We start from the raw sequence: 57,671 nt of genomic DNA, 5'->3' as shown, positions 1-57,671 counted from the left end.
CAGCGCGTGGTAGAAATTGTGTTCGCTATCATGAATGAGGAAAAAATTTTCCAGAGTATTATTTTGGGAATAGAGCCGCTTTAAGTTTAAAATAAATTCTCTGAAATCTCCGCCGTTGAAAGTGCGGTGGATGCTCATTTTTTCTAATGCTTTCAGGTCGTTTTCCTCCACGTTACGAATAAAATCGTAGGGAGAATTTTCCATGAAACTCATCATTTTTTCCGCGTCGTTGATGATGGATTTTCGGTTTCCCCAGGAAATGGTGGCCGTTAGAAATCCTGCGATCTCAATATCCTGCTTCAGCGAAAAGCGGTGCGGAATCGCGATGGGATCATTATCGATAAAATCGGGATTGTTGTAGAGATCGGCTTTTTCGTCGAGAAATTCTTTTAAATCGGCAATAATCATTTTTTATTTTGTCATTAGAGTATATTTCTTACCCGGCGATTTCAATTTTATTACTTAAGATCTCCACATTAAAATTTACTTTGGCTTTTAAAGCACTAAAAACTCTTAAAATTGTTTCCACAGTAACATTAGTCGTATTATTTTCAAGTTTCGAAATCTGAGCGCGTTGAACACCAATCAGTTTTCCAAGTTCTTCCTGTGTCATATTTCTTTCTAAGCGGACTTTTCTTATTAAGCCACCCAGCAATTCCATTTGAAGTTCCTGTTCATACAATATTCGCCTTGGCGTTCCGGGCTCGCCAATAAATTCGTCTTTTATTTTATCTAATGAGAACATTTCAAATGGTGTGTTTTTAGTTTTCATTTAATTTATTTTTAAGTTCAAAATATCTTAATCTAATATTTTCGGCCTTTATAATTTCGTTTTCAGGCGTTTTGCCGGTCTTTTTAATAATTCCGTGCGTCGCTAGGACAAATGTATTTATTTTTTCAGTTTTATCCCAGAAAGCAAAAATTCTGAAGTAAGTTTTATTATACAAAGTTCTAAATTCCCAAATATTACCCTGAAGCTTCTTAAAAAGTTCAGTATCATTTTTAACCTGGGATTTATCTATATTGAAAATTATTTTATGCCGACTTTTCTCATCAACTCGGAGAAGAAATTCTCGTGCTTCGCTTAGAAAAATGACATTAAACCGTTTCATTTAAAAGGCTTCTTGTTTCCATACGAAGATACAAATAAATTATATTATATTATCTGCTTTCTGGGGTAGAAATTATCAGAAGTTTTTTGAGCTCGCCACGCTAGATATCGAAAGTTATTGACCTGTGCCTAAAATCTTTTAGCCGATTTTTACCGCTTCCAACGCTTTTGGTAAAAAACTGTTCGGGAAAACTTCGCGGGCTTCATCGGTGAAGACGGTCAGATCGCTGTACCGGTTGGAGAAATGGCCCAAAATAAGCTTGCGGACATTGGCTTTGCGGGCGATCCTTGCGGCTTCCAAAGCCGTGGTGTGGCCAGTATAATCTGCCATTTCTTTCAGATCGTGCAGAAAAGTGGATTCGTGATACAGCACATCTACATTTTCGATTAGCGGGACAACGTCTTCCAAATACCGGGTATCGCTACAAAAGGCGTAGGAAACCGATTTGGAAGGCTCGGTGGTTAAGACTGAATTTTTTAAAACATAGCCATCACTTAAGATAAAATCTTTCCCCAATTTTAAATTATGATAATCGCAGGTTTCAATCTCCGCATATTTTGAAACTTCCTGCATATTGAGATGGCGTTCTTTCGGTTTTTCGCGGAAAAGATAGCCATTGCAGTAAATGCGGTGATCGAGCGGAATGGTGAAGACCTCTACTCTATTGTCTTCGTAAATTTTTTCGGATTTTTTGCTGCTGAGCTCATGGTAAATTACATCGAAACCGCGGTGCGTTTCGGTGAGACGGAAAATGGTTTCCATCATTTCTTTAATGCCTTTCGGGCCGTAAACATTCAGCGCGGTATCGCGGCCCAGGAGGCGGAAAGACGCAATCAATCCAGGCAAACCAAAACAGTGGTCGCCATGAAGATGAGAAATAAAAATATTATTGATCTTGGAGAATCTGGCTTTGGCTTTGCGCAGCTGCACCTGTGTTCCCTCGCCGCAATCGATGAGGAAAGCGCGTTCTTCCATTTCGAGAAACTGTGCGGTTGGCGAAGATGTTACCGTGGGAATTGCCGAATTGAAGCCGAGAATGGTGAGATAAGTGCTCAAATTGATGGATGTTGATGATGGATGACGATGATGAATTATTTAACGTCCAGACAAATTTAATGATTATTTAATGATTTTTGAAAAGAAAAAACCTATCGTCATTATAGCCCCGATTGAACGGCCTGTTTGAGCGCTCCCGACGCGTCGGGACGCGAGTAGTGAAAGCGGGTACCATTTTCGGAAGAGAAAACTTCGGGTGGCGCTACTAAAAAATTTAGCACTTCCGGCACAAAAAAAATCCCGGAAAAATGTTCCGGGATCGATTATTTGATGATGTATTATTTTTTCAGCGCGCGGAATCTTACAAAAGAAACGGTGGCGAGCAGGATCATACTTCCCAGACCGATGTAAACCCACGCCGGTACGGGAACCGGATCTCCGGCTGCGTAGGAATGGAGTCCACTCAGGTAATAATTTACGCCGAAATACGTCATAACCATTGAACAGTAGGCAAACATTGTGGCCGTGTGGTAAAACCATCTGCTTCGTAAACCCGGAACCAATCTCATGTGTAAAACGAAGGCATAAACCATGATGGAAATAAATGCCCAGGTTTCTTTCGGATCCCAGCTCCAGTATCTTCCCCAGGATTCGTTGGCCCAGATTCCGCCGAGGAAATTACCAACCGTTAAGGCAAAAAGCCCGATTGTTAATGACATTTCGGATACGATGGTCAGTTCTTTCAACGTTGTATCGTGGTGAAAATGATATGATTTTTTATGGGAAATAATATAGAACACCAAAGTGATCACCGCGATAACCATGGACAAACCGAAAAAGCCGTAGCTCGATACAATAACGGCAACGTGAACAATTAACCAGTACGATTTTAAAACGGGAACAAGCGGCGTAATTTGCGGATCCAGAGCGGAACCACCATGCGCAAAGCCCATCATAATAACTGCAACCATAAATCCGGCTGCAGGAATCAGGGCGTTTGAAACATTGTTTCTGTTGATTTTTACGGACTTGTCTTTCTTTTTGAAACTTGGTTTTCCGAAGCCGAAATAAAACATTAACCCCGCTGAAATACCTACCCAGGAAATAAAGATAATTGCTTCGTAACCGTTACTCCAGGGCGCGTGGCCGGATAAGTACCATCTGGAAATCAGGCCTAAAAAATGTGCGATATACCCGATAACTCCGAGGGCAATAATTCCTTTGATAACTCTGTTCAGAATTTTATTTGGTTTAAATAATTCTACAAACCCTAAAAGTAAAAGCAAAGCCCCGATTATGGTATAGAAAATCAGCAATTTGAAATTGAGATTGACTTTATTCATAAAAACCTCGAGTTTCACCTTCGATTCGGACGGAATTACATTTTTACCCCATTTCTGCTGATAGGCGGAAAGATTTTTGAGTTCGGCATCGGCTTTGGACCAGTTGCCGGTTTGTTGTGCATCCAAAACACTGGAAAAGTAAGGTCCCATTACTTTTTGGGAATTTGCATCTGGCTCGAAATTTTGGTCAAGCCAGGAATGCCAGGTGCTGTTTGGATCGTTTTGTACGGGAACAATTCTTAAAAACTGTCCGCTGAAAAATTCATTAAAAGCCTGCACACGATCATTAAGATCGATCACTGCTAAATCGTATTTGGACTGAGCTGCAGGTTTTTTTGCAAATGCAATGCGGAAATCATCTTCTAAAACGTAGTGTAGCTGCCCATTTTCATCGGCCGGAAACATATTCATCAAAGTAGTGTAACCCTCTGCGTTGGCTTTGGTTTTCTTCAGTAATTCTTCGCCACCATTTACGATTTTGATGAGCGGAACCATGGTCCAGCTTGCTGTATCCGTATTAATCGCTAAAAACCATTGATTGACAGTGAGGCTTTTTCCGTTGGTTCCTTTAAATTTATCGCTCTTATACAGTTTTCTTAAAACATCTAAAGCTTGCGTGTTAATAGGAACAATTCGACCTTCTCTATTTTGAACTAAAAGACTTCCAAATTTGTCGGCGTGCTCTTCGGAGATTTTATTTCGGTTGATGATCTCATCGGCAGAAATCATTTTCGGAGACTTTAAGGACATCGGATTTGGTTTCTCTTTCGGTGCTTCTTCCTGCATTAAAACGGCGTCTGCATCCTCGTGACCGTGACCATCTGCTGCCGAATGTTTTTGGTCGCTGCCGTCCGTGCCGTGCGTATCAATATATTGCGCGTTAAAACTCATGCTCAACAACAATAATATTACGGTTGCCGCTCTTTTATGATTCACTGATTTCAAATTTTTATTGAGTTTCCAGAAGTGAGATCCTTTCCAGAAGAACGTCACAAACATTCCTAAAAATAAAAATGCATATCCTAAATAGGAAATAATCGTTCCCCAGAAATCGTGATTTACAGAAAGTACAGTTCCTTTTCGGTCCGGATCAAAGCTTGCCTGGAAAAACCGATAACCACCGTGATTAAGAACATGATTCATATAGATTTTATAAGGTGTTTCTTTTCCTTCGTCGATGATTTTTACATGACTTTCATAAGCACTCGGAGACGTACTTCCAGGATAAGTTTCCATGACGAACTTATCTAATTTCAAAGAGAATGGAGTGTTGTAAACTTTCGGTCCGAAACCTAAAATAATATTCATCCCATCCAGAGAAATCTGCTTGAATGCATTGGGATTTCCTTTTTCCACGGGAAGATCCACAAGCATTTTGGTTTTCGGTCCCTGCACTTCAACCGTAAGTTGATCCGAAACGTCTTTATCTTTTTTACGGTCGCCTTCATATGCGATGAGCTTACCCTTTTTCAAACCTTCGGGAACAACGAGTTTGAGATCATTAATCGTATATAAACTCCTTAAAACCAGAGGTTGGTATTCGTCTTTTTTTGTGGTGCCGGTTGCCTGGGTGGCCATCGTCATAAAATTGGCATCGACGGGAGTTTTGATGAGTAAAGTGCCGTTGGTATTGTTAAATTCCACTGCACCGTCAATGGCTCGGTTAAAGGAAACCAAAGTCCCGTTCACCAGTTTGGAATCTCCGGCTTTAATGTAAATATTTTCGCGCCCCGTTTGTCCCGTTGAAACCAAGTGCAAATATTCTGTACCGCCGTTACCAACGACTAAACTGTCTTTTTTGCGTTGGATAAACTGCACCTGTTTTACATTTATCTGCTTGCCATGATAATCGTAACCCGCTTTAAAGTCTTTGGCCGTGAGTTTCGCGATGAGTTTCTTCTCCCGCGCCTCGTCTGGAATCATCGTAAACGGAACATCCTGATAATTAAGAATATCACCTTTTTCTTCAATTTGAATTTTAAAGAAATTTTTATCCGTTACTACTTCATTAGAAGTTGCGCCTTCGCGAATGTGCATTATTCCTTCATAACTTATATACCGCGTTACCGCACCACCGATAAATATCAAAATAAATGAAAGGTGAAAAACCAGTGTAGGCCATTTTTCGCGCCGCCACAATCTGTACCTCGAGATATTTCCGATAAAGTTTAAGATGAGCAGCAACATTACGGCTTCAAACCATTTTGCTTCATAAATTAAGGCTTTTGCGGTCGGCGTTCCGAAATCGTTTTCGAGGAACGTGGCGTAAGCCATTGCGAAAGCAAAAACGAGTAGTAAAACCGCCATTGTTCGCGTAGAAATAAGGACATGCTGAATTTTTTTCATGAGAATCTAAAAACGTTACTTTTAACCGAAAAAGAAATGATCTTATTTCAGCTTTTTATTTAGAAGATTTGAACGATTGCAAAAATACAATCTATAAAATGAATTAGCGAATTTGAGAAGATGAATTTTGTTGGCATCATGGGAAAGGGAAAGCTCAGATAAACATAAGAAAGAAGAAAGATGGGGACTTTTTTTTCGCGGGAATTCCCCTCCCCTGGAGGGGTGGCAAAAATTTTAATTTTTGACGGGGTGGTCTCCGAAGTTGGTAATAATGAAATCTTCCAAATCTCTGAGGACCAAAAAGATATTATTCCTGACATCGAAATCTGAGATGTGAAAAACCTTTAAGCCTAAAGATTCCAGAAAAGTACGATTAATTCCCTCGTGAATTTGCTTATTTTCTTTATCTGTTTTCTGAATTTCGACGACAAGGCCGAGCGCTTTCACATAGAAATCGACAATATAATTTCCGATTATCCGCTGCCTGTCGAAATCGATGTTATGAAATGTTTTTGCCCGAACCTGCTTCCAGAACAAAACTTCGCTTAAAATTCCTGCCTTCCGCTTTTGCGCCAGGAGCGGTTTTAGAACCGGGTTATAGGGCAAATCTTCTACAAAATTTCTGTAGATCGGGACATTGCCAATATGTGTAAGTATCTGTTTCATCTCACTTCTATTAATATAGACCACCCCGTCAAAAATTTTTCAAATTTTTGCCACCCCTCCAAAGGAGGGGAATTCCTTTGCTGCTCAAACTAATTCGGGATTAAACCTTTTCTATAACAACGTCAGGATTAATTTCCAGAATTTTCCGGTAAAACAACTCTTCATTCTCCGGCGAGATGTAGAGGTCATTTTTAAATTTGCTGAAAACAATGAGGCCTTTCGTGGTGGTACCGTATTTGTGAAAACCGCTCCACATCGTTTCTCCTTTGCGGATCGTTTTGATATTCCGGATATCAGTTTTGAAAATATCAAAAAAAAGATGAACGATGAGATGTTGGTCTCTAACAATAATCTTCAACCAGAAATTACCGGCGAGGGTCAACAACAAAATGATGCTGCAAATAATGCCCATCGGTAAAAACACCCGGGCGTCTTTCTCCTGAAAATAGGTATAAAAAGCAGTTCCAAAAAGGAAAACGAAGAGACCGAGATAAAGACTCAGAAAAGTTTTATCGATTTTTTTCGTTTTGAAAACTGTTTCTTTCATTTTCATTTAATGATTCGTATTGTTCAGCATGGGCACAAATTTGTAGGCGCCAAACTCTTCTTTTTCAAATTCGGTGGGCGATATTTTGGTGAAGCGGTACAGAATCTGTTCATCGGTTTTACCTAACGGAATTACCATTTTTCCGCCTATTTTCAACTGATGAAGCAGTTCCGTTGGAAGAATTTCGGCGCCGCAGGTGACGAGGATTTTATCAAAAGGAGCAAACGTCGGAAGGCCTAAAAAGCCATCGCCAAAACTCTGAAATTTAGGACGGAGATGCAGTTCGCGCAGTTTTTTCTGCGAGAAATCATGAAGATCTTTCTGGCGTTCTACCGTATAAACCAAAACATTCATCTGCACCAAAACAGCGGCCTGATAGCCGCAACCCGTCCCAATTTCGAGAACTTTTTCTTTTTCTTGAAGCTCCAGAAGTTCCGTCTGCTCGGCAACGGTGGAGGGATGAGAGATCGTTTGCTGTGCTAAAATGGGAAACGCGCGGTCTTCGTAGGCGAAATCCTCAAAAATACTTTCCAGAAAGAGGTGCCGCGGAACTACATTAATGGCGTTGAGCACCTTCTCATCAGAAATTCCCATTTTCTCCCGAAGATAATCAACCAATATTTTCCTTTTTCCTTTGTGTACAAATGAATCCTGCATTTCACAAAAATAGGAAATAGATTGGAGATTTCAGAATAAGAAAATAGAGAATTCGTTTTTTTTAAAGTAGTTTTTAATCTCTCCTATAATGGATTAATACTGATCTTTCCTCCAAAATTTACGCGCTAACTTCAGTCTCGCGTCATCTCATATCTTAAAATTATTATCTTTACAAAAATTAATTTCTATGCTAAAAGCGGGTTTGGTTGGCGCAGGTCATCTAGGAAAAATACATTTGAAGTTGCTGCAACATTCGGAAAAATATGAATTGGTGGGTTTTCACGATGCAGACGCGGAAAATGGCAGAAAACTCGAAGCTGAATTCGGCTATAAATATTTTGAAAATTTTGATGATCTTTTGAAGGAGATCCAAATGCTCGATATTGTAACACCCACTTTGTATCATTACGATTATGCGATAAAAGCCATCGAAAAGAAGATTCATTTTTTCATCGAAAAACCCATTACGCAAACGTTGGAACAGGCCGAAGAAATTTTGTATAAATGCCGCGAATTCGGCATTAAAGCGCAGGTCGGGCATGTTGAAAGATATAATCCCGCTTTTATTGGCTCGCGCGATTACATTAAAAATCCAATGTTCATCGAAATTCACCGTTTGGCAGAATTTAATCCGCGCGGCACCGATGTTTCTGTCGTTCTCGATCTGATGATTCACGATTTGGATATTTTGCTTTCGTTGGTGAAATCAAAAGTAAAAGCTATTCATGCGAGCGGCGTTTCTGTCGTTTCAAAATCCCCGGACATTTGTAACGCGAGAATTGAATTTGAAAATGGATGCGTGGCGAATTTAACAACTTCGCGAATTTCCATGAAAGCCATGCGAAAATCCCGCTTTTTCCAGAAAGATGCTTATATTTCTGTAGATTTTTTAGAGAAAAAGGCAGAGGTCATCCGCATGAAACCGGCTCCCGAAAATCCGAGCGATTTTGATATGATCATTGAAAATGCAGAAGGCGAGAAAAATCAGATTATTTTCGAATATCCGAACATTCAGCCGAACAATGCGATCTTAGACGAACTCGAAAGTTTTGCGGAGGCTATTACGGAAAATAAAAACGTAGAAGTTTCTTTGGAAGACGGGACAGAGGCTCTGAAAGTGGCGCTCGAAATTGTGAAAATGATTTCATAACGTCATTGTGAGGAAGGACGACGACGCAATCCTTTTGTAAAACCCAGATAAGAAAACATGAAAAAGATATTTTTAATCGGCACGCTAGTGGCTTTTTCGCTTGCCTTTTCCCAAAATTTAAAAAAGGAAATCAATCAAATTATCGCCGGAAAAAACGCCACCGTCGCAGTTTCGATTTTGGATTTTGAATCCGGCAATTCCACCGAAATTAACGGAAACAAAAAACTTCCGATGCTAAGCGTGTTTAAATTTCATATCGCTTTGGCAGTTTTGAATGAAGTGGATGCGGGTAAATTGAAATTTCACCAGAAAATTTTAGTAAAAAAATCAGATCTTTTAGAAAATACGTGGAGTCCGATTCGGGAAAAATATCCCGAAGGAAATATCGAAATGTCCTTAAGTGAACTCCTCAAATACACCGTTGCACAAAGTGATAATAACGGCTGCGACATGTTGCTGCGATTAATTGGCGGCACGGAAACCGTTCAAAAGTTCACTAATGCCACCGGAATTAAGGATTTCCAAATTAAAGCAAACGAAGCAAAAATGCATCAGGGTTATGAGTTCATGTACTGGAATTGGACTACGACAAATGCTGCAAATCAGCTGCTGAAAAAATTCTTCGACGGAAAAATTTTGTCTAAAAAATCGACCGACTTCTTAATGAAAATTATGATAGAAACGACTACGGGAACTACTAAAATTGTTGCACAACTTCCGCAAGGGACCGTGGTAGCACACAAAACGGGTTCTTCCGGCAAAGATGACAAAGGTCTGACCGTCGCTGAAAACGATATCGGAATCATCACGCTTCCCAACGGAAAACATTACGCAATCAGCGTTTTTGTCTCAGATTCGCTGGAAAAGGAAGAAACCAACACGAAAATGATTGCCGACATTTCTAAAATAGTTTTTGATTATTTTAGCAAAAAATAACTTCATGAGAAAGTTTCTTTCGCTGCTCTTTTTTAGTGTGCATTTTTTCATTTTCGCTCAGAAAAAATGGGACATCCGTTTTTACAGCGAAAGTGTGAACCGGGTTTTTTACATTTATTCGGATAACGACGAACCGATGCCCATCTCTTCAAAATTCACCTTCAAAACCACAAATTTAAGCAACAGTCTGGAAAATAATTCCATCATCGTGATTCCACCGCATGCGAAAAAATTTTTAATTGCCACCTTAAAACCCATCCAGGCAAACGCGGCGAACAAAGTGGAATATTCGAACACGTTTAATTTCGGAAATGTTCTGCAGGAAAGTTACGATGCAGATTATATTTATTCCTTACCTTTTGAAACAGGAAAAACGCATCTTGTTTTCCAGGGCTATAACGGAAAGTTTTCTCATCAAAATGAATTTTCACTCGATCTGGATTTAAAACTGGGCGAAAACGTTTTGGCGGCGCGCGAAGGAACCGTAGTCGATGTGGTGAATACGAACACGCAAAGCTGCCCCAATATTTCCTGCGCAAAGTACAACAATAATATCCTTATTATGCACAGCGACGGGACTTTTGGCGTTTACGCCCATCTTAAATATGGAGGAACTGTAGTGAAAAAAGGTGATGTTGTAGAAAAGGGGCAGATGATTGGATACAGCGGAAACACAGGTTTTTCCAGCGGTCCGCATCTGCATTTTGCAGTTTTCATCAACAGGATCGACGGGTCGCGGACTTTTATTAAAACACAGTTTAAAACGTCCAAAAGTGAAGCTACCCTTCTGGAAGAAGGAAAAAATTATACAAAAAATTATTACCATTGAGAGGAGGAAAGCCTCGTCGAAATCATTAAAAAAAAACAAAATTTATGAACACGAACATTGTAGTGATCGGCGCCGGAACCATGGGAAACGGTATTGCCCATACTTTTGCACAAAAAGGATTTAATGTCGGTTTGGTTGATGTTTCGCAGGAGGCATTGGACAAAGGTTTGGCAACGATTACTAAAAATCTGGACCGCATTATCTCGAAGGGCAATTTAACGGAAGAAGAAAAATCCAATACCTTAAACCAGATTTCCACCTTTACAAAATTAGAGGATTGCGCCTCTAATGCTGATCTGATCGTCGAAGCTGCCACAGAAAATCTGGACCTGAAGCTGAAGATCTTTAAGCAGATGGACGAACTTGCACCGAAAGACTGTATTTTGGCAACAAACACTTCGTCCATTTCTATCACCAAAATCGCCTCGGTAACCAACCGGCCGGAAAAAGTGATTGGCATGCATTTTATGAACCCCGTGCCGATTATGAAGCTCGTGGAAATCATCAAAGGCTACTCCACTTCAAAAGAAACGTTCGACGAAATTTACGAGATGAGCAAAACTTTAGGAAAAGTTCCGACCGAAGTGAACGATTATCCGGGTTTTGTAGCAAACCGAATTTTGATGCCCATGATCAATGAAGCCATCGAAACCTTATACAACGGCGTTGCGGGTGTGGAAGAAATCGATACGGTAATGAAACTCGGTATGGCGCACCCGATGGGTCCTTTGCAGCTCGCAGATTTTATTGGTCTGGACGTTTGTCTTGCCATTTTAAATGTGATGTACGACGGCTTTAAAAATCCGAAATATGCGCCAAATCCTTTGTTGGTGAACATGGTAATGGCCGGAAAACTGGGCGTGAAGTCGGGCGAAGGGTTTTACGATTATGCAGAAAGCCAAAAAGCCGAAAAAGTTTCGAAAATGTTTTTAAAATAAATGCAATGCGCTTACTTACGCTTCTGTTTCTGATGAATTTTTCGGCGTTTTTCGAGGCGCAGGAAATCAAACTTTTCAAAGATCTGGATGGCGATAAAGTCGCGGACCACGTTTATCTGGATGTGGAAAGCAACGAGTTTGTCTGCGAACTTTCTTCTCAGAAATTTAAAAAAGTATTTTCTGAACCTTTCGAGGAAGAAGCAGATATTTCTTTGCGAGCCACTAAAAACGGTTTTGAGATTGGTGTGAATTATATGCGGGCCGGACATTCTTACCAGTTTCGGTACGAAAGGGAAACGAAGAAAATTCGGCTTATCGGCATGGATCGGTACGAATTTGGGCCGGCCAACAACGATGGAAGTGGGAAATCGAGCGTCAATCTGTTAACGCGGCAATATATCGCGGACTGGAATTATTATGATGTCCAAAACGAAGAACTCGTAAAAATCCCGACGGTCAAAAAGAAAATGGATTTTCCGAAGATCTATTTTACGTCCATTGGAAATGTTTACGAAAACTATCGGGAGAAAGATGTAGAATATTACCGCGCGGAAAAGAACCGCTTACAAAACAGCACCGACTAAATGCGCAGACGAGTATTCGAAAGAAGAATTCAGATTTTTCTTGTTGCCGCAACGTTTATTTTAACGGTCGCGCGTTTTCTTCTCAATGAAAAAGGCCGTACCAATCCCGATTCCATAAGGTTTATGCGGAGTTCGAAGGTGTTTCCCATAATCGACAATACGGTGACGCCTTTAGGTTATCCGTTGAGCCTTAAGTTTTTTACGCTTTTCGGTTTTGACGAATTTTGGGCGAGCAAAATAGTTGGACTTTTAGCCTATCTTTTTCTCGTCTGTTTTGCGTGGAAGAAAAAATTCTATCTGAAAGAAATCATTATGGTGGGCGGCCTGTTCAGTTTCCTCTCCATCTTTTCCTACACGATGAGCGAGGCGTTGATTTTACCTTTTGTCTTCGTCTTTCTGTATGTTGCGAGGCAGATAATCATCGATGAACTTAGAGGCTTCAAAGCTTATCTTTATTTAAGTTTGATGCTGATCCTGCTGTACAACATTCGTTATCCCGCGCTTTTTCTCATGGGCGGCGTTTTTCTTAACGGTGCTTTAAGGTATCGAAAACATTATGGAAAAACCTTTATTTACGCGGGTTTAACAGGAATGGCGTTCATGGTTTTGTACCAACTTTTGTTCATCAATTATTTTAACGATCAGTATATCGATACTTTTCTGGAGATCGGTCTGCATCCCACGTCTCAGCTTTTGGTGGAATTCTTTCAGGGCGTAACCACAACTTTTAATCCGTTCATTCATATCGCGAATCCGGCGGGCGGCCTCCTCAATTATGCGATCTACGGAATTGGCCTGCTCAATATTATTTTGATGATTTTTATATTCATTAAAAATAAACTTTCGGAAACCGAATTTTTCTTAGTCTTTGTAGGAATGGTTGGCTTTGTCTGCTCCTACTTCATCCAGTATTTCTACTCTGTAAATCCGCTAGATTATCGCTTGATGGCACCTTTTTCTTTATCCATCTGGCTCGTCTATTTCAAAAAAATGTATCAAATCTTTGGGAAATTAACCTACGTTATTACTATTTTAAGTTTGACGACGGGCCTGGTTTTCACCTGGCTTTCGAAAGGAAATTATCTGGAAAACCGACGGGAAATCTCGCAATTTTTAAAAGAGGAAAATCTTCAAAATGTGCCTCTGAAATTTTATCTGGAAAACGAAACAGAGCTGGACAAAACACAGATCGCAGAACTCATCAGTACCGTAAATCCCAACGTTGGCATTACTTTTAAGGCAAAAGATACCCTGAAAAAAACGACGCTGACGCAATATAAAGTTTTACAAAAAATAAAGATCGACGAGAACCAATTTCAATAATTTTTACTATTTTTGAAGAGTTAAATTAATTATTATGAAATTACCAAAGTTTTTATTAGCCGACAATTCAGATTTCCCTGAAGATCTATTTGTGGTACACACGGAATATCCGCGATTTGTCCTTAATGTAGAGGAAGAAGAAGTTGAATGGTTCGATGATTTGGAAGGTGACGACGAAGAAACGATGGCCGATGAAGCCACCAAAGTTGTAGAAGCTGCCTTTAAATGGTGCGACGAAGAACTTGCGAAATATGACGAAGAAGACGAAGAAGCTTAAATAAAAATCAAAAGGAACTCAAAATTGAGTTCCTTTTTTTATGCCTGTTTTTAAGATCAATTTACATTTTATTGAGTTTCATCAGCAAAAGATTGCCTCGGTAAAGTTCCAGCGTGTTGCCTTTTACCACATACTTATTGGCTTCGTTCAGCATTTTCAGGAAGGTACTTTCAACATCCAGATTATCGCACGCCATTTTGGTGGCACCCACATTCTTCGCCGCGAAATTTCCGGCTGTTGGGTCCAAAGAAAGTTCTCCAAAATAATTGTTACAACCCGCATTTCCCGTCACTTTTCCCGCTTCCACATTTAAAGTAGGCGTTTTGCCACGCACGTTATCCGCCAAAGTCCACTGCGTACCGGCAATATTTACCTGCGAACTTCCAACTTTCGACGTGTTCATCGTGGCGCAGGAAAGTACGGTTAACGCTGCAAAAAGGGACAAAAATATATTTTTCATTTTCTTTTTATTTTCTCAAATTTAAGAAATTTAATTAACATCAAAATGATGGTCTTTTACGAAAAAACACTTCCTATCGAAGTGCTTTTTTTACAGATGCAAATCTTTGCGCTTTCTGCGAAAACCTTTGCGAGTTTGCGCGAAACCTAAGATCTCAATTCCGCCGCATATTCTTTTTTAAAGCTTTTGATCAAAGAATTCATCAGCTCCGAAATATCTTTTTCCTCGAGGGTTTTTTCTTCGTTCAACAGCTCAAAACTCATCGCGTAGGATTTTTTTCCCTCCGGCAGATTTTTGCCTTCGTACACATCGAAAAGGTTGATGTTTTTTAAATATTTAGACGGATTGTTCTTCGCGGTTTTATAAAGATCGGCATATGTAATATTTTTGTCGATCAACAGCGCCAGATCCCGTCTTATTTTGTTGAATTTTGGAATGTCCACAAACTTCAGATTCTCTTTAGAACGAAGTTCCTGGCAGGTTTCCAGCTCCAGTTCCGCGTAGAAACATTCCTGCTCGATATCGGCGTCTTTTAATAATTCCGGCGAAACTTTACCAAGTCTGGCAATCGTTTTTCCCCCCGAAACAAATTCCAGAGCCTCCGAAAAGCGCGCATCTTCCAGATATTTTTCCTCAATATCCAAATTCAGTTTGTCCAGAAGAATTTTTATGGACGCTTTTAATCGGTAAAAATCGGTTGCAGATTTCGGCTGCAGCCAGTTTTCGGAAACATTCCGCCCGGAAACCAGTAAAGCCAACTGTTTTCTTTCTTCGTACTTCTCTTTTTTATGATAAATCTTTCCAAGTTCGAAAAATTTAATATCCTGATTTTTTCTTTTTATATTGTAATCTGCATTCTCCAAAAGTCCTTCCAGTAAAGACTTTCTCATAAAAGACAGATCATTGCTTAACGGGTTTAAAAGTTTCACTGCATTGGTTTCATCTTTTACAGAAGTGAGGGAATTGTTCATTACTTCGTTGTAACCGTTGCTCTGTAAAGTTCGCGCCCAGGAATTTTCCAGCGCGTCCTGATCATCAAAACTTAATTTGATGGGGCTGAAAGAAATTTTCTGCGGCGAATCGATTTTATTATACCCGTAGATGCGCAGAATTTCTTCGATCACATCGATTTCCCGTGTTACATCGGCTCTGTACGCGGGAACAGAAAGTTCCAAACCGTTTTGAATTTCGTTCAGAACAACGATTTCCAAAGACTTTAAAATCTCTTTAATTTTTTCGCGGTGAATTTTTATTCCTAGAATCTGTTCAATTTTAGAAAATCTTAAAATCACGTAATGGTCTTCAATTTTTGCAGGATAATGTTCCAAAAGTTCTCCGGCCAGCTTTCCACCCGCAATTTCTTCAATTAAAGTTATAGCGTGTGTAAGCGCAGTTCGGGTCATGTTCGGATCTACGCCGCGTTCGAAACGGAAAGAAGCGTCGGTATTTAAACCGTGAAATTTCGCGGCTTTTCGGATGGCGATCGGATTAAAATAGGCGCTTTCCAAAAAGATGGTTTTTGTCGTTTCCGATACGCCGGAAGTCTGCCCGCCGAAAACGCCGGCGATACACATCGGCTGATCTTCGCCGTCTTTGATCATAATTTCCGACCCGTTTAAGGTCCGTTCAACGCCGTCTAAAGTCGTAAACTTTGTTCCGTTTTCGTTGACGCCAACTTTAACTATTTTTCCTGCGATTTTATCAGCGTCAAAAGCATGCAGCGGCTGACCGAACCCGTGCAAAATGTAGTTCGTGATATCGACGATGTTGTTGATGGGACTTAAACCAATGGCTTTCAAACGGTCTTTCAGCCAAGCCGGTGAATCCGCAACTTTTACATTTTCGATGATGGCGCCGATATATCGCGGACATAATTCGGCGTCTTCAACCTCTACCTGGAAATCGGTTTTTCCTTCTGTATTTAATGTTTTTGAAGCCACTTTTTCGAAGTCCGATTTTAATTGATTGGACACCAAAAACGCGTTCAAATCCCGCGCAACACCGTAATGTGACATCGCATCGGTTCTGTTTGGCGTTAAACCGATTTCGTACACTTCGTCATTTGAAAGTTCAAAATAATCTGCGAAGTTTTTCCCGATCTCAAATTTGGGATCTTCTAAGATCATGATTCCACCGTGATCTTCGCTCAAACCCATTTCGTCTTCCGCGCAGATCATTCCCTGCGAAATTTCACCCCGGATTTTGGCTTCTTTAATGGGAAAAGAATCCGCGCCTTTGTGAATAACCGTACCTACAACTGCTACTGGAACGGTTTGTCCGGCGGCCACGTTGGGTGCGCCGCAGACGATATTTAATATTTTGCCGTTCCCCACATCAACGGTCGTCAGCTTTAATTTATCCGCGTTTGGATGTTGCTCGCACGTCAAAACTTTACCGACCACGATTCCGTCCAGACTTCCTTTTACCGATTCGAAGCGGTCGATACCTTCGACTTCGAGACCAATATCCGTCAGGTATTCCCCGATTTTGTCGGATTTTAAATCTGTTTTAATATATTCTTTCAGCCAGTTATTGGAGATTTTCATTGCTTAAGGTGAATTTCAAATGTTAGCGGTCGGTTTTCGTCACAATTGCTGTAAATTCCGAACGGCGCAAATATCGTGATTTCGAAGGTTAAAAAAAAATTGAGATTCAAAAAATTTCGAATCTCAATTGGTATTATAAAGTATTTTTTTCTGAATGAATTACATTCCGATAACCGGCATGGACAGCATGAGGATTTTCTCTTCGTCTTCCAGTCCGTCCACAGGTTCGATAATTCCGGGGCGGTTTGGCTGCGACATTTTCATCGTGATGTCGTCTGAACTTAAAACAGATAACATTTCGGTCAAAAATTTCGAACTGAAACCGATGTTGATGTCTTCGCCATTGTAGTCGCAGGGAATCTGCATATCGGCTTTGTTCGCATATTCCGTGTCTTCGGCGTGAAGATGAAGAATATTGCCGGAAAGCTTAAATCTCACCTGATTTGTGGATTTGTTCGACATGATGGAAGCTCTGCGAATTGAACTCAACAGTAAATTTCTGTTGATGGTTAAAACATTCGGATTTTCCTTTGGAATTACGGCCGTGTAGTTCGGATATTTTCCGTCGATCAATCTACAGATCCAGGTATTGTTTCCAAACGTAAACTTCGCCATATTTTCGTTGAATTCGATCATCACTTCCTCGCCGGAATTGGCCAGAATATTTTTGAAAATTGCCAAAGGTTTTTTCGGCATGATGAATTCGATAGGTTCGGCATTCACCAGATCGGTTCTTTTGTAAACCACCAAACGGTGCGAATCTGTCGACACGAAATTGGTCTCATCTTCCTTGAACTGAAACAAAACACCCGTCATTACAGGTCTTAAAGAATCGTTACTGGTTGCGAAAAGTGTATTGTTTAAAGCTTCAGACAAAACCCCGGCAGAAATTTTCACACTTTGCGAAGCATCGAATTCCGGAAGTTCCGGATAATCTTCTGCATTGTCTAAGGCTACGGCGAAATTATCTTTCTCGTCTAAAATCTCGAGCAGACTTCCGTTTCCGTCGGATGACTCTTTTACGGATAAAGTAAGAGGCTGTTCGTTGTATGTTTTTACAAAATCCTGAAATATTTTTGCAGGAACCGCAAATTTACCACTATCGTCAGATTTCACTTCCAAAGTGGTCACCAAAGTAGTCTCGCCATCGGAAGCGGTTATTTTTAGATTGTTTTCTTCAAGTTCAAAAAGGTAATTTTCGAGAATGGGTCTCGATTGAGAACCGGAAATCACACCACTCACTGTGTTCAATGCTTTCTGTAATTCCCCACTTGCAACAATAAATTTCATTCGGTATTTTTTATTTCTTTTTAAAGTATCGCAGAAACACAATTGTTTCTTTTAAAAAAATATTTTGACAAATATAACAATTTGAAGCAAAAAAAGGAAACAAACCCTCAAATTAAAGGCGACATTTTTGAAAAGTTATCAACACTAATCGGCGCCGGGAAAATTATAATTTTTATGCTCGGAAGAATCGATGGTAATGTTCAGGGCAAGATAAAGAAAATGCAGATTTTTGTTGCCGGACTGGGCAAATTCGCGCTGCCAAAGATAACCCGAGGCAATGCCGAAATTGTGGTCGATCTGATAGCCAAATCCACCATAAACACGGTTTCGTGCAAACAACGGATTGTCCGTGGTAATAAAGAAAACTTCATCGTACGCATTAGCGAAAAGCGTTCCGGGTTTCACAGATTCTGCGTTTAAGGGAACAGAAATATTCAGGCGATATCTTAACCGAATCCGGTCGGAATGCAGATCTTTCAGCGGCTCGTAAAACCAGCTTTTCTCTGCACGGACGCGGTTTTCAAATTTAAACTTCCCAACTTTTACATCCAATACATCCTGGAGCCAGATGCGGAACTCTTCCTTGTCGAGAACATGGTTTTTATAATTCCCGTATCGTCCAATTCCCACAAAAGGTTTATGATTCTTCGTTAAATTGTAGCCGATTCCGCCCTTCATTTCGTAATAGTCCGGATAAGAATAATCTTCAATTCCGCGAAGCTGACCTTCCGCAAAAAGGAAAAATTTCGGATGAACTTTATAGGTTACAGACAAACTGCTGAAACTGGAAGGGTTTTCGCTCTGCGCAGAAACCTTCAAAACAAAGAAAAATAGAAAAAGCTGTATAATTCTTTTTTGCATGCTGCGAAAATAGCAAAAATGAACCGAATATTAAATCAGCATTAATTTTCGGGTTTACAGTTCGATCTTATACGTGAATCCGACATGAAACCAACGTTTTGGCATGGGTACACCGAAGGTTTCCGTATATTCTGAATTCGTGAAATTGTTCACCAAAACATACAGGTTCAGCTTTCGGAAACCGTAACTTAATTTTTCGTCTAAAATCTGGTAACTTCCTGTCGTCACTCTTTTATTATATCTGTAAATCAGCTGATTTGTGAATTTTTCAAAAAATGTGTTTTCTAATTTCGCGACGAACTGATGTTTTAAATTTTCCATCACATAGCGTGAAATCAAGTTGGTAGGCTGTTTCGCTTTACTGTCCAGAAAAGTATAACCCACAGAATAGGATTTTACAAAAGTATTTAAATTTTGTTTAAATTCCACTTCCACTCCTTTGGTTTCGATGTTTCCAATATTTTCTGCGCGCCAAATTTCGTTCGCGTTTTCTTTTACCCAATCGATAGAATTCTCCGAATTCCGAAGAAAACCGCTGATTTTCGCGAGCAAATTCTCGTGCTGAAAACGGTAACCGACTTCCGCAGAAAGCGCATTTTCGGGTTGTAAATTCGGATTTCCTGTTTCCGTTTTACTCACGTAATATAAATCGGTAAAAGTGGGAATACGGCTGACTTTGGCGATGTTTCCGTAAATTTTATGGTTATCATTAAAATCAAAACCAACATCCAAACCCGGATAGAAAAAATCTCCTTCCTGATCGTAGTTGGCCCAGGAAATCCCCGGAGAAACATTCAGTTTAGAGTGAAAAAAGGAGAAATGATGTTCGAAGAAAACCTGTGTAACAAAGCGTTCGCGCGAACCTAAATTATTACTCGCCAAAAACTCTTTCCGCAATTCAACTCCAACGCCTGTCGTCCCCAAAGGAGAAACGTAAGAGCCGTTCACCTCGCCGCCAATATTATTTCCGAGGTGCATATTGCGGTAGATCTCGGGCTTTGCGCGGTTAAAAAGATAAAGATCCTGGCCGCGGCGCCAGTAGACAGTGGAATTCAAATTAAATTTCGAATACTTTTTGCTGAAGCCTAAACTTACAATCGACGCCTGCGTTTCTTCGTACTGTTCCGTCGCGTTTGGCGAGGAATAAAAGCCGTTGGCACCAAACTTTTTCTCCTGAATTCCGGCCTGAAATTTCAGATTTCCGTTGTTCAGGTCGTATTGATTTTGATAGAAAATATTATTGATTTTGTAATCCGTATTGTACCTGTAGCCGGAAGAATTGGAGGTGCTGGCCTGCAAAAAGTTAGAAAATTTTTCCGTGCCGAAATTTGCGCCCAAACCTAAGGAATATGTTTCAAAATCACCGCCGCTTCCGCTGATCATTACGTTTTCGTCAGAACTGGGTTTCGTGATGATATTCACCACACCGGCGTACGCATTTTGGCCAAACCGTCTTGCAGCCGGACCTTTCACGACTTCTATTTTCTCCACCGATGCCAGATCAAAGGGTAAACTCATGGAATTATGACCGGTTTGGGAATCGTTCATTCTCACGCCGTTAACCAAAATTAAAACCTGCTCGAAACTGCTTCCACGCAAAGAAACATCCGCCTGAACGCCATTTCCGCCGCGTCTCCGAATATCAAAACCCGTAATCTGCGCCAAAAGTTCCTCCACACTTTTGGATGGAGAATTTTGAATTTCTTCTTTTGAAATAACGGTGATGTTTTCGTTGACTTTTTTTAAGGGTAATTCTAAAAATTTTCCCTGCACGGTAACTTCCGAAATACTGCCTTCCTTTTCCTGTGCGGAAAAACTGAGCGCGACGCTCAAAAGCAAAATACTGACGATTCCTTTTTTCATGTAGCTAATTTTTAAAGATAATCCCGATGGATACGTAGTTTTTTTTAAAAAGAAGCGGCAAATATATTTCAGAAATCACCAATAAAAAAAGACTTTTTTCTGGAAAATTTTAATATGGAAAAACAAAAAATGCAGCTCTTTCGAACCGCATTTTTAAAATTTTCAGAATTCAGAAAACTTATCTTTTTCTCATCAAATGTGTAATTAAATCATTGAATAGTTTTTTCATGATATTATTACTTATTTGTTAGTACAAATATTGGAAAAAAATCAATACAAAGCAAATTTTATTGTGAATAGTTATAAAAATTTTCGTTAAAAAAATCCGTATTTTTGTTCGTCTCAATCTTACCCATGACTGCACCTACCGATATCGATATTAAGAAACAACTTTTCGTAAAAAACGCGCATCTCAATAACCTGAAGCACATTGATGTTCTTTTGCCGAAGAACAAACTCATCGTCATCACCGGCGTTTCGGGCAGTGGAAAATCTTCCCTGGCGTTCGATACCATTTACGCGGAAGGACAAAGGCGTTATGTAGAAAGTTTGAGTTCGTACGCGCGGCAGTTTTTGGGGAAACTGGAGAAACCGAAAGTCGACGACATCAAAGGTTTAGCCCCGTCGATCGCAATTCAGCAAAAAGTGATTTCCTCTAATCCGCGTTCTACCGTGGGGACTTCTACGGAAGTTTACGATTATCTTAAACTTTTCTTTGCGCGGGTCGGCCGCACCTATTCGCCCGTTTCGGGACAGGAAGTAAAAAAAGATTCCGTCACCGACGTCATCAATTTCATCCAGGAAAACGAAAACCAGACTTTTCTTTTGAGAAGTCCTTTAAATTTTGAAACTTCCCAGTTTTCAGAACTTTTAAAAACATTGAAAGTCTCCGGATTTACAAGGCTCGAAGTCAACGAAAATGTAGCAGGCATCGAAGATTTGGAGAGTTTCGGTTTCGTGCCTGAAAAAGGAATGGTCATCCATTTGGTGATTGACCGTTTTCGGTACGAAGAAGATGAAAGTTTTCTGCAAAGGCTGGCAGATTCCATCCAGATGGCTTTTTACGAAGGTCACGGTTATTGCTCTTTAAAAAATACCGAAACCGGAACAGTGCGTGAATTCTCGAATAAATTTGAGCTCGACGGCATCGAATTTATGGAACCAAATGTTCATTTCTTCAGTTTTAATAATCCGTACGGCGCCTGCCCGGAGTGCGAAGGCTACGGAAAAGTCATCGGCATCGATGAAGATCTGGTGATCCCAAATAAAAATCTTTCCGTTTTCGAAGATGCTGTGGCAAGTTGGCGCGGCGAAAGTATGAGCGAATGGAAGAAAGATTTCATCAAAAAAAATAAAGATTTCCCTATTCATAAACCTTACTTTCAGCTGACGAAAGAGCAGAAAAATTATTTATGGAAAGGCGACGGAGCCAAAAGTTTTCCGTCGATCAATAATTTCTTCAAAATGCTGGAGGGGAATTTATACAAAATTCAGTATCGCGTAATGCTTTCCAGATACCGCGGAAAAACCTTGTGCCCAACGTGTGAAGGACTGCGGCTGCGCGAAGAAACAAAATGGGTAAAAATCGACGGACACAACATTCAGTCTATGATCGAACTGCCGCTGGATGAATTTTTACCGTTAATGAAATCCTTGAAGCTCAACCAACACGACGCAGAAATCGCAAAACGTTTGCTCTACGAGATCACCACACGCTTGGAATTTTTAGACAAAGTCGGATTAGGATATTTAACCATCAACCGAACTTCAAACACGCTATCGGGCGGCGAAAGTCAAAGAATCAATCTGGCAACAAGTTTAGGAAGTTCGTTGGTAGGTTCCATTTATATTTTGGACGAACCTTCGATCGGTCTCCACTCCAAAGACACGGAAAATTTAATCGAAGTTTTAAAAAATCTGCGCGATCTCGGCAACACGGTTATTGTTGTTGAACACGATGAAGACGTAATGCGGGCCGCAGATTACATCATCGATATCGGACCGGAAGCCGGATATTTAGGTGGTGAACTGGTTTTTGCGGGGCATTTTAAGGAATTGAAGGAATCAGATTCTTTAACTGCGCAATATTTAACGGGAAAACTGGAAATTAAAATTCCCACAACTCGACGAAAGCCGAAAGAATGGATTCACATTAAAGGCGCACGCCAAAATAACCTGCAGAATATCGATGTGGATATTCCGTTGGAATGTCTTGTCGTTATTTCTGGCGTTTCGGGCAGTGGAAAATCGACTTTGATGAAAGAAATTCTGACGAACGACATTCAGATTCAACTCGGAATGGGCGGAAAAAAAGGCGATTACGATTCTGTAGAGTTTCCAAAAAAGCTCATTAAAAATATTGAACTCATCGATCAAAATCCTATCGGAAAATCATCGCGCTCCAATCCCGTGACGTATCTGAAAGCGTATGACGATATCCGCGATCTTTTTTCAAAACAAAAATTAGCGAAAGTTCAGAATTTAAAACCAAAACATTTTTCCTTTAATGTGGACGGCGGCAGATGTGACGAGTGCAAAGGTGAAGGCGTGATTACCGTATCCATGCAGTTTATGGCGGATATCGAACTGGAATGCGAAACCTGTCACGGTACGCGTTTTAAGGACGAAATTCTCGAGATAAGATTCGACGAAAAAAATATTTCGGACATCCTTCACATGACGGTTGATGAGGCTTTGGATTTTTTTAAAGAAAACAATCAGGATAAAATTGTAACGAAGCTGAAACCGCTGCAGGAAGTTGGTTTGGGTTACCTTCAGTTGGGCCAAAGCTCTTCTACCCTTTCCGGCGGCGAGGCGCAGCGCGTTAAGCTGGCGTCGTTTTTAGTGAAGGGCGCAACTACAGATAAATCTCTGTTTATTTTTGATGAACCTTCGACCGGTCTGCATTTCCACGATATTAACAAATTGTTGAAATCCTTACAGGCCTTGATTGAATTGGGACATTCGGTGGTCGTTATCGAGCACCAGCCCGACATTATTAAAACCGCGGATTATATTATCGATATCGGACCCGATGCCGGAAAACACGGCGGCGAAATCGTTTTTGCGGGAACACCAGAGGACCTTATAAAAAATAAAAAATCACATACAGCGAGGTATCTGAAAGAAAAACTGGAGTAAGTATCTGAATTTGGCGGACTTATCCACAAATCGTTGTTAGTAAGGTGTTAATTTTAACATTAAATTCACATTTCGCATTAAAATAATTATTACATTTACTACGAAATAGAAACTGAATGAAGACCATTTTCTTTTCTGCAAATCCAAAGATTACTTTTAAATTTAGTATAAAATTTAAGCACAGCACCGTCGGCTGTGCTTTTTTCCTGGTGTCTAACTAAAAAAATGAGATCTTTCTATCTACTGAATCCGCTTCTAAAGAGCGGATTCTTTTTTGCGCCGCCGATGTTTTATCAAAAAATATTAAATTTGAAACACCATCGGCTTCATAGTTCAACGGATAGAACAAAAGTTTCCTAAACTTTAGATCCGGGTTCGATTCCCGGTGAAGCTACCTAAAGAAAAAGCCGCGTAAAAAGCGAAAGAAACATGTTTTTATGCTTTTTACCCGGCTCTTTTTAAATTTAGCTCGGCTCTTTTACCCGATATCTTATTTTTTATCGACCACAATCCGATCTTTTCTGTTTGCTAATTCCCAGGCGGTGGCAAAAACCAGCTGCGTACGTTTCTGCAAAGCATTATAATCAATCTTATCGGCTTCGTCCGTAGGTTTGTGGTAATCTGCGTGGATGCCATCAAAATAAAAAATAACGGGCACGCCGTTTTTTGCAAAATTGTAATGATCCGAACGGTAGTACAATCTTTCCGTGTCCTTTGGATCGTCGTATTTATAGTTGAGTTCGAGCTTCGTCGTGGCTTCGTTCGCCACGACACTTATTTTCTTTAAATCCGTGCTCAGCATTTCCGATCCAATCACATACACATAATCCTTCCCACAATTTGCGGGATCGCATCGCCCGATCATATCGATATTTAAATCTGCAACTGTGTTGGCCATCGGGAAGATCGGATGATCCGCATAATATTTGGAACCTAAAAGTCCGTGCTCCTCGCCTGTAACATGTAAAAATAAGATGGAACGTTTCGGTCCGTTTCCGGACTTTTTTGCCATTTGAAACGCCTCTGCGATTTCCAGTAACGCCACCGTTCCACTGCCGTCGTCATCGGCACCATTATAAATTTTGCCGTCTTTCATGCCCACGTGATCGTAATGCGCCGAAACCACGATGACTTCATCCGGCTTTTCGCTTCCTTCGATGAAGGCTAAAATGTTTTCGGATTCGGGTAAATTTCCACGTCTTCCCATCAAGGCTTCTTTCGGCACGATCTGGTAATAAGAAGTCATCGATTTTGGATGCGAAACTCCCATTTTCTCATACTGCTCGATCAAATACCGGCCGGCTTTTTTCTGGCCCTCACTTCCCGTATCTCTGCCTTCCATTTCATCCGAAGCGACAACATACAAATGCGTTTTCAATTCATCTGGCGTGATCGATTCGTAAGATTTTTTAAAGGGCGAGCCCGAATAAGAAAGGTTGGCGGCACAACTGTTCAGGAGCGTGACAGCGATAACCGGAAGGAGACATTTTAAATTTTTCATGCTTTTTATCAATTTTTGAAGGCTAAAGATAAGTTTTAATTTTAGGATGGCTCCACGGGTTTTTTAAGTATTTTTGATAAAAAGTAAAATATGTTCCTTCCCAAAAAGCACACCGGTTCCGAGAACACCATTTTTTCCGAGATGACGGCACTTGCGCTGAAGAACGAGGCGGTTAATCTTTCGCAGGGTTTTCCGGATTATGAAATTGATGAGCGTCTGAAAAAACTTCTTTGTGAAGGAACGGAGAAAAACTTTAACCAATACGCCCCTTTGGCTGGCAATCCGCTGCTGATTGAGAATTTAATGGAATTCAATCAGCAAAGAAAAACGCCCATTTCGGTGACGAAAGAAAACATCACCATTTCGCCGGGTGCAACCTATGGGATTTTTACCGCTTTAGCTTCTGTCATTACTTTTGGCGACGAAGTTATCGTGCTCGAACCGAATTACGACTGTTATGTTCCCGCCATCGAAATGAACGGCGGAAAACCCGTTTTCGTCAGTCTTAATGCTGATTTTGAAGTGAATTTTGAGGCTCTAAAAAAGGCGCTCACAGACAAAACGAAAGCCATCATCGTTAATTCGCCGCACAATCCCTCCGGAAAAGTCTGGAAAAAAGAAGATTGGGACCAACTTTCCGATCTTGTTGAAAACACGGGGATCATTATTATTTCCGATGAAGTTTACGATGTTTTGATGTACGATGACCGCGAATTTTACAGTGCTTTTCACCATCCAAAATTGCGGGAGCGGTGTTTCAGTATTTTTTCTTTTGGCAAAATGTTTCACGTCACGGGCTGGAAAGTTGGCTACGTTGTCGCCTCGCCCCAGCTTTCGCACGCGTACCGAATGGTGCACCAGTATTTGTCTTTCAGCGTGAATTCTCCGGCGCAATATGCCTTGGCAAAATATCTGGAAGTTTTCGACCTCGCGGAAAACTGTAAAATCATGCAGCAGAAAAGAGACTTTTTCCTCCACGAAATAAAGGATTTGCCTTTTGTTTTGAATGAAAAGGCTGAAGCCGGATATTTTCAGATTTTAAATTTCGAAAACATGTCCGGACTTTCGGATAAAGATTTTTCCGTTTGGCTCACGGAGGAAGCCAAAGTCGCCACCATTCCCGTGTCGGCTTTTAATCACGACGAAAAAAATACAGGCTACGTGCGATTTTGTTTTGCTAAAAAAGAGGAAACGATTTTGAAAGGAGTGGAGAATCTGAAAAGGTTTTTCAAAATTTAGCGATAAACTGACGGTTTAAAGCCAGATTTTTTCATCTCTGCAGCATCCCAAATTATAGTTTTTCAAACTTGAAACGGCCTCCCGATATTGCGGCGCGCTTCATAACCGAAGCGGTCATGTTCCATCTGCTCTCTTTCCAGGTCCTTGTTCCTTACAATATTCCAAAAGTTCGGTCACTGCCGGCTCTTGCAGTAAGGACGGGTTATTTTTGAAAATTTCGCCTGTAGATTTCATCACCAAAATTTTAAACAAATTTAAAAAATATCAAAGGTTAAAAAACGGTAATCTCTTTAATGATGGAAATTTGAAGAAAAAAGATTTCCCCACTTTAAACTTTATTATTATTCATTACCATTTTATGGCGCGGTAAACCGATCTCGTGTTCCTGTGGATAGGGATTTCGCGATGTCATGCTAATATCTTCGTTAATTTTTCGGTGAATTTCATAACTTTTCTGGTCGTCTTCCGCATATCTGGGATCCGGAATGAAAGGCATTTTCGCCATTTTCAAGATTGTGATCGTGGGGAAATGAAAATCCACTTCCACCAAACCCAGCAACAGATAACAGCCGCCGCCCTGAAAGGAATATTTCTGCAAATTATCGGGAAAATGCGCCGTGTCGAAAAAATTTCCGTCCGCATCGATCCAGGTACCGAAAAACATGGTTCCTCTTTTCGTGGGCACGTGCTTGCGGGAAATTAAATAGGCCAACATTTTCACCTCTTTTTTATGAAATTGAAGCAAATCATTCGCCATCACTTTGCTGCGGTATTTCGTCTGCAGCAGATCGAAAGGACTGCAGGACACGGCAAAACCGAGAATTTCAATTTCATCAAAAGCATCTTCGAAACGATTTCTTTTGAGTTCCGGAAGTTGGTAATCCTGCACAGGCGTTTCAAAAAAATTGGGCAACCGGTATTCGGGTTTGAAGTGAATCATGAGCAGCCGCGCTTCAATCAACAATTCATTTTTGGGTTTGCCCGTAAAACGAAAAGCGCCCACAAAAATCAAGGTCTGCAGCGTTTCAATACCGACTGGCACGCGCTTGATGAAGTTTTCTACCGACGTATAATCACCGTTGTTTTCGCGTTCCTCCGGAATAAAAGCAGCGAGCCGGCTTTCGAGTTTTTCGATATGCATGAAACCTAAAAAAACGTCTTCGCCATAAACGGTGGTTTCAAATAAACTCCGGTTCACACAGGGATTATGGATTTTTCCGCCCGCCATCCGGCATTCGTGAACATAAACTTCGGTGCGGTAAAAACCACCACCATTGTTAATGGCGGAAACCATAAATTCAACGGGATAATACACCTTTAAATATAAGCTCTGGTAACTTTCCACCGCATACGACGCGGAATGGGCCTTGCAAAAAGAATAGCCCGCAAAAGATTCGATCTGGCGGTAGACTTCTTGTGACAACTGCTCGGGATGTCCTTTTCTGGCGCAGGATTCAAAAAAATGTTCGCGTACTTCCTGAAGTTTTTGGATGGAGCGGCTTTTTCCACTCATGGCTCTTCTTAAAACATCGCCATCGTCTGCAGAAACGCCGCCGAAATGTAAAGCAATTTTAATCACATCTTCCTGATAGACCATGATTCCGTAGGTTTCGCCCAGATGTTCTTCAAAAACCTCATGAAAATATTCAAATTGTGTGGGATTGTTGTGCCGGAAAATATATTCCTTCATCATGCCGCTTTTCGCCACACCGGGACGAATAATGGAAGAAGCCGCGACCAAAGTTGGATAATCTTCGCATTTCAGACGCCGCAGCAAACCGCGCATGGCGGGGCTTTCGATATAAAAACACCCGATCGTCTTTCCGATGCTTAAAAAATCATTGCAGTTTTTATCTTTTTTGAAAAGTGCCGTATTGTGAATATCGATGTCGATACCTTTATTTTTTTGGACGAGTTTCAGCGTATCATTAATGGTTCCCAAACCGCGTTGAGAGAGAATATCAAACTTTTCGAAGCCGATATCTTCTGCCACATTCATATCAAACTGGACTATGGGAAAACCTTTCGGCGGCATTTCCAAAGCCGTATAGTTGGTGATGGGTTCCTGAGAAATTAAAATTCCACAGGAATGCATGCTGCGCTGGTTCGGGAATTTTTCCAGCAACATTCCGTATTTCTGAACGAGTTTTACTACTTTATTATCATCGTGCGTGGCCATGGGATTTTTCGCCAAAACATCGAGTTCTTCTTTGGGCAGACCAAAGGCTTTCCCAACCTCGCGAAAAATGGAGCGGTATTTAAATTCGACATTCGTACCGCAAAAAGCTACATGATCTTTCCCGTACCGCTCGAAAATATATTTTAAAATTTCATCGCGTTCGCGCCAGCTCCAGTCGATATCGAAATCGGGCGGATTTTTCCTTTTGGTGTTGAGAAAACGTTCAAAATAAAGATTGAGCTCGATGGGGCAAATTTCTGTAATCCCGAGGCAGTAACTAATAATGCTGTTGGCGCCGCTTCCACGCCCGACATGCAGAAAACCGCGGCGGTTGCTGTATCTTACAATATCTAAAGTGATGAGAAAATATCCTGCAAAATTCATTTCGGTAACGACTTTCAGTTCTTTTTCAATGCGGTCGAGGACAATTTGCGTTTTTTCCGGATATCTTTTTTCCAAACCTTTGTAAGCGAGTTTTCTTAAAAGGGCATCATCACTTTCTTTATTTTCCGTAAAGTAGATCTTGTTTTTAGGCGTTTCAAAATCAAAATTAAAGGAACACTGCTCTAAAATATATTGCGTGTTCTGAATAATCTGCGGATATCTTTTGAATTTTTCTATAATATTTTCCAGGGGTTGAAACACTTCCTTCGGCGAACAGAAATCATTTTCCGAAAGTTTAGAAACCAAGGTATTCTGATCGATGGCCCGTAAAATTTTATGCAGATTAAACTCTTTTTTTGTTTTAAAAGTGACCGGATGCAGCAGAACCATTTTGTCCAAAAACGTCTGCCATTCCGGACGGATCAAAAGATTCAGTTCTTCTGCGCGCACGCCGATGAATTCATCTTCTTTCAAAGCTTCGGGAATATTTTTCAAAGGATAAACGACAAAGACTTTCTGAAAACCGGGGGAAACCTGCGGAAGTTCGCCGCCAAAACAATTATAATTGGTAAGCAGACGGTTGATCTCGGCCATGCCCGTTTCGTCTTTCGCAATGGCGATGTAAAGGAGTTGATTCTCTTTCCGAATTTCCACGCCGACAATGGGTTTAATCCCGAATTTTTCACACTCTTTTTTAAAATCATAGACCGCCGTCACCGTATTGATGTCCGTTAACACCAGTTCTTTGGCACCGGAATAGGCGGCTTGCTTCACGAGTTCCTCAACCGATAAAATGCCGTAACGAAGGCTGTGATAAGTGTGGGAATTGAGGAACATGAGTTAGTTAATGGTTGATGGATGATGAATTGTAAATTTTAACGCAAAGACGCAAACATTCTAGAGAAACTGGTGTTTGAAGTTATGGCCGCAAGAGCGCTCGCTTAAGAAGGGAAAATTTTAGTTTGTCTTTTGTATCATTCATAAATTAACATTTTATAGTTTAAAAATTTTACCATTAAGGATTAGATGAAGAAATTAAGTTCGTTAAGATTTCCTTCGGAAATTGAGTTCGCACAACTTTTCGATCTTTTAAATCTCTAAAAATATCAGACTATTGTGACTTTTGCGGTGAAAAACTTTACCATTAAGGTTTGATTAAGGAGTTAAGGTCATTAAGATTTCCTACGGAAATTGAAGTGCACCTCTTTTTTGATCTTTTGAATTTCTAAAAACATTAAGCTTTTGTGACTTTTGTGGTTGAAAAACTTTAGCGTTTGACTCCGTTCAATCTTTGATTTTCACTCAGCAGGTATTTAGTAGTAGTAGAGAGATTATACTGAGCCCGTAGAAGCATTTTTTTTAAACTTGAAAATATATTTGAAAACAGCGTGACTCCACTATTTACCCACGCTGATATTTAAGTTCGGCAAGTCTACCTGAAGCGTAACTTTTGCTTGTAAAGCGCTGAAAACTTTCAGTAAAGTATCCATGGTTGCATTGCTGGCATTGCTTTCTAATCGGGAAATCTGGGCTTTTTGGACTCCTACTAATTTCCCTAATTCTTCCTGCGTCAAGTTTCTTTCTTTTCGGGTTTCTTTTATAGCTTTACCAATTAAATCCATTTGAAGTTCGTACTCAAATCGGTCTCGTTCCGCGGTTCCAATTTCTCCTATCAATTGATCCTGAACCTGGTTTAAAGTATATGTTTTCATTTTTTACTGTTTTGTTGTTCTGCAAAATATTTCGTTCTTGCGTTTGTAGCTTTCTTAATTTCATTCTCAGGAACTTTGCTTGTCTTTTTTATAAATCCATGAGTTGAAATAATGAGTGTTTCGATGGTGGAAGTTTTATCCCAAAATGCCAGAAACCGATACTGAAGTCCTTGATAAAGCGTTCTAAATTCCCAAATATCATTCGTTAATTTTTTAAAGAGTTCAGGATCCTTATTTATCTGGGACTTACGGATATTATAAAGTATTTTTTCATAATGCTTTTTTTCGAGCGTCTTTAAGAACTCAAAGGCTTCTTCTAAAAAAATAATTTCGAATCGATTTACCATTAGCTAAATATGTAGCATTTCAAAGATAAAATAAAGTTTCGTTATATAGAAACTTTTGGGACTTTTGCGGTGAAAACTTTATTATTAAGATTCGATTAAGGAGTTAAGGTCATTAAGATTTCCTACGGAAATTGAAGTGCCTCTCTTTTTGATCTTTTAAATTTCTAAAAACGTTAAACTTTGGGACTTTTGTGGTTAAAACATTTAACAAATTAAAACACTCGCACTTTGTTGTGATCTTTCGAATTTCTAAAAACACTAAGCTTTTGTGGTTATGCCATACAAGTCAACAAGTCAACAAACCAACTCAAACCCGGATGCCCGCCCCAAAGCATTCTTGCCAAAGCGGTTTTTCATGCGGTCCATGGCCTGATAAAGATTCATGAGTTCTTCGCTGTCTTCAAATAAATTCATCTGATAAGTTCCGTGCACGAGATTCGTGAAGCGCAAACCTACCAAACGCAGCCGCATTCGCCGCGTGTAAAGTTTTTCAAATAGATCCAAGGCAACTCTGGCTAAAGTGTGATCGATAGACGTATAAGAAATTTTACACTGCTTCGTCTCCGTATCGAAATTGGCGTAACGGATTTTTAAAACAACGGTAGACGTAAGCCATTTTTCTTTTCGGAGCTGATACGCCAAGGATTCTGCCATGCCGGAAATAAGTCTTCTGAGTTCGAAAACATCCATGGTGTCATTCGTAAAAGTGTGTTCCGTGGACAAGGATTTTCTTTCGGCGTACGGAACTACAGGCGTAAGATCAATTCCGTTGGCTTTTTTCCAGAGTTCGCCGCCATTTTTGCCGATCATTTGCTGCAAAACCAGGACGGGCATTTCTGCCAAGGTCTTGATATTTCGGATTCCGACGCGCGAAAGCAACTGAAAAGTCACGTCGCCAACCATGGGAATTTTCCGCACGGATAAAGGATTGAGAAAGTGTTTGATATTTTGAGCCGGAATTTCAAATCTTCCGATAGGTTTAGATTCGCCTGTCCCAATTTTGGAAACCGTTTTATTCGTAGACAAAGCAAAACTGATGGGCAACCCCGTATTTTTGGTGACGGCATCGGCAATTTCGCGCGTCCATTGGTAACACCCAAAAAATTTATCCATTCCGGAGAGGTCCATATAAAATTCATCGATGCTGGCTTTTTCTAAAAGGGGAACTTTCTCCTGAATAATTTCGGTAACTTCTTTGGAGAATTTGGAGTACCGTTCATAATCGCCACGAATCACTTTCGCTTCCGGACATAATCTTAAAGCCATCTTAATGGGCATGGCAGAACGCACGCCAAAATACCGCGCTTCATAGGAACAGGACGCCACCACTCCACGGTCGCCACCGCCGATGATGACGGGAATTCCGTTGAGTTTTGACTCCTGTAATCTTTCGCAGGACACAAAAAAGGTATCCAAATCCATATGCACAATTGCTCTTTCCATGCGGACAAAATTAGTACGATTTATATCAAATTTTTGTATATTTGTTGATATAATTTATAGCAATGTCAATTTTATCAGAAAACATGCGGTATCTGCGGGCTCAGCAAAAATACGCACAACAGAAAGTCGCCGACGATCTTTTAATTACGCGCGGACGGTACGCCAAATACGAAGACGGCGCCACGGAACCGCCGATTGAACTCCTGATCCGCATCTCGAAATATTACCGCGTGAGTATCGATCTGCTTGTAGGCATGGATGTGCGAAAGTATTCTCTGGACAAGATGATGAAGCTGCCCGACAACCGGACGATCCTTCCTATTATGGTGGATGAAAAAGGAGAAAATCAAATAGAAATTATCCCGGAAAAAGCCCAAATGGGCTATCTTCAGGGCTACAGCGATCCCGAGTATATTGAAAAACTTCAGACGATTTCGCTGCCTTTTCTTCGCAACGGAAAATTTCGCGCTTTCCCCGCCAGTGGAGATTCGATGCCGCCTTTTAAAAACGGAACCTTCATCGTGGGAAAATATGTGGAGAACGTTAATGATCTAAAAAAGGGAAAAACCTATATTTTCATTACCCAAAATGAAGGCGTTGTTTATAAAAGATTCGAAAAGAAAACGCCCCGAAACATCACCGTAAGTTCGGATAATCCCTTGTATAAACCGTATGACATTAAGCTTTCGGAGTTGGTAGAAATCTGGGAATACGCCTGCAGCATCAACACTGCAGAATTCGAAACCGAGACTTTGGATATGCTGACGGTGAAGGATATGTTTTTGAGTTTAAAGAAGGAGATTGATTTAATTAAGAAAAATTAACTATAAGAGTTTGATTCAATTCATCTTCTGGAAGCCACAATTTTATATTTCACTCATCACTGAGCCTAAATGCAGGTTGAAAGTGAGGTTTAGTTGAAATCATTTCAATTACTTATCAGAATTTTTTTTGATGATAAATTTTCAAAATAAAATCCACGTTTTTTGAAAATTCATCCTGTTTTTTCCCAGACTTTCTTTACTCGCCGGTTTCCGAATAGGAGGCATCTACAGGTTTTGACTGGGAAGAACCTTTTTGGCGCAGATAAATCGATAAAATAATAATGGCAAATATGGAGAGAAATTCACTTTGCCAATTCTGAAAAGATTCAAACCACAACCTCGAATCTACAATATAATCACTCCATTTTTCCAACGGTTTCCCCAGCAGAAGATTTTCGGTATTCGCGTCCTTTAAACTTCCATAAACATGTAAGAGAAATGATAGAATGAAAAGAATAAAAAGAGTAAACGTAAGCGAATTCTGGTACAATTTCAGATAAAATCCGCCTTTTCGTACGGGCCAGGGCGCGCCTTCACGCAGAGGCGAAGGTTCGCGGTCGACCTCATTGGGCTCATCGCACTTTTTAGATTCCGAAGAGCCTTTTTGGCGCAAAAAAATAGTGAGCCAAACTAAAAGTGCCATTTGCAGAAACTCACTTTCCAAGTTTTCGAAGGTGGCTTCTAAAAAATGTCCGGATTTTAAATAAGCGCCATATCCCACGGCACTCCCCCCCCATTCCTGCAAATCTTTATTGTATTCCTGCAGACCGAAAATAATTTGACCCAACATTCCGAGAAAAAAAGGAATATAAACACGAGTGACAGACTGTTATAATAAAAGAATTTTTTCATAACAAAAAGTTTAAGCCATCATTTTAAATTTCGGAATCGAGCTGCAGGAATCTACGTTCAAAAATTACTTATCATCTACCCTCTTTTTTTGCTAAGGGAATGACGCTGTGGTGCGCTGTTTCCAATTTTAAACTTTCGCGGTCATATACCTCTTTTCGAAGGCTGGTACTGGAAAACCGGTGACGCCGTTCGTTAAAATAAAGTGAAATCCCCTGCTTTTCGCAGAAATCCCGGCCAGTAAACTGTTTGTCTTTGTATTCGGCGCCAATGATCCGAACATCGATCTCATAGAGTTTCAGGATATCTTCCAGATCTTTTTCGGTAGCATAAGGTACAATTTCATCTACAAACTTACAGCCGTGCAGCTGAACGTACCGCTCAACAATGGTTTGCGTAGGTTTATTCTTTTCGGGACGGTCGATGGTGGGATCGGTCTGCAATCCAACGATTAAATAATCGCACTGTGTTTTTGCTTCTGCAAGCATTCTAATGTGTCCTGCATGCAGAAGGTCGAAACAACTGAAAGTGATGCCGACAATTTGTTTAGATTTTTCCATAATTTCGATGTTTATTTTTTAGTATATTTTAAAAAATTACTGAGTTGGTAACCAACTGCTGTTGCTCTTCCAAAGACTCAATATATTCGGTAACAGGAATTCGGTTTTGCTGCTCGTCCAAATCGAAGATTCCACAATGGCTGTAATAGGACAAATTATCCCAATCGGGACGATCGATGATGGGGTAAATACAAATACCGTGAAAGTCCACGCCTTTTTCCTGAGCGATCAAACATTCATGCGTTACTTCTTCCAGCCATTCCACGCGGCCTTCGCCAAAATGTCCGGTTTCCGAGAGAAACATCGGCTTTCCATATCTTTTGTACGCCTCCGCAAGTAATTCATTCAGCGGTGTTCTTTCACCCGAAGTATTCGGCCACCAAATGGTTTCGGCTTCGCCCTTCCATTGGCAATTCCAGTAATAGTTGAAGCCTAAAATCTCCAGATAACTCTCGTCACCGCCAAGTTCCGGACACATTCTGCCGCCAATAATATCCATGGCTTCAAACTGATATTCATTTCGCCGGAAAACACTTTCCGGTCCTTCACCGTTATCGTGAATTTTCACCAGCGGTTCTACCATTACAATTTTGCAGGTTGGAATTTCTTGCTTTAAAATTCTTATTCCCTGCAGTGCGGCTTTGCACAAATGATATTTGATGTCCCATCCATTATTGATGGTAAACGGAACGGTGCCCCGGGCTTCGCCCGAAAACCAGGAGAGAAAGCTGATCTCGTTGATGGGAACAACATATAGAATTTCGGAGGAGTTTTCTGCATAAAAACGTGCAAAAGCACGGCATAAATTCTCGAAACGCGGTACGAAATGCGGATGCGTAGGAAAGAGTCCGTCCGGATAGCCAAAGTGAATTAGATCCCAGATTACCTGAATGCCATATTTTTCAGCCGCCTTCATACGAACTAACACTTCGGAAAAGTCGAAAAATCCGGGTTCTTTTTCGACGGCGCTCCAACAGATTCCTTCTCGCGCTGTATATATGTTCAGGGCCCGCAGAAGTTGATAATCTTCTTCCACCCTGATATCATGCTGCGTTTCCTGAAGTAAGTTAACACGGGTGCCGTCGCGATTAATCTGATCGGCACATTCGAAGCCGCCCTGGAAATAACTTTTGAAGAACTGGGCCGAACTCATATTGCTAATTCTTTTGCCGGTTCCAAAGTTTTGAAGAGATCCAGCGCATTTTTGAAAGCCTGGTCCATATTGAAATATTTGTAATTGGCGAGGCGGCCCACAAAATAAACGTCTTCCAGCTTATCTGCTTCTTTTTTGTACTGATCGTAGATGGCCTGATTTTTCTCGTTCGGAACCGGATAGTACGGTTCGCCATCATCTACTGTATATTCTTTAACAATACTTGTTTTGTCGGACTGTTGATTTCCGAAGTGTTTGTATTCAATAATTCTGGTAAAATCAACTTCCTGACCGGGATAATTGACCACAGAATTTTCCTGATAATATTCCTGATCCACCTGCTCTGTTACAAAATTGATGGATCTGTACTCTAATTTATCTAAATTTTTATTCTTAAATTCGAAAAAACGGTCGATCGGTCCTGTATAAAATAATTTTTCGTAACCCGAAATCTGATCCTTAACATCGAAATAATCGGTGCTTAACATCACCGTGATATTGGGATGATCCAACATTTTTTCGAAAATTTTAGTATAACCTTTTTTGGGCAAAGCCTGATATTTGTCGGAAAAATAACGATCGTCGTAATTGTGGCGAACCGGAATCCTTTCCAGAACGGAAGCGTGCAACTCATCTGGATATTTATCCCATTGCTTCTTCGTGTAATGTTTGAACATTTTTTCGTAGAGCACTTCGCCCACACGATTTAGAACCGCCTCTTCTCCATTTTTCGCGGGATCGAAGGCCACACGGTTTTCATTCAGCCACGTTTGCATTTCTTCTTCCGTCTTGATATTAACATCAAAAAGTGTATTTACAGTGGTGATGTTTACAGGAATCGGAACGGTTTTGTCGTCCACGCGTGCGATAACTTTATGTTCCCATTTGTACCAGTCGGAAAAACGGTTTACGTATTCCCACACTTCCTCTTCGTTCGTATGAAAAAGATGGGCACCATATTTCGAGACGAGGATTCCGTTTTGATCATAATGATCGAAACAGTTTCCTGCAATGTGGTCCCGCTTTTCAACGATGACGACTTTCTTGCCAATTGAGGCATATCTTTCTGCAAGCGTAGCACCGGAAATTCCGGCACCAATAATAAGTATATCAGTTTTCATCAGGCAATCACTTTTTTAATCATTGAATTCATTTTCTCCACCGTCGCATTCCAGGAAGTTTTTTCCAGAATGGATTTATATTTCTCTTCAAAATTCTGCATAGGAAATTTTAAAGCCAGCGTAAATTCATCAGAACTGTTGACCAGCATCACGCAATCGCTGTAATCTCTTTCAACATCCTTAATGCGCGTAGAAATTATTGGTTTTCCGGCAGCCATATATTCCAGCGTTTTTGTAGGACTGATGAATTTCGTGGAATCATTTAAAGCAAAAGGCATCATTGCAACATCAAAATACTGAAGATAATTCGGCAGCTCTTCGTAGGACTTCATACCCAGATAATGAATATTTTTCGCCCTTGGCAAATCTGATTCTTCAATTTTACAAATCGGACCGATCATCACAAAAGAATAATTGGGCGACTTCGCGGCAGCATTTTTGAGCAGCCGAAGATCGATTCGCTCGTCGATCACGCCATAATAGCCAACGATGGGCGTAGAAATTCCTTTGAGATCTTCTGGCATTGTGGAGACTTTATCTTTAGCACCGGAAAAGTGCGCAATATCCACAGAACTTGGGAAGCAGAAGACATTGTGATGTTTTAATTTTTTTGATTCGTATAAGGATTTTCCACCCGTGTACACCACATCTGCGGCGCTAAGGAGAAGATTTTCCTGATCAACCAATTTTTGAGAGGCTCCTTTGAAGAGTGTCAACTCATCCATACAATCATACACCACGGTTTCACATTCCAAAGTATCGAGCACGGACACAAAGGCTGCGGAATAAAACCAGCCAACGGAGAAAACGGTATTTTTTAAGTGTTTTTTAAGGTAAGGGCCAATCTCTTCCATATCCGAAACATGCGGTTGACATACATGGATTTGCGAATTGATCTCGCGAATTTCAAAAGTTGATTTTTTCATCGACTCGAAATGAACCGGTTCTTCAACTACTAAAATTTTGTACTCTTTTGAGAGACGGCTTAGAATATGCTGCGGTCTTTGGTAAACGAAATCCCAGCGTAAATGACAAAAAACGATCATATCGTACGTGGACGCACCACCCCTCGATGAGGCTTCTGTTTTCATAATATTTATATTTTTTTAATGTTTTAGATACAAAATCTGTTCAACATAAAAATGACTGCGATTTTCATGGACTTTTGCACGGAGCAATCATCAAAAAAAGGAAAATTCGAAAAATCTTTACGATCAACAGATAAGTTCATCAGGAATACAAAAGAGAGTTTTTGAAAGCCCGAAAAACTATATTCTCCCTATAACAAAGAATATACCAACAAAACATTTTAATATAATCGAATATGTCTATCAATTCTTTAAATGCTAGACTTTTACATAAGAGTATCTTTAAAATGGTACAAGATAAAAATAGAAATTATTCGCAGAAAACGTAATATCGAACCGGAATATCACGCTGAATGGAAAGAAGCAGGAAAATCTTTCTTTATTTGCGGAATTTGAAATAAGAAAACAAAAGACAGATATTGACCAAAACAGCAAAGGCGTTGGAGAGAATAATGGGGAGTTCATCTTTGATAATACCGTACCAAACCCATAAGGAAAGTCCAATAATCAGAATGGTGATCATCATCCAGGAAAGATCTTCGGCATTTTTTTCTTTGATCACTTTGATCAATTGGGGCAACATGGCTACGGAAGTGAGGATACCTGCAACAATCCCAAGAACATTTTCGTTCATCTGCTTGGTTTAAGAAACGAATGTAGTAAAAAGTATTTTAGCGAAAAATAAGTAAAAAAAATCACGCCGAAAACAATTTTAGGAAGCCTGAGTTGCAACTGATTTAAGAGCGAACTTTGCCGTTCCGCATATTATCGAGTTTTGATTTCTCTTGTAAGATCTGATGGTTACTCAGAACATTAATGCCCCCGATTTTGCGGTCGATCAGCGATTTTACGCCGGTAAAAAAGGAATTGGGCAGATTGTTAGTGGTTTTTTTTGGTAATTTCATTGTATTGATTTATGTATTTTAAAACGTGTTGTTGGTGGCCTGAAATTTTTTTCGAAAATTATTAGGACTTTCTTCGGTTATCTTTTTAAAATATTTACCGAAATGAGATTTATCGGAGAAACCGAGTTCAAAGGAAATTTCGGTCACCGATAAATTGGTGTTTAAAAGCAGTCGCTCTGCTTCTAAAATCACGCGGTTTTGTATGTATTTTTCTGCAGAAACATCCAGTTTATCTTTTATTAAAGCATTCAGATAGTTCGCAGAAATGGTGAGCATATTGGAATATTCTGAGGTTCTTTTGAGGTCTTTAAAATGAACTTCGACGAGGTTTTTAAAATCTTCAATATAAGAATTCTTGCGGTTTGTTTTAAAATCAATATAATTCGGATTCTCCGTTTTCCGGATATATTTAAGCATCGAAGCCTTTAGTAAAAGGCAAATAATCTCTTTGCTCAAAAGCGCCGGATGCACAAATTCTTTCTTAATTTCCGAAACGCCAGTTTTAAAATGAGCGAACTCGCCTTTAGAAAAATCAATGGAGGTCGGAAGGTCCGAGAAAGCCGTGTCATCCTTAATTTTCCTGTTTCCGGTGTAGATTAAATTATAAAAAGACCGCGTAAAAAGGATGGCTTCTCCCTTAAAATCTACCACGTCGGCAAACCGAAAGACCTGATTATATCCGATAAAAAAAATCCGTCCCTTTTTGAGGTGATGAATTTCGTGATCGATCATTAAATTCCCGGACCCATTTTCTACAATTAATAAGGTGTAAAATTTGGTTTTAAAGGAATTCTGCGCTGAAAATATCTTGAAAATATCCGGAGCCGCCAACAAAACAAATTCACCTTCAAATGAAAAGGCAGGGTTTAAAGAATCGATCGTCATTGCTTTGATGAGGTTTGTCATAAAGTAGTCTGTTTTAATATATTCCCAAAGATAAAACAAACCTTTTACTTCGGAAATTACAGACTAAAAATGACTTTAAAAAGTTAATTTAAACAAATAAAATGATCATCATTATTTTCCAATGGCGCGATCTCAGTTTCGATTTTCTTATCAATGTAGTCGGAATTCATTGCACGCAGAACTGCCATATAATTCATACTGAAGTTAATGGTATCACCCACTTCAAGGTGTTCCGAATTTTCTCCCAAGTCCAGAATAAGCATATCGGAACTCGCGCCGATGATTTCGATTCCCGGCACTAGCGCGGTAATATCTTTGTGATCAATATCCAAAAGTCCCACATCTACGATGGCCCGAAGGGAGGATTTTCCTTTTTCTTCTTCGGAAAAAACCGGCGTTTCACCCGTGAGATTGGTTCCCGCGGTTCCAGACGGAATGGTGGGTTTTTCCTGCATTTCGATAATTTCTGCAGTCAGCGTAAAAACATCGTGGTACATGCCCGCGATCAGGGAATCTTCGTAAACATTTGTGCCGAAATAAAGCGTTTCTCCCACACGAAAATGGTTGATCCCAAACGGAATTTGATTTTTAAAAATCAAAGGAATTGTTACCGAAGACCCGCCGGAGATGTAGGGAATCTTCTTCCCGGAGTTTTCCTCTATAATTTCTTTGAAACGGTTTAGTTTAATAAGTTTTTTTTCATCCGGTAAAATTCCGTTCAAGCAGTTCAAATTGGTTCCCAACGCGACGACTTGGATATTCGGAAGAGCCAGAACTTCATCGTAAAACTGCATAAGATTCCGCGCCATAATTCCTTCCCGCAGCTCGCCCATTTCTACCATTAAAACGACTTTGTGAATTTTATTCTGCTTCACCGCTTCTGCAGAAAGTGCTTCCAAGGTCGATATTTCCGTATTAAAACTGATGTCCGCAAACTTCACGATACTTTTTACCAGGCGCGGCGCCGGCGGTTTAATGTAAATGGTCTGCGTTTTTGGCGACAGTTTTTTAATCGTTTTTAAATTGCTTAATCTGGAGTCACAAATCTCTTTGTCGGATAAATTCAACAAAACCTGTAGAAATTTTTCATTTCCACATAATAATTTTGCAACAATGGCCCACTCGATCTTATTTTGCGCGAAAATTTGATCAAGCACTTTGAAATTATGGCGAAGCTTTGCCGCATGTAAGGTAATATATGACATCTTATTTTTTTAATCTCATCTCGAGATATTTACTGGTGAAACCGAGTTTTTCGTAGAGAAAGCGTGCCGGATTATTTGGCTCGCAATGTAGCGCCATATCGCCTTCGGAGTTTTCAATGGCTTTTTGCATCAGCTGTTTTCCCACACCTTTTCCGCGCATATTTTTATCGGTCGCGATATAAACCAATATATTCTCCGGAATAAATTTTTCCATACCGGTTTTATTCACAATTACGGCTCCTACCATTTTCTGCGTCTCATCATCAACGGCAGCAAGTACTATTCCACCAGGCTTACCACTGATGCCAAAGGCATAATCCATACATTTTTCAATGTCTTCTCTTGGATCGCCGTATTGCTCGAGGCTTTCAAAAAGGAAACTGATGATTTCCTGTTTGGTTTCTTCGGAGGCTTTATTTTTATCTGAATACGTATTTATTTTAATCATAGGTCTTATTTATCCCGGAATCGGCATGGATACATCGTATCCATCAAGACTTTCCGGGTTGTTTTTAATTCTTTTTAATTTGGATTTTACGATGAGCAGCGGAACATCGGTTCCGTTAATGATTTTTTTGAAAAAGTTATCTGCCATGAAAGATTTCCAGGAATTTTCGTCCTGATCTGCCAAAATAATGATATCGCTTTCTTTCTCCTGTGCCGCCTGCGCAATACTGTTGGCATTATTGTCGGACAAATGAAATTCCGAAACATATTCTGCGGACTGCAACATGAGATTTTTCTTCATTTCCATAAAGGCTTTTCTTGCATGTAGAACTTTATTCGGCGTCCCGACCCCTACCAAACTGATGTCACCCTCATTTTTGTCGGCCAGTAAAACCGACAGATCTGCTTTCTGGTGCAACTCATGATTTACACGAACCGGAAAAAGTATTTTCTTAAAAGAAGTTTTCCTAAATTTTTCCGGAATCAGAAGCACCGAACAGTTTGCATATAGAAGCATATTATAGGAATTAGAGCCTAAAATCAACTGCTTCATCTTTTGAGTTCCCGAAGTTCCAACCACCACAAGATCGACATTTTCCTTCGTGATAACATCATTTACCGCATCCAAAATACTATCGGTAGTGATTTTTATAGCAACGTCAATTTGATATTCGTTCTGCAAATCGGTTTGTAATGCTTCTAATTTCAGCGTCGCAACATCGATATTTTGCTGAACCGTTTCGGCTCCAATAATTTGTTTTCCTCCACGGTCGATCAGTTGATAAGTATCTACCACATGCGTCACCAATAATTTGGCTTCATGGCGTTGGGCCATGCAGGCCGCAACTTTCAGTGCATTTATTGACTTTTCCGCAAAATTGATGGGTACAACTATTTTTTTAATCTCTGTTTTCATCCCCATTATTTTCTTGAACATAAAATCTCATGCTGCAAAGATATGAACCCGAATATATTAATGGTGTTAAAAATAGTGCGGTTAGTGGTATAAATTACTGATATGCGAATGCGGTTTCATCATATCAAAACCCAAAACTTTCAACACAAGTCGACATTTTCTAAGCCAATCTTCTTCTTAGAATAGTTCTTTTAAAAACGGTTTTACACCAGGAGCCATTTTTCCTAAGCGTAATGTTTCGCGCAAACCAAGAGTTTAAATGGTTAATATTTTTAATGCGTATTTTTTTTAAACAATTTATAAATTTAAAATACAATGGCTGAACATTTGATAGGAAATAAGAATAAATTTAAAAAAAACAACAATATGAAAGCAGCAGTATTTCACAGTCCCGGAAAAATAACGTGCGATAACGTAGATGATCCCACCCTTAAAGAACCTTCAGACATTATTCTAAAAGTGACCTCCACCGCGATCTGCGGCAGTGATCTCCATATGTACTCCGGAGGAATCCCGCAACCGCGACCAATGGTAATGGGCCATGAATTTATGGGAATCGTAGAGGAAGTCGGCAGTAAAGTATCAAAATTAAAAGTAGGAGACCGCGTTGTCGTTCCTTTTCCCGTGGCATGCGGATGCTGTTACTTTTGCGACCACGATCTGCCCGGCGCTTGCGAACACAGTAATGAAGAAAACTATGGTCCTGAAGGCGGAATTATGACCGAAAAGGGCGGCGGAATGTTTGGTTATACCGATTTATATGGTGGTTACGACGGCGGTCAGGCGCAGTACGTTCGAGTTCCGTACGGTGACTTTGGGCCAAGAGTTATCCCGGATAATATTACTGATGATCAGGCTTTATTTTTAACAGACATTTTTCCTACCGGATATACGGGGGTAATGTGGGCCGACCTGAAAGGTGGAGAAACCGTTGCCATTTTTGGTGCGGGTCCCGTTGGAAGTATGGCCGCTAAAAGTGCCATCTTAAAAAATGCCGGTAAGGTTATCGTCGTCGATACGGTGCAGTACCGACTGGACCAAATTAAAAGATTAACCGGCTGCGAAACCATTCTGTGGAAAGATCCGAAAGAAGTTATTGAGACTATTCGAAGCCTTACGCATGGACGGGGAGCCGATTTATGCATCGATGCTGTGGGTTTTGAACCGGACCGCAATCTTTTGGACAAAGCCAAAGCGGTGATCAATTTCGAAAAAGGATCGATGAAAGTTGTTGAAGCCTGTATGAGTGCCGTTAGAAGAGGTGGAAAAGTTTCAATTCTCGGTGTTTATCCATACAATTATGATAATTTTAAATTAGGCCAAATATTCGACAAGGGTTTAAGAATTCAGGCGGGGCAATCACCCGTGCATGCGATTATCGATGAACTTTTGGGCTACGTAAAAGATGGAAAGGTGGTTCTGGATGATATTATCACCCACCGACTTTCATTGGATGACGTTGCTAAAGGCTACGATATTTTCGACAAGAAGGAAGATGGCTGCGTAAAAGTGGTTTTGGATCCTTGGAAATAGCTCACCAGTGAAAAACTAAAAATCCGGTCTGCACGCAGATCGGATTTTTTATTTAACAAGATTTAAAACTCCTTTACGGCTGGTCATTAATATGAATGCTTTGCAATTTATAAGTTGAAATTGAAGATGGTAACCTTAACACTTCAGATAAATTTTTCAGTCCATGCCAACAGAAAACTGGATCGGTTTGAAGCTGCCGCCATTACTGTCTTCTGCAGAACAGGCGGTCAAACAAACCAGCAGATCCATTTCAGCGCGGAATTTCACGTAATCTCCAGCTTTTGAAGTGGGCGGCAATACTGAAATCTTACCTTTATCATCGAACTGAACATTCATAAAAACATTAAATGCCGTTGGAATATCGTCCTGTTTGATACCGAACTCCGCCAGATTTTTGGATAAATTGCCGAGACAGCTCGGGTGATCACCGGAATAGCCGTACATAATTTCAAAAGTTTCCTTGCTGCAGGGTGCCAGCAGAAAATCGTTACGCCCATTCGTGTCCTCAATAATCTCCATCATTTTTCGGGACCGGTTGCTCCAAAGGAAGTTTCCGGTAGTCAGGAGAATGGATTCTTCAAAATCCAGGGATTTTCCCGAGGAAAGTTTTTCAGCATGATCCGTACTGTTAAACAGCACCATGTCGCTCACCTGCATGCCTTTTGGATCGATCACCGTTAAAATTTCTCCCTTTTTAATATGAAAAGCCTTCCCGGTCTGCTCGCTGATGGTGTAAATTTCTGTCATTATTTATTTATTTTTTATGGAAGGGACATTTCCAACCCTCCTCGACCTGTCTTCCGCTGTACTGCTTTGTTTCGGTATCGGCGCCGTAATCTCTTAATACGGGATTAATGTTGCCCTGCAATGCTTCGTCGTTTGCTCTAATGGTGTCGCGAACCATTTGATAGGTTCCGATCTCCCGCAGTTTTTCGAACTGGTGGTGCAGGTTGAAGACCAGCGTAGTATAAGGTGCTTGCCGCGCCATGCGCGAACTTTCCGGATGCAAACCTACAACATAAAAAGCCCTGCCACCCACACTGAAACTGAACTCAGGATTTTCCGGATCATCGCTGACTCTTTGATCCCACTCACAATCATCGATATTGTGAAGACTTTGAAGCGTTTGCCACAGCGCCCTTTCAAAACCAAGTTCATTCTCGAAATGGTTATTGGGGAAGACGGCAATGAAAGATTCAAAGGAATTTCCTTCAAAATCGTACTGATCCAAATAGTTTTTTACATCGCTGATGAGCTGACTTAAACTTTCAGAAGCGAACATATCATCATAGATTCTTAAATGATAATTTTCCATTTTGAATAATGATTTCGCCATGATACACGGATGGTTTTCATTCAAAATAAAATCTTTGTACTCGTTCTCTATCTGCTGAGAAGAAGTAACCATTTTAATTGCTGCATTCATACTAATTTATTTTATAATGATGTTTCTTACGTGGGTGCCGGCACTTATTCCTAGCTTTTCACTCTTCATCAAATAACGTCCTCGAAAATTTTAAAATTGTGGAAGGAACTCCCCGGAAAATTGATACATCTTGTTGAAAAAGTTCAGTATCAATCAAAAAATATCACTGTTGAAAGCCCTTCATAAACTGTACCATTATGGGTAATGCTTCGGGATTTTTGAGTTCTTGCTCTACTTTTTTCCCTGGATGCCAGATTTTCCGTCGTGGAAAATGCGGGGTTAGAAAGAAGACGAAAACCCGAACACCGTTAAATTACGATGCTGAAATGTTTCACGCCAGCACTTCATTAATAATGACGGACATTTTTTCTGACGTGCGATCCCAGGAGGTATTCTCTAAAATTTCTTTGTAGGAAGCCGAGAAGTTTTCAATCGGTTTTTCAAGGGCTTTACTGAAATCGTCTGCATTATCAATCAGATTAACGCATGACCTGTAATCTCGAACAACATCTTTAATTTTTGTCGAAATAATGGGCTTATTAGCGGCCATGTATTCCAAAGTTTTGGTAGGACTTATAAACCTCGTCGATTCATTCAGCGCGAAAGGCATCATGGCGATATCAAAAAAGTGCAGATATTGTGGCAATTCTTCATATGATTTCATGCCCAAATAATAAATATTGTCTGCAAGCGGAAGATCGCGCTCTTCAATCTTGCAAAGCGGCCCAATCATCACAAACGCATAATCGGGTCTTCTTGCAGCGGTTTCTTGAAGCAGGTTCAGATCAATCCTTTCGTCGATCACGCCGTAATATCCGACGATTGGCAAACTTATACGCTCTAAATCAGAGGGTTTTTGCGTGACTTCAGAACCCATATTCGAAAAATGATCAAGATCCACAGAACTGGGAAAACAAAAAACGTTATGGTGTTTTTCCGCTTTCGCTTCGAAAAGGGATTTCCCACCCGTATAAACAACATCTGCAGCGGATAAAAGAGTTTCTTCCTGCTTCAGTAATTCGTGCGAAGCTCCTTTAAATAAAGTCAGTTCGTCCATACAGTCATAAACCACCGTATCAAAACTGATTTCATCTAACACCGAAACAAATGCCGCGGAATAAAACCAGCCGACGGGACATTTGGGTTTGGATAAATGCTTTTTTAAATAGGCTCCGAGCTGCCCGAGGTTTTGTATTAAAGGTTGGCAAACATGAAGATTTGTAGTGATTTCCTGAATTTTAAAATAAGATTTCTCGCTGCTGTAAACATCTACAGGCTCTTCGATAAAAAGAATTTTATAATTTTTTGCAAGTCGACTAATGATATGTTGAGGTCTTTGGTACACAAAATCCCATCTTAAATGACAAAAAACGATCATATCGTAGGCGGGTAATTTTTGGGAATCGTTCAAATAATTATTCATGCTGTTGTATTTTTACTACAGCAAAAATAAAATATACGTCGTCGCAAAATGATCTTTTTGAATTAATTACGGACGCATTTGATTCCTCAAAACAAAGGAACTAAAAATGATAAATGATTGAAGCATCCGGAAAAAAGCGGGACTTTAGGAAAAGATTTTCTTAAATTTTTTAGGGGTGATCCCATACCGTTTTTTGAAGATTTTAGAGAAATAACTGCTGCTTTCCAACCCGACTGCAGCCACAACGGCCCGCACATTATATTCTTTATCCTTCAGCAAAACATTTGCACGTTCCAGCCGAACATTGGTAATAAACTCGTTGATGGATGCGGAAAATAAATACTGAAACCCATTCTGCAGTTTGCCGGGGTTCAACCCTGCTTTTCTAGAAAGGCTTTTTACGGAATGATCGTCGGCAATATTTTCTTTAATAAAGTCCCCCAGTTCTTCAATTCTTTTCAGTTCCGGAATGCGGAGAATGGTTCGCTTGTCATAATCCAAAGCGTCATCGCTGAACTGGACAAGCTGATTGATAAACATCTGCATGGTAATACAAAGCAGATTGAGCTTTCGGGCCAGGAGAAATTTCTCGAAATTCCCGGCCTCCTGCAGAACATCTTTAAAGAAAACGCCACAATTTTCGATATGCAAAAACTGCTTTTCCCCTTTCACATCAGTAAGAACGTCGCGCAGTTTAGAGTTGTAGTTTGCTAATTCGCAGCCCGATTTTTTCTTGAAAGTTTTTCGGTCGATTTCAACACTTACTACCTCGTGTTTCGTATTTTTTAAAAATTCGATGATGTGACCATTTTTCCGTTCGCTGGCGACAATGGCACACCGGAACTCGTCAATCGAATGCCTGATGCCTTCGTTTGCAAACTCGTGCGTTAAAGGACCATTTAAGGAATTGATGAATTTTACGGGATGAATCTCATTCAAAGTAAATTCCAGTCGCGTATCTTCTTTAAACATAACATTGTAGATGAGCAAAGCCAAACCGTTCTCAAAATTGATCCCGCGAATTTCGCCTTCTCCAAGATTTTTGGGCAGATAAAGATAATATTCATCACAATCGTGATGATACGCTACATTAAAGGATTTTGCCAGACCTATAATCACATCTTTCAGTGGAATAGAATTCACCTGAACAACTACCATATTTCTATTTTTTTATAAAAAGCTTATTGCCCTTCTAACAATTCTTTTTCTGATTCTATTGAGACCACTTTCAAAACATTTTGCAAACCATCCGTTCCTCATTAAATTTGGGGATAGAAACTGCACAGACTTTATTTTTTAAATTTCCAGTCAAAGCCGCGAAATTACTTGTTTTGCACGTCAGCATTTGTCTGCGGAGGCATCGACGTGTTGGCGCCTGCGCTGTCTGCCGCTGCCGAATCTTTTTCGTGATTTTGAATCAACTTATCATGCGTTTCGGCATAATCTGCAGGGGCAGTACTCTGCGACTGATCGTTTTTTGTGCAGGCCGCTAATAAAAAACCTGTGGCTAACAGTGCGAAGGATATCTTTTTCATAACTATATTTTTTAATAAGTTTAAATGCTGTTTGATTATTCAATTTCTGAGGATTGAAGATACTCAAATATACAATATCCAGAAACACAATGATGGGTACAAATCATATTTCCCGCAAAATCTTCTCCATTTTTTTCCCCTGAGCCAGTTCATCCACTAATTTATCGAGATATCGTACCTGGCGTGTGAGTAGATTTTCAATTTCTTCAATACGGTACCTACAAATTACCCCTTTAATAGAAGCAGCCTTGGGATTTACTTGCGCCTGCTGAAAAAATGATTCAAAACTGACATTGTCGTTAATAAGTTTTTGCACGGTTTCGCCGTCAAAACCTGTCAGCCACCGGATAATCTGAAGCAATTCTTCTTCCGTTCGTCCTTTTTTCACCACTTTAGTAACGTAATGGGGATACACAGACGCAAAAGTTAATTTTGCTATTCGCGCATTATGTTCAGGGGTAACCTTCATTTCTTAATTTTTTTTGATTTATTCTTTCGTCAGGTTGCAGGAAAGCGGATCACAGACTGTATTCTCCGTAGAAATGCGTCGTCAATATTGGACTTCCGGTTGGTGGATAAAATGATGAGGCCTTCGTAAGCTTCAATTTTCTGCTTTAGATATGAAACCTCAATATTTGCGTAGCGGTCGTGGGCATCTCGAACATTCGTACGCTTACCAAAGATTGCGTCTGCTTCCTCAAAAAATAAGATCCAGCCTTCCCTCTCGGCACGTTCAAATAAACGTTGAATATTTTTTTCAGTTTCGCCAGGGTATTTTGAAACCAGCATAGACAGGTCGACGCGATGCACTTCTTTACCTTCCTGCTGCGCGAGTAAAACCGCAGTCGCAAGGGGATTTGCTTTTTTGGCGCAATAAAGTAAAGCGATGTGCGATTTCTGATCACTTTCTGCTTCTTTAGCAGTTTTTTCGGACTGTTTTATCCAGGCTTCCATTTCCTGCACATGTTGCGGCAAACGAATTACCTGGCTCGCATTTTCTATTGTCTTGGAACTTCCCTTCTGCGGTGATTTCATATTTATTTTTTACGAGATTTCTGAATATTTGAAAACACTAGAGTAAAGTTATTAAAAAATTGTTTTCAAAGTATAAACCACTTTTTTACGTTTCTTCAGAAACTATCATTAATCGTTATTTAAGAGCACCCCTACTCTAAAAACAAAAAGAGCAGAAAAAATTCTGCTCTTAATATTTAGATGTTATTACATTTACATTGTGGGCTTAAATCTCATCATTACGACGTCTCCCATTAAAAATTCTAATTTTCCGTCAGTCATTCTGTAGCGATCCACCTGCTTCATTGTTTTGCGGAAAACATTTTCTCCGTCGCCGCAATACATCATTGTTGACATTTCCGGGTCGGCGAACGAAATCATTTTTCCATTCATTGTAAATTTTGTACTGTAACCATTACAGCCGCTGTTGCCGTTAACCATATTCGAATTTCTGGTGAATTTTATAACAGGTTTCCGGTCCGGAAATAAGCCTTGGAACGCAATTCGTGGTCCTGTAATGTATTCGAGTTCCCATGCATTGTCGTACATTTTGTCATTCTTGGCCATCATATTGGTTGTACAGGAGACGACAAATAACGAAAGAATGGCGATTAATAATAAGGTATGCTTTTTCATTTTTTTTATTTTTAAATTTAATTGATTATGTTTTGCCCTGCAAATTTTTGAATGTTCTAATCCTCGCAACAAGCGTGCTAAAGTCGCAGCAAAGCAGCGATATTTTAGAAAACAGTTAGCAGGCAACGTAAATTCTTATTATTTTTCAGGTTTGAACTCTTTTCCCGCATATGTTAAAGAAAATTTGAGGGCCACTTCCCTATCGCGAAGGGAGTGACCAGGAAATACAGCATCAGTTTGGCAAAATCCTTTGGGGTTCTTGCGGTAAAAATCTTAAAAATTTCGAATTTTCCTCCTTAAGCATTACTTTTGCTTAAGAGTACGACATTTACATGTACAAAAGATCCTGTCATGAATATTTAATGTATCTCCCCCAAAAAAATCACATGAAACATCAACATCTCTATGATGCGCAGGGAAAACAAATCTGTTGCAGCGAAGAAGAAAAAATTTACACGGAAGCAGGCGCAGAAGAAATTTTGAAGCCCGAGAAAACATCTCCTCCAAATCCTGAAATCAAATCTTCTCCTGAGGTTCCTCAGGACCACCATCACGAAGAGGGCGACGGTCACGACCACAGCAATGTACAGGAAAGTACTTTTAATCAATTTCTGCCCAGTGCGATCGCTCTTATACTGCTTCTCGCCGGTTTAGGCTTGGACCATCTTTTAAAACCGGACTGGTTTACGGGCTGGATCCGGATTGTGTGGTATGGTGTTGCGTATCTTCCCGTGGGATTGCCGGTTTTAAAAGAGGCTTTTAGCAGCATCAGGCAGGGCGCGTTCTTTTCGGAGTTTTTCCTCATGGGAATTGCAACCGTCGGAGCTTTTGGTATTGGTGAATATCCGGAAGGGGTTGCAGTGATGTTATTTTACGCAGTGGGTGAAGTTTTTCAAACTCTTGCGGTTTCCCGAGCGAAAGCAAATATTAAAAGTTTGCTGGATCAAAGACCCGATGAAGTCACCCTCATTAAAAACAATGTTCCGGAAATCATTAAGGCGGAAAACGCGCAGATTAACGATATCATTCAATTAAAACCCGGCGAGAAACTGGGACTGGATGGTGAACTGCTTTCTGAAAAAGCTTCCTTCAATACCGCCGCCTTAACCGGCGAAAGTAAACCCGATACCAAGTTGGAAGGAGAAACCGTTTTGGCCGGTATGATCAACCTCAATACAGTTTCGCAGGTGAGGGTTACCACGCCCTATGCCGACAGTAAATTAAGTAAAATTCTGGAGTTAGTCCAAAACGCCACAGCCCAGAAAGCACCTACAGAACTGTTTATCCGGAAGTTTGCGAAGATTTATACGCCCATCGTAGTTTATCTGGCGATCGCAATTACGTTTATGCCCTACTTTTTTGTGGCGAGTTACGTTTTGTCCGATTGGTTGTACCGCGCCCTGATCTTTTTGGTGATTTCCTGTCCCTGTGCCTTGGTGATCAGCATTCCGCTGGGTTATTTCGGCGGCATTGGAGCAGCCAGTAAAAACGGAATATTATTTAAAGGGAGTAATTTTTTAGACAGCATTGCAGTCATTCAAAATGTGGTGATGGATAAAACAGGCACGCTGACGGAAGGCGTTTTTAAAGTGCAGGAAGTAATCTTTAATAAAGCTTTTAACCAGGCCGAAATTTTAGAAATGGTAAATGCCTTAGAAAGCAAAAGTACGCATCCGGTCGCCACGGCGATTCACGAATTTGTCGGAGAAGTTAATTCCGGAATTCATCTGGAAGATGTGGAAGAAATTGCCGGCCACGGCTTACGGGCAATGGTTGATGGTAAAGAACTGCTCGTGGGTAATTTTAAGTTGATGGATCAGTTTAATATTTCGTATGATGCCGAAGTAACCAATATCGTCTACACCCTGATTGCCATTGCATACGACAAAAAGTTTGCGGGCTATCTTACGGTTGCAGACCGCATTAAACCGGACGCAAAACTGACCATTGAAAAATTAAAAGCCCTGGGCGTAAAACCAACCATGCTCAGTGGTGATAAAAATGCTGTGGTGCAGTTTGTAGCGAAAGAGTTGGGAATAGAAAACGCTTATGGCGACTTACTGCCCGAAGATAAAGTAGCGAAACTTCAGGAGATAAAAGCCTCGAAACAAAGCGTTGCGTTTGTGGGAGATGGCGTAAATGACGCGCCGGTTGTGGCGTTAAGTGATGTAGGCGTTGCGATGGGCGGACTGGGAAGTGATGCCACCGTAGAAACTGCAGATGTGGTAATTCAGGACGACATGCCGAGTAAAATACCCATGGCCATCAATATTGGAAAACAGACCAAGAAAATCGTTTGGCAGAATATTACTTTAGCATTTATGGTAAAAGGCGTAGTTTTAATTTTGGGCGCTGGTGGTTTGGCGACAATGTGGGAAGCGGTTTTTGCAGATGTGGGCGTGGCGCTGCTGGCGATTTTAAATGCGGTGAGAATTCAGCGGATGAAATTTTAACTGTACTTGGTCTCAAGTTAAAAATCAAGCGATTTTTTTTAAATAGAAATAAATTTTTCAAACCTAACGGAAAAAATCACAAAGTCAATGTTGGCCTCCATCAATGAGGTTTAGCAAAAGTTTTAAGTGCAAGGTCGTCTCAGCTTCACAATAATTATCCAAGCAAAAAACCCTGTACATCGAAAGATCACAGGGTTTTTAGCGGGATGTAAAGAAGTTGCGACGGGTATTTAAATGTTTTCATTTGTAAGGGTTTATCATTTAAAAATCTTAGATCACAAAATAATTTATTTATCTTTAGATCTAATTATCAGCACCCTATGAAATGGAGCGCACAACCAATTAAACACCGAAGCGAGGCCAGAATAGGTGTGATCTTTGAAAAAGACGTTGATTTGATTCACCGAATCAAACAAATACCCGATGCACGCTGGAGTCCGCAAAAGAAAATGTGGCACATTCCGGACACGCGGGAAAATAGAGAACGTTTCCATATTACACAGGAACAAAACCATCAACTTTCGTCCGAAGGGAAAGAACACCTCCAATTATTTATACGCTGGCTTTCCAGCAAAAGATATAGCCCAAACACCATTAAAACTTATTCTGAGGGTTTACGTTTATTTTTGATTTATTACAGGTCGAAAGCCATTGATGAACTCACTAATGATGATGTGCTTAATTTTAATAATGATTATATTCTGAAGAAAAAATTATCTGCATCTTACCAAAACCAAATTATAAGTGCCATAAAATTATACTTCAGAACGGTACGGGAAACAAAAATAGAAGCGGATAAAATTGATCGTCCCAAAAAATCGAAAATATTACCTAATGTTTTGAGTAAAGAAGAAGTTAAGAATATTTTAGAGGCACATGCCAATATAAAACACAAAATGATGCTTTCCCTCATTTACAGTTGTGGTTTGCGATGCAGCGAACTGCTCCGGTTAAAACCACTTGACATTGATTCTAAAAGAAATATAGTTCTAATTAAGCAGGCGAAAGGAAAAAAGGACAGAATTACGCCTCTGTCTCCGAAGATCCTGGAATTATTGAGAGTTTACTACCAGCTTTATAAGCCTAAAACGTATTTATTTGAAGGCCAGGAACCAGGTAGTAATTATTCGGTAAAAAGTCTTCAAAGTGTATTGAAACACGCCGTACAAAAATGCAACATAAAAAAACCTGTGACCTTGCATTGGTTACGGCACAGTTATGCGACACACTTATTGGAAAGTGGAACAGATTTGCGGTACATTCAAGAATTATTAGGACACAATAGCAGCAGAACAACGGAGATTTATACGCATGTGAGTACAAAAAGTTTGCAGCACATAAAAAGTCCATTTGATGATTTATAACGATAAAAAATATATCTTAGTGGTTGGAAATACATCTCACAATGATCAGACCTATCCATACCGAATGCGTTGTATTTGTCTGACGAAGTAAGACATATAAACAAGTTAGCAGATATATCAAAAAAAAGTAACGCTAAAAATAAAACGAATTAGAATTTATGAAAACAAAATTTTTACTAATTGGACTTGTTGCAATTTCATTTTGCAGTAAAGCACAAAATTCAACGGTTGAAAAAAACATCACGGGAGCACAAATTGGACTTTTCGGACTTGACTTTTACAATGAAACTCGACTTGCTGATAAAATCGCATTAAGAGCGGAAGCAAGTCTTTTTCCTGCAATTTGGGGAGGAGATTTATATGGTAAAACAGGTTTTGCATTTTATCCTGCTTTGACTTTACAACCTAAATTTTATTATAACATTGGAAGAAGAGCCGAAAAAGGGAAAAATACTAAAAATAATGGTGCAAATTATTTAGGCTTACAAGTCCGATATATTCCAAATTGGTTCGTAATATCAAACACTAAAAATGTATCACTTTCAAATCAAATAAACTTTATTCCAACTTTCGGATTTAGAAGAAATTTTGCTGAAAACTTTAATTATGAATTTAAAGCGGGTCTTGGATATGGAACAACTTTTGGCGAAAAATTCAATGAATCAGGAGCAGTTTTAGATTTGAGTATTAAAGTCGGATACGATTTCTAAAAGATACATCTGCTAACATCGTATTGGCAATAGTGCGGAGGAATCGCAAGTTTAACCATTTCAGATTTTCCCAAGATTAATTTATATTAAGAAAGTTTCAGCGTTAAAGCCGCACCATCGCCAATACGTAACCGTTATGCGTCATTCCAAAAAACTGTCATGAAAAGAAATTTATCCCTAATTTTCATTTTTACTATATTTTTAACTTGCACACCGAAAAATTCTGACAATATAAAAAATGAAATTCCGGAAAATTTAAGAGTAAATTACGGGAAGATAGATGACAAAAATTTAAAATTAAAATTTGGCGATTTAATTGAAATTAGTATGTCGAATAAAATTTTTAAAGGAATCGTCTTGGACATTAAAAAACAAGATTCGAATTATTGGTTTGGAATCTGTTTTTTAAATGGAAATAAACTTTTTGGCAGAAAAATTCCACATGGGTTTAACGGAGATTGTATTGAATTATATGATTTATCTTATGTTAAAGATGAAAGTCTCAAAAACTTTAAAGTTTCAAAAAACATGAAATTGAATTATGAAATCATCAGTGCCGGAAGCGACAGTCCGATTATTGACTTAAAAAATATTGAACGCGACTATAATTTAGGAATAGAAAACAGAAGAAAAATTCAAACACCTTGCGCAGAAAAATTATTAGAATTAAATCCTGTAAATGAGTGTTATATAAACTTGAAAAAAATTGAGAAGTAGGAACGCCGCATAACATCGTATTGGCAATAGTGCGGAGGAATCGCAAGTTTAACCAATTCAGATATTCCGAAGTTTAGTTTATAATAAGAAAGTTTCCGCGATAAATCCGCACCATCGCCAATACGTAACCGTTGGGAAAAATCGCCCTTTGGGACGATTTTTCCCAACGCCCAGCTCGGCTCCGCCAACTGTTGTGAAACCATCGTTGCATTCGCACGACGTTCTCCCAACAGTCGCCTTTGACGCATTCCGAAAAAGAAGTTTTCAACTCCTTTTTCAGAACGACGACAAAGCCGAGCTGGGCGTTATGTGCAATATTTCCAAACACTCGCCAACAAATGAAAATTAAGACACACAAAATAGTATTTTTAATGTTACTACTTTGTCTTTACAGCTGTGGTTTTGAAAAACTAGGACAATGGGACATTTCAGAACTATATGCCCAGAAAATTGAAGGGACATCAAAAATTCTTTATAAATATGATGCTTGGGGAGGACGAGACTCAAATGCTAATGGTTTTGTTATTTTAGACTCTACAGAAATATTTAAAATTGATCTCAAAAATGAATTACCATTTTATAAACTTTCTGACATCCCTAGTAAAAATAAAATAGAAGGCATTACTCACGAATGTTACAATTCTTGCGGAGATGACTACTATAAATCAACGCCGAATTATAAACCAATGAAGCTTGATAAATTCAAATCAAATAACATTAATATTGAAAATATAGTCTACCAATATCGTGGATATTCAGAAAAAGATGGTGGATTAGAAAGATATATTTTTGAAAAGTTTATTGAAACAAAAGACAGTTTATTCTTTTACAACTTAAACGATGTAGAAAGTATGGATGGAATTCACCTTGATAAACTAAAAGTAAAAAAAGGGGAAGTTTATCTTCAACAAAACGAAAACAAAGAAATTGAAAAAATTATTGTGGAACAAATAAGTTTAAACCCTATCACAAAGGAATTTATAGATGGAAGAACTTGCTTTCTAACTCCAAAAAATAAGACATTCGCAAATGAATTTTCTCAAAGAGGAATATTTCGAAAAATCAAAGGAGCGAAATAATACTGCACATAATAACTAAGCTTTCGTTTTGTCTGCAAGACAAGAAATGAAAGCCTGTTGAACGGAATCTCCGGTGGCTTTTCCTCCCCAGTTGGCAACCTTATGGAGTTATCATTTTTAGAATTTAGGATAGTAAAGCAGTTTTTTAGAAGGACTGCTTTTTTGTGGAACTGAGGTGACGTTTTTCGAAGCACTCACCGGCTTTTTTTTACTTTTAAGATACAAAATCCCTTACCCACAAAATTTATTTTGCAGACGAGGCATTAAAAACGGCAAGAAAATCCTGAGGTGGGCCACGCTGTCCGAAAAGCGCTATGGTTATTAAGTTTCCTTCCTTGCAACACCGACATTTTTTAAGCAAAGTTTTCGGTTTTACTTCTGTAATTTGGATTTTTAAATCTGATTGTAAATCCTGAAGTTTTCCACGTTTCCAGGAGCTGCTTAAAATCCCGTAATGCCGTATTCTCACAAACCTTCGAGGCAAAATATGAAGACTAAATCTGCGCACAAATTCAGTATTCGATAAAGTCATTTCCTTTTTCTGACCTTCTTTGCGATAATCTTTGTACCCAAAACGAACTTCTTTATCCGTAACTTCTTTGATGCGGTGATTGCTGATGGCAACTTTGTGAGTATATCTTCCTAAATATTCGATCACTTGTTTCGGACCACCAAAAGGTCTTTTCGCATAAACCACCCAGTTTTTGGTGAAGAGTTTGTCCATTAAATCCTGGTCTTTAATTCCGGAAGCTCTTAATAAAGCCACGAACTTTGCCCGAAAAACTTTGCTCATCGCTTTTACACAGAAGAGATATTTATCGGTTCTTACTTTCTTTTTCCATTTGCCATTGTGGTCAATTCCACCACCCGGAACAATGCAGTGCAAATGCGGATGAAGACTTAAATTCTGTCCCCAAGTATGCAAAATCGCAATCATTCCCAACTGGATCTGTTCTGTTTTACCAAACTGATTTAATGTTGCCCACGCTGCTTCAAATAAGGTTTTATACAACAATGCCGGTTGAGAGATCGCCAAACCATTGAGTTCTTCGGGCAAAGTAAAAACCAAGTGATAATAACTGCACGGCAATAATTCCTGCTCGCGTTTCTGGATCCATTCTTCTCTTTTATGACCTT

55 protein-coding genes and 1 tRNA gene (2 of these 56 running past the window's edge) are annotated in these 57,671 nt (G+C 39.8%); 17 read left to right on the top strand and 39 right to left on the bottom strand.

What is annotated here, in order from left to right; genetic code table 11:
- The 8 genes from L0B70_RS11275 to L0B70_RS11240 all read right to left on the bottom strand — a co-directional run.
- Positions 1-408, bottom strand: the 5' portion of a protein-coding gene (locus L0B70_RS11275) for a TIGR02757 family protein (protein ID WP_235141874.1). 357 nt of this gene lie to the left of the window's left edge; only the first 408 of its 765 coding nucleotides appear in the window; it begins with the start codon at positions 406-408; the stop codon falls past the left edge of the window.
- A 28-nt stretch (positions 409-436) separates the two neighbouring features.
- A complete protein-coding gene (locus L0B70_RS11270) occupies positions 437-772 on the bottom strand; it encodes a helix-turn-helix domain-containing protein (protein WP_235141873.1) in 336 nt (111 codons plus the stop codon).
- Entirely contained in the window at positions 762-1,112 is a 351-nt protein-coding gene (locus tag L0B70_RS11265; protein ID WP_235141872.1) for a type II toxin-antitoxin system RelE/ParE family toxin, read from the bottom strand. The genes L0B70_RS11270 and L0B70_RS11265 overlap by 11 nt, the downstream gene beginning before the upstream one ends.
- A gap of 138 nt (positions 1,113-1,250) precedes the next feature.
- A complete protein-coding gene (locus tag L0B70_RS11260) occupies positions 1,251-2,168 on the bottom strand; it encodes a ribonuclease Z (protein WP_235141871.1) in 918 nt (305 codons plus the stop codon).
- A 278-nt stretch (positions 2,169-2,446) separates the two neighbouring features.
- Complete coding sequence (gene ccsA / locus L0B70_RS11255; RefSeq protein WP_235141870.1) at positions 2,447-5,797, bottom strand: cytochrome c biogenesis protein CcsA; 3,351 nt, start codon at positions 5,795-5,797, stop codon at positions 2,447-2,449.
- A 234-nt stretch (positions 5,798-6,031) separates the two neighbouring features.
- On the bottom strand, positions 6,032-6,463 hold the full coding sequence (locus L0B70_RS11250; protein ID WP_235141869.1) for an endonuclease domain-containing protein: 432 nt from the start codon (positions 6,461-6,463) through the stop codon (positions 6,032-6,034).
- Between the two features lie 100 nt (positions 6,464-6,563).
- The gene (locus tag L0B70_RS11245) at positions 6,564-7,010 is read right to left on the bottom strand and encodes a PH domain-containing protein (protein ID WP_235141868.1); all 447 of its coding nucleotides are present in this window, start codon (positions 7,008-7,010) and stop codon (positions 6,564-6,566) included.
- 6 nt (positions 7,011-7,016) lie between these two features.
- Positions 7,017-7,667 carry a protein-L-isoaspartate(D-aspartate) O-methyltransferase gene (locus L0B70_RS11240; RefSeq protein ID WP_235141867.1) on the bottom strand — a complete coding sequence of 217 codons (651 nt, stop codon included), beginning with the start codon at positions 7,665-7,667 and terminating at the stop codon, positions 7,017-7,019.
- 187 nt (positions 7,668-7,854) lie between these two features.
- Here L0B70_RS11240 and L0B70_RS11235 point away from each other — a divergent pair, with 187 nt between their 5' ends.
- The 7 genes from L0B70_RS11235 to L0B70_RS11205 are packed head-to-tail and all read left to right on the top strand — an operon-like array spanning position 7,855 to position 13,704.
- Positions 7,855-8,817 (top strand): Gfo/Idh/MocA family protein, encoded by a 963-nt coding sequence (locus tag L0B70_RS11235; RefSeq protein WP_235141866.1) that lies wholly within the window; start codon positions 7,855-7,857, stop codon positions 8,815-8,817.
- Positions 8,818-8,874: 57 nt separating this feature from the next.
- On the top strand, positions 8,875-9,753 hold the full coding sequence (gene bla, locus L0B70_RS11230) for a class A beta-lactamase, subclass A2 (RefSeq protein WP_235141865.1): 879 nt from the start codon (positions 8,875-8,877) through the stop codon (positions 9,751-9,753).
- A 4-nt stretch (positions 9,754-9,757) separates the two neighbouring features.
- Positions 9,758-10,582, top strand: coding sequence for a M23 family metallopeptidase (locus tag L0B70_RS11225; protein ID WP_311195385.1), 825 nt, complete (start codon positions 9,758-9,760; stop codon positions 10,580-10,582).
- A gap of 44 nt (positions 10,583-10,626) precedes the next feature.
- Positions 10,627-11,520: a 3-hydroxybutyryl-CoA dehydrogenase gene (locus L0B70_RS11220; protein WP_235141864.1), complete on the top strand. Its 894-nt coding sequence runs from the start codon at positions 10,627-10,629 to the stop codon at positions 11,518-11,520.
- Positions 11,521-11,525: 5 nt separating this feature from the next.
- Positions 11,526-12,104 (top strand): hypothetical protein, encoded by a 579-nt coding sequence (locus L0B70_RS11215; protein ID WP_235141863.1) that lies wholly within the window; start codon positions 11,526-11,528, stop codon positions 12,102-12,104.
- A complete protein-coding gene (locus tag L0B70_RS11210; RefSeq protein WP_235141862.1) occupies positions 12,105-13,427 on the top strand; it encodes a hypothetical protein in 1,323 nt (440 codons plus the stop codon).
- A gap of 34 nt (positions 13,428-13,461) precedes the next feature.
- Entirely contained in the window at positions 13,462-13,704 is a 243-nt protein-coding gene (locus L0B70_RS11205; protein ID WP_039347940.1) for a hypothetical protein, read from the top strand.
- Positions 13,705-13,765: 61 nt separating this feature from the next.
- Here L0B70_RS11205 and L0B70_RS11200 read toward each other — a convergent pair whose 3' ends face one another.
- From L0B70_RS11200 to L0B70_RS11180, 5 genes are all read right to left on the bottom strand, one after another.
- A complete protein-coding gene (locus L0B70_RS11200; RefSeq protein ID WP_235141861.1) occupies positions 13,766-14,164 on the bottom strand; it encodes an META domain-containing protein in 399 nt (132 codons plus the stop codon).
- 146 nt (positions 14,165-14,310) lie between these two features.
- Complete coding sequence (gene pheT / locus L0B70_RS11195) at positions 14,311-16,710, bottom strand: phenylalanine--tRNA ligase subunit beta (protein WP_235141860.1); 2,400 nt, start codon at positions 16,708-16,710, stop codon at positions 14,311-14,313.
- A 159-nt stretch (positions 16,711-16,869) separates the two neighbouring features.
- Positions 16,870-18,000, bottom strand: coding sequence for a DNA polymerase III subunit beta (gene dnaN / locus L0B70_RS11190; protein WP_235141859.1), 1,131 nt, complete (start codon positions 17,998-18,000; stop codon positions 16,870-16,872).
- Positions 18,001-18,144: 144 nt separating this feature from the next.
- Complete coding sequence (locus L0B70_RS11185) at positions 18,145-18,861, bottom strand: DUF2490 domain-containing protein (protein ID WP_235141858.1); 717 nt, start codon at positions 18,859-18,861, stop codon at positions 18,145-18,147.
- A 54-nt stretch (positions 18,862-18,915) separates the two neighbouring features.
- Positions 18,916-20,724: a TonB-dependent siderophore receptor gene (locus tag L0B70_RS11180; RefSeq protein ID WP_235141857.1), complete on the bottom strand. Its 1,809-nt coding sequence runs from the start codon at positions 20,722-20,724 to the stop codon at positions 18,916-18,918.
- 354 nt (positions 20,725-21,078) lie between these two features.
- On the opposite strand from L0B70_RS11180, the gene uvrA reads away from it, so the two are divergent.
- Positions 21,079-23,865, top strand: coding sequence for an excinuclease ABC subunit UvrA (gene uvrA, locus L0B70_RS11175; RefSeq protein ID WP_235141856.1), 2,787 nt, complete (start codon positions 21,079-21,081; stop codon positions 23,863-23,865).
- A 322-nt stretch (positions 23,866-24,187) separates the two neighbouring features.
- Positions 24,188-24,259: transfer RNA gene (locus L0B70_RS11170), tRNA-Arg, on the top strand.
- Positions 24,260-24,355: 96 nt separating this feature from the next.
- Here L0B70_RS11170 and L0B70_RS11165 read toward each other — a convergent pair.
- On the bottom strand, positions 24,356-25,366 hold the full coding sequence (locus L0B70_RS11165; RefSeq protein ID WP_235141855.1) for a M28 family metallopeptidase: 1,011 nt from the start codon (positions 25,364-25,366) through the stop codon (positions 24,356-24,358).
- A gap of 90 nt (positions 25,367-25,456) precedes the next feature.
- Between L0B70_RS11165 and L0B70_RS11160 the strand changes: the two genes are divergently transcribed.
- Positions 25,457-26,605 carry a methionine aminotransferase gene (locus tag L0B70_RS11160; protein ID WP_235141854.1) on the top strand — a complete coding sequence of 383 codons (1,149 nt, stop codon included), beginning with the start codon at positions 25,457-25,459 and terminating at the stop codon, positions 26,603-26,605.
- A gap of 328 nt (positions 26,606-26,933) precedes the next feature.
- On the opposite strand, the gene L0B70_RS11155 is transcribed toward L0B70_RS11160, so the two are convergent.
- The 4 genes from L0B70_RS11155 to dinB all read right to left on the bottom strand — a co-directional run bounded on the left by L0B70_RS11155 (position 26,934) and on the right by dinB (position 32,670).
- Positions 26,934-30,005 (bottom strand): DNA polymerase III subunit alpha, encoded by a 3,072-nt coding sequence (locus tag L0B70_RS11155; RefSeq protein WP_235141853.1) that lies wholly within the window; start codon positions 30,003-30,005, stop codon positions 26,934-26,936.
- A gap of 560 nt (positions 30,006-30,565) precedes the next feature.
- Positions 30,566-30,880: a helix-turn-helix domain-containing protein gene (locus tag L0B70_RS11150; RefSeq protein WP_235141852.1), complete on the bottom strand. Its 315-nt coding sequence runs from the start codon at positions 30,878-30,880 to the stop codon at positions 30,566-30,568.
- Entirely contained in the window at positions 30,877-31,227 is a 351-nt protein-coding gene (locus tag L0B70_RS11145) for a type II toxin-antitoxin system RelE/ParE family toxin (protein ID WP_235141851.1), read from the bottom strand. The genes L0B70_RS11150 and L0B70_RS11145 overlap by 4 nt, the downstream gene beginning before the upstream one ends.
- Before the next feature lie 294 nt (positions 31,228-31,521).
- Positions 31,522-32,670 (bottom strand): DNA polymerase IV, encoded by a 1,149-nt coding sequence (dinB, locus tag L0B70_RS11140; protein WP_235141850.1) that lies wholly within the window; start codon positions 32,668-32,670, stop codon positions 31,522-31,524.
- 62 nt (positions 32,671-32,732) lie between these two features.
- On the opposite strand from dinB, the gene L0B70_RS11135 reads away from it, so the two are divergent.
- Positions 32,733-33,494, top strand: coding sequence for a helix-turn-helix domain-containing protein (locus tag L0B70_RS11135; protein WP_235141849.1), 762 nt, complete (start codon positions 32,733-32,735; stop codon positions 33,492-33,494).
- A gap of 196 nt (positions 33,495-33,690) precedes the next feature.
- Here L0B70_RS11135 and L0B70_RS11130 read toward each other — a convergent pair whose 3' ends face one another.
- The 11 genes from L0B70_RS11130 to L0B70_RS11080 form a co-directional block, all read right to left on the bottom strand.
- Positions 33,691-34,284, bottom strand: a complete 594-nt coding sequence (locus L0B70_RS11130) for a DUF6766 family protein (RefSeq protein WP_235141848.1) — start codon at positions 34,282-34,284, stop codon at positions 33,691-33,693.
- 133 nt (positions 34,285-34,417) lie between these two features.
- Positions 34,418-34,903, bottom strand: a complete 486-nt coding sequence (locus L0B70_RS11125; protein WP_235141847.1) for an adenylyltransferase/cytidyltransferase family protein — start codon at positions 34,901-34,903, stop codon at positions 34,418-34,420.
- 28 nt (positions 34,904-34,931) lie between these two features.
- Entirely contained in the window at positions 34,932-36,056 is a 1,125-nt protein-coding gene (locus L0B70_RS11120) for a hypothetical protein (RefSeq protein ID WP_235141846.1), read from the bottom strand.
- On the bottom strand, positions 36,053-37,177 hold the full coding sequence (gene glf, locus L0B70_RS11115) for a UDP-galactopyranose mutase (protein WP_235141845.1): 1,125 nt from the start codon (positions 37,175-37,177) through the stop codon (positions 36,053-36,055). Before glf ends, L0B70_RS11120 begins: the two co-directional genes overlap by 4 nt.
- The gene (locus L0B70_RS11110; RefSeq protein ID WP_235141844.1) at positions 37,177-38,268 is read right to left on the bottom strand and encodes a glycosyltransferase; all 1,092 of its coding nucleotides are present in this window, start codon (positions 38,266-38,268) and stop codon (positions 37,177-37,179) included. The genes glf and L0B70_RS11110 overlap by 1 nt, the downstream gene beginning before the upstream one ends.
- 376 nt (positions 38,269-38,644) lie before the next feature.
- Positions 38,645-38,899, bottom strand: a complete 255-nt coding sequence (locus tag L0B70_RS11105; RefSeq protein ID WP_235141843.1) for a SemiSWEET transporter — start codon at positions 38,897-38,899, stop codon at positions 38,645-38,647.
- 103 nt (positions 38,900-39,002) lie between these two features.
- Positions 39,003-39,170 (bottom strand): hypothetical protein, encoded by a 168-nt coding sequence (locus tag L0B70_RS11100; RefSeq protein ID WP_235141842.1) that lies wholly within the window; start codon positions 39,168-39,170, stop codon positions 39,003-39,005.
- 18 nt (positions 39,171-39,188) lie between these two features.
- Positions 39,189-40,076 (bottom strand): AraC family transcriptional regulator, encoded by an 888-nt coding sequence (locus L0B70_RS11095; protein WP_235141841.1) that lies wholly within the window; start codon positions 40,074-40,076, stop codon positions 39,189-39,191.
- An 83-nt stretch (positions 40,077-40,159) separates the two neighbouring features.
- Positions 40,160-41,281 (bottom strand): alanine racemase, encoded by a 1,122-nt coding sequence (locus tag L0B70_RS11090; protein ID WP_235141840.1) that lies wholly within the window; start codon positions 41,279-41,281, stop codon positions 40,160-40,162.
- A 1-nt stretch (position 41,282) separates the two neighbouring features.
- Positions 41,283-41,729 (bottom strand): GNAT family N-acetyltransferase, encoded by a 447-nt coding sequence (locus L0B70_RS11085; protein ID WP_235141839.1) that lies wholly within the window; start codon positions 41,727-41,729, stop codon positions 41,283-41,285.
- Positions 41,730-41,738: 9 nt separating this feature from the next.
- The gene (locus tag L0B70_RS11080; RefSeq protein WP_235141838.1) at positions 41,739-42,644 is read right to left on the bottom strand and encodes a universal stress protein; all 906 of its coding nucleotides are present in this window, start codon (positions 42,642-42,644) and stop codon (positions 41,739-41,741) included.
- A gap of 366 nt (positions 42,645-43,010) precedes the next feature.
- Here L0B70_RS11080 and L0B70_RS11075 point away from each other — a divergent pair, with 366 nt between their 5' ends.
- The gene (locus L0B70_RS11075) at positions 43,011-44,177 is read left to right on the top strand and encodes a zinc-dependent alcohol dehydrogenase (protein WP_235141837.1); all 1,167 of its coding nucleotides are present in this window, start codon (positions 43,011-43,013) and stop codon (positions 44,175-44,177) included.
- A 156-nt stretch (positions 44,178-44,333) separates the two neighbouring features.
- On the opposite strand, the gene L0B70_RS11070 is transcribed toward L0B70_RS11075, so the two are convergent.
- The 8 genes from L0B70_RS11070 to L0B70_RS11035 form a co-directional block, all read right to left on the bottom strand.
- Positions 44,334-44,924 (bottom strand): DUF1989 domain-containing protein, encoded by a 591-nt coding sequence (locus L0B70_RS11070; RefSeq protein ID WP_235141836.1) that lies wholly within the window; start codon positions 44,922-44,924, stop codon positions 44,334-44,336.
- Positions 44,925-44,931: 7 nt separating this feature from the next.
- Positions 44,932-45,603: a guanitoxin biosynthesis heme-dependent pre-guanitoxin N-hydroxylase GntA gene (gntA, locus tag L0B70_RS11065; protein WP_235141835.1), complete on the bottom strand. Its 672-nt coding sequence runs from the start codon at positions 45,601-45,603 to the stop codon at positions 44,932-44,934.
- 331 nt (positions 45,604-45,934) lie between these two features.
- Positions 45,935-47,026 (bottom strand): glycosyltransferase, encoded by a 1,092-nt coding sequence (locus L0B70_RS11060; RefSeq protein ID WP_235141834.1) that lies wholly within the window; start codon positions 47,024-47,026, stop codon positions 45,935-45,937.
- 144 nt (positions 47,027-47,170) lie between these two features.
- The gene (locus tag L0B70_RS11055) at positions 47,171-48,184 is read right to left on the bottom strand and encodes an AraC family transcriptional regulator (protein WP_235141833.1); all 1,014 of its coding nucleotides are present in this window, start codon (positions 48,182-48,184) and stop codon (positions 47,171-47,173) included.
- A 164-nt stretch (positions 48,185-48,348) separates the two neighbouring features.
- Positions 48,349-48,561, bottom strand: a complete 213-nt coding sequence (locus L0B70_RS11050) for a hypothetical protein (protein WP_235141832.1) — start codon at positions 48,559-48,561, stop codon at positions 48,349-48,351.
- A 103-nt stretch (positions 48,562-48,664) separates the two neighbouring features.
- On the bottom strand, positions 48,665-49,030 hold the full coding sequence (locus L0B70_RS11045) for a DUF2200 domain-containing protein (protein WP_235141831.1): 366 nt from the start codon (positions 49,028-49,030) through the stop codon (positions 48,665-48,667).
- A 29-nt stretch (positions 49,031-49,059) separates the two neighbouring features.
- A complete protein-coding gene (locus L0B70_RS11040; protein ID WP_235141830.1) occupies positions 49,060-49,596 on the bottom strand; it encodes an ATP-binding protein in 537 nt (178 codons plus the stop codon).
- 192 nt (positions 49,597-49,788) lie between these two features.
- Positions 49,789-50,211, bottom strand: coding sequence for an META domain-containing protein (locus L0B70_RS11035; protein WP_235141829.1), 423 nt, complete (start codon positions 50,209-50,211; stop codon positions 49,789-49,791).
- Positions 50,212-50,597: 386 nt separating this feature from the next.
- On the opposite strand from L0B70_RS11035, the gene L0B70_RS11030 reads away from it, so the two are divergent.
- The 4 genes from L0B70_RS11030 (at position 50,598) to L0B70_RS11015 (ending at position 55,455) form a co-directional block, all read left to right on the top strand.
- The gene (locus L0B70_RS11030) at positions 50,598-52,664 is read left to right on the top strand and encodes a heavy metal translocating P-type ATPase (protein ID WP_235141828.1); all 2,067 of its coding nucleotides are present in this window, start codon (positions 50,598-50,600) and stop codon (positions 52,662-52,664) included.
- A gap of 320 nt (positions 52,665-52,984) precedes the next feature.
- Positions 52,985-54,028 carry a site-specific integrase gene (locus L0B70_RS11025; protein ID WP_235141827.1) on the top strand — a complete coding sequence of 348 codons (1,044 nt, stop codon included), beginning with the start codon at positions 52,985-52,987 and terminating at the stop codon, positions 54,026-54,028.
- 158 nt (positions 54,029-54,186) lie between these two features.
- Complete coding sequence (locus L0B70_RS11020) at positions 54,187-54,738, top strand: hypothetical protein (protein ID WP_235141826.1); 552 nt, start codon at positions 54,187-54,189, stop codon at positions 54,736-54,738.
- A gap of 159 nt (positions 54,739-54,897) precedes the next feature.
- Positions 54,898-55,455 (top strand): hypothetical protein, encoded by a 558-nt coding sequence (locus tag L0B70_RS11015; protein WP_235141825.1) that lies wholly within the window; start codon positions 54,898-54,900, stop codon positions 55,453-55,455.
- Positions 55,456-55,528: 73 nt separating this feature from the next.
- Here the strand turns inward: L0B70_RS11015 and L0B70_RS11010 are convergent, their stop codons facing one another.
- Positions 55,529-55,783 carry a hypothetical protein gene (locus L0B70_RS11010; protein WP_235141824.1) on the bottom strand — a complete coding sequence of 85 codons (255 nt, stop codon included), beginning with the start codon at positions 55,781-55,783 and terminating at the stop codon, positions 55,529-55,531.
- Positions 55,784-55,793: 10 nt separating this feature from the next.
- Here L0B70_RS11010 and L0B70_RS11005 point away from each other — a divergent pair, with 10 nt between their 5' ends.
- Positions 55,794-56,534, top strand: a complete 741-nt coding sequence (locus L0B70_RS11005; protein WP_235141823.1) for a hypothetical protein — start codon at positions 55,794-55,796, stop codon at positions 56,532-56,534.
- Positions 56,535-56,778: 244 nt separating this feature from the next.
- On the opposite strand, the gene L0B70_RS11000 is transcribed toward L0B70_RS11005, so the two are convergent.
- Positions 56,779-57,671 carry the 3' portion of an IS91 family transposase gene (locus tag L0B70_RS11000; RefSeq protein ID WP_235141811.1) on the bottom strand. The gene runs 214 nt beyond the window's last position, so the window shows 893 of its 1,107 coding nt (coding positions 215-1,107); its start codon lies beyond the right edge, outside the window; its stop codon occupies positions 56,779-56,781.

This window comes from Kaistella sp. 97-N-M2 (genome assembly GCF_021513235.1).
Lineage (GTDB): Bacteria > Bacteroidota > Bacteroidia > Flavobacteriales > Weeksellaceae > Kaistella.
Note: the sequence above shows the minus strand (reverse complement) of the source record. Positions and strands in the feature narration are given on the sequence as shown.

Coding starts and splice junctions, on each gene's coding strand:
- L0B70_RS11270 (WP_235141873.1), bottom strand. CDS start 772: ATGAAAACTAAAAACACACCATTTGAAATGTTCTCATTAGATAAAATA.
- L0B70_RS11265 (WP_235141872.1), bottom strand. CDS start 1,112: ATGAAACGGTTTAATGTCATTTTTCTAAGCGAAGCACGAGAATTTCTT.
- ccsA (WP_235141870.1), bottom strand. CDS start 5,797: ATGAAAAAAATTCAGCATGTCCTTATTTCTACGCGAACAATGGCGGTT.
- L0B70_RS11250 (WP_235141869.1), bottom strand. CDS start 6,463: ATGAAACAGATACTTACACATATTGGCAATGTCCCGATCTACAGAAAT.
- L0B70_RS11245 (WP_235141868.1), bottom strand. CDS start 7,010: ATGAAAGAAACAGTTTTCAAAACGAAAAAAATCGATAAAACTTTTCTG.
- L0B70_RS11240 (WP_235141867.1), bottom strand. CDS start 7,667: ATGCAGGATTCATTTGTACACAAAGGAAAAAGGAAAATATTGGTTGAT.
- L0B70_RS11235 (WP_235141866.1), top strand. CDS start 7,855: ATGCTAAAAGCGGGTTTGGTTGGCGCAGGTCATCTAGGAAAAATACAT.
- bla (WP_235141865.1), top strand. CDS start 8,875: ATGAAAAAGATATTTTTAATCGGCACGCTAGTGGCTTTTTCGCTTGCC.
- L0B70_RS11225 (WP_311195385.1), top strand. CDS start 9,758: ATGAGAAAGTTTCTTTCGCTGCTCTTTTTTAGTGTGCATTTTTTCATT.
- L0B70_RS11220 (WP_235141864.1), top strand. CDS start 10,627: ATGAACACGAACATTGTAGTGATCGGCGCCGGAACCATGGGAAACGGT.
- L0B70_RS11215 (WP_235141863.1), top strand. CDS start 11,526: ATGCGCTTACTTACGCTTCTGTTTCTGATGAATTTTTCGGCGTTTTTC.
- L0B70_RS11210 (WP_235141862.1), top strand. CDS start 12,105: ATGCGCAGACGAGTATTCGAAAGAAGAATTCAGATTTTTCTTGTTGCC.
- L0B70_RS11205 (WP_039347940.1), top strand. CDS start 13,462: ATGAAATTACCAAAGTTTTTATTAGCCGACAATTCAGATTTCCCTGAA.
- L0B70_RS11200 (WP_235141861.1), bottom strand. CDS start 14,164: ATGAAAAATATATTTTTGTCCCTTTTTGCAGCGTTAACCGTACTTTCC.
- pheT (WP_235141860.1), bottom strand. CDS start 16,710: ATGAAAATCTCCAATAACTGGCTGAAAGAATATATTAAAACAGATTTA.
- dnaN (WP_235141859.1), bottom strand. CDS start 18,000: ATGAAATTTATTGTTGCAAGTGGGGAATTACAGAAAGCATTGAACACA.
- L0B70_RS11185 (WP_235141858.1), bottom strand. CDS start 18,861: ATGCAAAAAAGAATTATACAGCTTTTTCTATTTTTCTTTGTTTTGAAG.
- L0B70_RS11180 (WP_235141857.1), bottom strand. CDS start 20,724: ATGAAAAAAGGAATCGTCAGTATTTTGCTTTTGAGCGTCGCGCTCAGT.
- uvrA (WP_235141856.1), top strand. CDS start 21,079: ATGACTGCACCTACCGATATCGATATTAAGAAACAACTTTTCGTAAAA.
- L0B70_RS11165 (WP_235141855.1), bottom strand. CDS start 25,366: ATGAAAAATTTAAAATGTCTCCTTCCGGTTATCGCTGTCACGCTCCTG.
- L0B70_RS11160 (WP_235141854.1), top strand. CDS start 25,457: ATGTTCCTTCCCAAAAAGCACACCGGTTCCGAGAACACCATTTTTTCC.
- L0B70_RS11155 (WP_235141853.1), bottom strand. CDS start 30,005: ATGTTCCTCAATTCCCACACTTATCACAGCCTTCGTTACGGCATTTTA.
- L0B70_RS11150 (WP_235141852.1), bottom strand. CDS start 30,880: ATGAAAACATATACTTTAAACCAGGTTCAGGATCAATTGATAGGAGAA.
- L0B70_RS11145 (WP_235141851.1), bottom strand. CDS start 31,227: ATGGTAAATCGATTCGAAATTATTTTTTTAGAAGAAGCCTTTGAGTTC.
- dinB (WP_235141850.1), bottom strand. CDS start 32,670: ATGGAAAGAGCAATTGTGCATATGGATTTGGATACCTTTTTTGTGTCC.
- L0B70_RS11135 (WP_235141849.1), top strand. CDS start 32,733: ATGTCAATTTTATCAGAAAACATGCGGTATCTGCGGGCTCAGCAAAAA.
- L0B70_RS11130 (WP_235141848.1), bottom strand. CDS start 34,284: ATGTTGGGTCAAATTATTTTCGGTCTGCAGGAATACAATAAAGATTTG.
- L0B70_RS11125 (WP_235141847.1), bottom strand. CDS start 34,903: ATGGAAAAATCTAAACAAATTGTCGGCATCACTTTCAGTTGTTTCGAC.
- L0B70_RS11120 (WP_235141846.1), bottom strand. CDS start 36,056: ATGAGTTCGGCCCAGTTCTTCAAAAGTTATTTCCAGGGCGGCTTCGAA.
- glf (WP_235141845.1), bottom strand. CDS start 37,177: ATGAAAACTGATATACTTATTATTGGTGCCGGAATTTCCGGTGCTACG.
- L0B70_RS11110 (WP_235141844.1), bottom strand. CDS start 38,268: ATGAAAACAGAAGCCTCATCGAGGGGTGGTGCGTCCACGTACGATATG.
- L0B70_RS11105 (WP_235141843.1), bottom strand. CDS start 38,899: ATGAACGAAAATGTTCTTGGGATTGTTGCAGGTATCCTCACTTCCGTA.
- L0B70_RS11100 (WP_235141842.1), bottom strand. CDS start 39,170: ATGAAATTACCAAAAAAAACCACTAACAATCTGCCCAATTCCTTTTTT.
- L0B70_RS11095 (WP_235141841.1), bottom strand. CDS start 40,076: ATGACAAACCTCATCAAAGCAATGACGATCGATTCTTTAAACCCTGCC.
- L0B70_RS11090 (WP_235141840.1), bottom strand. CDS start 41,281: ATGTCATATATTACCTTACATGCGGCAAAGCTTCGCCATAATTTCAAA.
- L0B70_RS11085 (WP_235141839.1), bottom strand. CDS start 41,729: ATGATTAAAATAAATACGTATTCAGATAAAAATAAAGCCTCCGAAGAA.
- L0B70_RS11080 (WP_235141838.1), bottom strand. CDS start 42,644: ATGAAAACAGAGATTAAAAAAATAGTTGTACCCATCAATTTTGCGGAA.
- L0B70_RS11075 (WP_235141837.1), top strand. CDS start 43,011: ATGAAAGCAGCAGTATTTCACAGTCCCGGAAAAATAACGTGCGATAAC.
- L0B70_RS11070 (WP_235141836.1), bottom strand. CDS start 44,924: ATGACAGAAATTTACACCATCAGCGAGCAGACCGGGAAGGCTTTTCAT.
- gntA (WP_235141835.1), bottom strand. CDS start 45,603: ATGAATGCAGCAATTAAAATGGTTACTTCTTCTCAGCAGATAGAGAAC.
- L0B70_RS11060 (WP_235141834.1), bottom strand. CDS start 47,026: ATGAATAATTATTTGAACGATTCCCAAAAATTACCCGCCTACGATATG.
- L0B70_RS11055 (WP_235141833.1), bottom strand. CDS start 48,184: ATGGTAGTTGTTCAGGTGAATTCTATTCCACTGAAAGATGTGATTATA.
- L0B70_RS11050 (WP_235141832.1), bottom strand. CDS start 48,561: ATGAAAAAGATATCCTTCGCACTGTTAGCCACAGGTTTTTTATTAGCG.
- L0B70_RS11045 (WP_235141831.1), bottom strand. CDS start 49,030: ATGAAGGTTACCCCTGAACATAATGCGCGAATAGCAAAATTAACTTTT.
- L0B70_RS11040 (WP_235141830.1), bottom strand. CDS start 49,596: ATGAAATCACCGCAGAAGGGAAGTTCCAAGACAATAGAAAATGCGAGC.
- L0B70_RS11035 (WP_235141829.1), bottom strand. CDS start 50,211: ATGAAAAAGCATACCTTATTATTAATCGCCATTCTTTCGTTATTTGTC.
- L0B70_RS11030 (WP_235141828.1), top strand. CDS start 50,598: ATGAAACATCAACATCTCTATGATGCGCAGGGAAAACAAATCTGTTGC.
- L0B70_RS11025 (WP_235141827.1), top strand. CDS start 52,985: ATGAAATGGAGCGCACAACCAATTAAACACCGAAGCGAGGCCAGAATA.
- L0B70_RS11020 (WP_235141826.1), top strand. CDS start 54,187: ATGAAAACAAAATTTTTACTAATTGGACTTGTTGCAATTTCATTTTGC.
- L0B70_RS11015 (WP_235141825.1), top strand. CDS start 54,898: ATGAAAAGAAATTTATCCCTAATTTTCATTTTTACTATATTTTTAACT.
- L0B70_RS11005 (WP_235141823.1), top strand. CDS start 55,794: ATGAAAATTAAGACACACAAAATAGTATTTTTAATGTTACTACTTTGT.